This window comes from Acidovorax sp. FG48, from assembly GCF_057809085.1.
Genome location: NZ_JBMDJH010000026.1, coordinates 1 through 56,246, shown reverse-complemented (window position 1 = coordinate 56,246; position 56,246 = coordinate 1). Strand labels below are relative to the sequence as shown.

Sequence of the window (56,246 nt, the reverse complement as noted above, 5' to 3'; positions counted from 1 at the left end):
CTTACTTGTCTGGGCCTACCTTTTGGCAACGTGCACTTCGTTGTTTAAACCGCCCACAAATATCGCCCCTGCGGGGCAACGTGCTGCAACCCCTTGCTCCGCGTGCGGGCGTTGCGTGGTCGGCAGGGCATTGTCAGGACGGCGGGCCCGACAAACACCCAAAGAACAGGTCTGCCATCGAGGGCGGAAGAAGCCACCCCATGACACCCACCGCCTGTCCAGGCAGTGAACTGGACCTGTGTGCCAGCGCGCTATTCAGCGGCGCGCCGTAGCGTATCCACCACAGGGCGCAGCAGCACCTCGCGCAAGCCCCACCAGCCCGCAGCCAACGCCAGCACCGCCCCTGCCAGCGCCCCCGCCAGCGGCACCCAGGGAGCGGCGGTCCAGGTGAAGTCAAAAACGTAGCGGGCCAGTGCCCAGCCCACGCCCACGGCCACGGCACTGGCCAGAAAGCCCGCCAGCAGACCCACGCCCACCAGTTCGGCCCGCTGCACCTGGCGCAGCAGGCTTGCCCGGGCACCCACGGCCCGCATGATGGCGTACTCCCGTGCACGCTCTTCGCGGGTGGCGGTCACGGCGGCAAACAACACCACCAGCCCGGCCGCGAGCGTGAAGGCAAACAGAAACTCCACCGCCCGGATCACCTGTTCCAGCACCCGCTGCACCTGGGCAATGGTGGCGCCCATGTCCACATTGGTGATGTTGGGAAACTGGCGCACCAGCGCATTGTCAAAACCGTGGGTCTCGGGGGCGCGGTAGGCGGCCAGGTAGGTGACCGGAACGTCCTTGACCTCTGCCACCGGGTACATCACAAAGAAGTTGGCGCGCATGGAGCCCCAGTCCACCTTGCGCAGGCTGGTGATGCGGGCCTCGTCCTGTACACCGCCCATATCGAACTGCAAGCGGTCCCCCAACTGCAGGCCCAAAGTTTGGGCAATACCTTCTTCCACACTGATGGCGCCCTCCTCACCCGGCGTCCAGCGTCCGGCCACCACCTGGTTGTGGGGCGGTGCCTCCACGGCGTTGGAGAGGTTGAATTCACGGTCCACCAGCCTCTTGGCGCGGTCGTCGGTGTAGTTGTCGGGGCCCACCGGCTTGCCGTTCACGGCCACCAGGCGACCCCGGATCATGGGGTACCAGTCGTAGCGCGCCACGCCGCTGTCCTTGAGCGTCTGCTGAAACGCCTCGGACTGGTCTGGCATCACGTTGATGACAAAGCGATTGGGCGCGTCGGGCGGCGTCGCCTTGCGCCAGCTGCTGATGAGGTCGGTGCGCAGCAGCACCAGCAGCACCAGGGCCAGCAAGCCCACGGCCAGGCTGCTGACCTGCACCACGGCATAGGCCGGGCGTGCAGAGATCTGCCGCGTGGCCAGCACCAGCCAGCGCGGGGCCGTGGCCTCGTTCACACTCTTGCGCAACAGCTTGACTGCCACCCAAGACAACCCCGCAAACAGCGCCACCGCCCCCGCGAAGCCGCCGACAGCAATCAGCCCCAGCTTGATGTCGCTGCTCACTGCCAGCAACAGCGCCGCAAAGCCCGCTATGCCGACTCCCAGCACCGCCAGCGAGGCAGGCTTGAGCCCGCCCACATCGCGCCGGATCACCCGCAGCGGCGGCACCTGCGCCAGTTGCAGCACCGGCGGCAGGCCAAACGCCAACAACAGCGTGAGCCCCATGCCCAGGCCAAACACCACCGGCCACAGGCTGGGCGGCGGCAGGGCCGACTCCACCAGGCCCGCCAACAGCAGCACGAAGGCGTAATGCACCACGTAGCCCAGCGCAACACCCAGCGAGCTGGCAAACAGGCCAATGAGCGCGAACTCGGTGGTGTAGGCCCCCGCAATGGTGCGCTGGCTCTGCCCCAGCACGCGCAACATGGCCGAGGCGTCGAGGTGCTCGGCCGCAAACCCGCGCGCGGCCAGCGCCACGGCCACGGCCGAGAGCAACGCAGCCAGCAGCGCCACCAGGCTCAGGAATTTCTGGGCGCGGTCCAGCGTCTGGCGCATTTCGGGGCGGCCGCTTTCCAGCGACTCCACGCGCACGCCATGCACTTCGGGTTTTTTGGCTTCGGCCACTGCCCACTCGTTGAACGCCTGGATGGCAGGCGCCGGGCCGATGACGGCAAAGCGATACGTCAGGCGGCTGGCCGGCTGCACCAGGCCCGTGACGGGCAGGTCACCTTCGTTGACCATGACCCGCGGCGCAAAGCTCATGAAGCCCGCGCCCCGGTCCGGCTCGATGACGATGATGCGCGCAATGCGCAGCTGTGCATCACCCAGCAACAGCTTGTCGCCCACGGCAAGGTTCAGCGATTCGAGCAGCGGCGCATCCACCCACACCTCGCCGGGCGCCGGGATGTCGCGCGTCGGCTGCTCCAGCGCGCCAGGAGCATCCGCCACCGTGAGGCTGCCGCGTAGCGGGTAGCCCGGCTGCACGCTCTTGAGTGCCACCAGCTTGCTGGCACCACCCTGCGCATCGCTCGCGCGGCCCATGGTCGGAAAGCCCAGCGTGGTCACCGACTGGAGCCCGAGCGCCTTGGCGCGCTCCACAAAAGCGGCTGGCGTCGGGTTGTCGCTGGCCACCACTGCATCACCCCCCAGCAGTTGCAGGGCATCGCGCTGCAGGCCCCCTTGCAGGCGGTCCGCAAAAAACCCCACTGACGTGAGCGCGGCCACGGCCAGGGTGACGGCCACGATCAGCAGGCGCAACTCGCCCGCACGCAGGTCCCGGGCCAGGGTGCGCCAGCCAAGGCGCAAGAAAGACAGGTTCATGGGCGGACCTTAGCGCAAAGCAAACGGGCTGGCGGTCTGTGGGGTGTTAGTGCCGGATCAAGGCCAACCTTCAGGGCCGCGCAGTGGGGGTGGCAGCGGGCGGGGTCGCCGCAACCGTCGCCAGCACCGGTTCTGCCGTGCCCCCTGCCACGGCGGGGATTTCATGGGTGGCGTTGGTGGCCAGCGCCTGCAGCCGTTGCTCCAGGGCCTGTAACACAGGGGTGATCTGCGGGCCCACGCGGATCTGCGGGTTCGAGAAGCCATCGACTTTTCCGGCCTCGACCTCGCGCTGCTGGATCAGCGGGACCGCTTTGGCAAATGCCTCGGTAAAAGAATGGGTCTGGCGCAGTTGCTCATTGAACACCGCGCGGCCAAAAAAGGTCAGCTCCGACAACCTGCCGCAGCCATACGAGGTGTGGGTGGCATCGGCCGCCGTCATGATCAGGGTGCTGTCCGTGGCCAGCGGTTCGATCCAGCCTCCGGAGAAGCATGCGGACACCGCGATCACCCGGTTGCGGATGCCCGCCTCATCGAGCGCTGTGCGCAGCATCTCGGGTGTCACCGGCGGCACCTCCAGCGGCCAATGCGACGCCGCCAGCTCATGGTTGCGCGCGCCGTGCGAGGTCATGTAGATCACCAGCACATCGCGCTCCCGGTCCATGCGTGCGGCCAGGGCAGCAATGGCGCGCTGCAGGTTCTCGGGCGTTGCCCACGGGTGGGTCTTCGCAGTGTCCGCATGGTTGAGCAGGTGCAGCACCCGCCCCTGGGCGTCAAACCGCTCCTGCAGCAGCGCGCTGACCATGCTGCTTTCGCGGCGGAACACGTTTTCATCCGCATAGGGGGCAAACACCAGCCCGTAGACATCCGTCACGCCAGGGCGCTCTGGCGCCAAGGCCTCCACCTGCTGTTGCCACAGCAGCTGCTGGTCTTCAAACAGGCCCTGTGACAGTGCCAGGTGTGCAGGTTCGGGAGGCGGTGCACCGTCGGCCGACTGCGCAGAGGCATCCGCCAGCGCCTGGGCGTCCTCCTCCCAAGGCTGGTCCTGAAACTGCCACATCCCCACGCCCACCACTGCGGCCATCGCCAGCCCAAACACCGCGGTTCGCACACGGGAGCGGATGAAGCGTGCGCTCACAACCACCAGGGCGGCCAGCACCCACACAGTGAGCACACCATAGGCGACCCAGAAAACGATGCTGGCCACCGCGCCGCTCCACCACTCCGGCTGGTGAACCGCCATCCCCATCAACACATACAGCACCAGCAAGGGGCCCAGAGGGGCCCATGCCGAGAGCACATACCAGGCCGCCAATCCGCCGGAAAGGCCAAGGGACCCAGGCTCGCCCGCCAGGGCCGGCGCTCGCTGTGCGGGCGCCATGGCCCACCATGCCAGCCACAGCAGCACCAGGCCGCTCCACATGGGTGCAAGCCAACCCCGCAGGCTGAACTGCGCAGGGCCCACCACCTGCCACCGTGCGGCCCCCACCAGCAGCGCCGCGCTGATCAGCGACAGCACCAGCAATTGCCAGGGCGTAGGCGCTGCGGCCCCCGTGCGCGGCGTAAGGAACAAGGCCGCGCGCAATCCCTCGCGCATCCAGCCCCACAGCGAAAGGCGTTCCGGCGCAAGAGCCGCCCTGCCTGCCAGCGATGGCGGCGGGTCTTGCGGCGATCGGCCCAAAGGAACTTCAATTTCCGTGTGGGCCAACTCGGGGCCCCATTGGCTGGGTAACGTGTCGGCCCAGGTGCTGCTGCTGGCGTTCAGGTCTTTCATGCGCGCATCATGCCATCGCAGGTTGACGTCTTGATGCGCATGACCGCAGCCGAAACACGGAGGCTGCGCGCCACTCCGCGAGCCCCTGAGCCGAGCAAGCAAGAGCCTGGTCCATGGCGCCATTGCCTCGGCGCTCGTACCGCTGGCAAGGGCCTTCCCAACGGCAAAATAAAACCAAAAATAATATTGATTAGATATTAAATAACTTATGGAGCATAATTCGACTCGTTGCAGTTACCGCTCACGACGCGAGCTGTCATCGCAACCCCTGCCTCCACGCGATTTCAACGCCCCAGGCAGGCCACCTTTGGCGACGCTTGTCGCCCAGTGGGTCTGAAGAGCTGCAGCCCACCGAGTCCATCGATGCTCACGCAAACCTGTGCAGGTCTGCGTTCCCGAATGCACCAGATTTCCAATAACGCCATTTCCATGGGCCAGTACGTCGTTTCGCCCGCGACACACCCAACCGACTGCGGCGGCTTTCGCGCCTCCTTCTCGGTCCAGCGCGCCGCAGGCAACGGCAGCTACTGCCGCGTATTCCGTTTTGACAAAGCCTTTGCCTCGCGCGAGGCGGCGCGGCTCTTTGCAGTCACCCAGGGCTGGCTCCAGACCTGCATGGCGCACCCGCCTGTGTGCTGATGGATTGATCTGCCAACGCCAGATCGTTTTCACCAGTCACCCCATTCCACCCCTTCAGTTGCCAGGCCAGCCGGCGCGCGCAGCTGTCTCCCCACGGTACGCTTTTCGTGCGCACCACATCTCAGAAAGGCTCTTCCATGAGCAGCAAAATCTACGTGGGCAACCTGCCCTACTCCGTGACCGACGCCACCCTCGAAAGCAACTTCGCCGAGTTCGGCGGCGTGTCTTCCGCCAAGGTCATGATGGACCGCGAAACCGGACGCTCCAAAGGCTTTGGATTCGTGGAAATGGCCAATGCCGAAGTGGCCCAGGCCGCCATCAGCGCAATGCACGGCATGTCCGTGGATGGACGCTCGATCGTGGTCAACCTCGCCCGCCCCCGTGAAACCACCGGCGGTGCCGGCGGCTACAGCGCCTCGGGTTACAACACCAACAAGCGCTCGGACGTTGGCTATGGCAACGGCGGCTTTGGCGGCGGTCGCTACTAAGCCCTGACGATCCACAACGAAAAGCCGGCGCTCAGACGCCGGCTTTTTTTCGTCCTGCCCCCATCCGGCGGTGCACGCCCAGCGCCTCTGGGCCTCAGCGTGGGCCAGCACTCTGCACGGGTGGCACAACGGGTGCCTGCGCCAGCTCCGGCTGCAGAACCAGGCGGTGCGCACCGCTGTAGCAGACAAAGCGGCGATTGGTCGCGCGCCCGATGGCGCACAGGCCCAACTGCTGGGCCACGGCGTGGCCCATCTGTGTCATGCCGCTGCGGGACACCACGATGGGCACACCCATCTGCGCGGACTTGATGACCATCTCGCTGGTGAGGCGGCCCGTGGTGTAGAACACCTTGTCCGCCCCCGACATGGGAACAGACGCAGAGCCTTCAGCGGGGCTGCCTGACGAAGACGTTTCAGGGTTCATCCACATCCAGCCGGCGATGGTGTCGATGGCATTGTGGCGCCCGACATCCTCCACGAAGGTGAGTAGCTCCTCCCCCTGGAACAACGCGCAGCCGTGGACCGAGCCGGACGACTTGTAGGTGGTCTCCTTGAGGCGAATCGCATTGACGATGCCGTAAAGCTGGCCCTGGGTCAGGCGGGCGTCGGGCAACTGGATGCGGTCCACTTCGTCCATGAGCCCGCCAAACACGCTGCCCTGCCCGCAGCCCGTGGTGACAACCTTGCTGGCCGTGCGCTCCTCAATGCGCGCGATGCCGTGGCGCGTGCGCACGGCAGCGGCATGCACCTCCCAATCGACCGTGATGGATTCAATGTCGAACACCGACTCGACCAGCCGCTGGTTGCGCAAGTAGCCCAGCACCAGCAACTCCGGTTGCGCACCCAATGTCATCAGCGTGACGAGCTCGCGCTTGTCCACATAAATCGTCAACGGACGCTCGGCCGGGATCTGCACCTGCTCGCGCTCGCCCAGCTCATTCACGATCTCCACCGCGTGGGTGAGCGGGGCATGGGCCCGCGTCAAGCGCGGCAGCGCGGGCATGGACGAGCCGGAAGGGGCAGATGAAGAACTCATGGGGCAAATATACGCAGTGCAAGACGCCAGCGGTGGGCGAAAGGGAATAGGTTGCGAAGTGGTTGCGCCACGGCGCCCCGGCACGTGGGCCCCGCCAGGCCCCCTTCGCACCACCGCCCACAAAAAAAGCCGCGCCCCACAAGGGAACGCGGCTCGCGGCCTGAAGCGACAGTGTGCGTCAGGACTTCGAAGCGGGTGCCGTCGCTGCTGCGGGCACCTGCGTGCTGGGAGGGCTGCTGGCCGTGCCTGGTGGCGAATGGGCGCCTGCAGCCTCGGCCGGTTTGGCGGCTGGCGGTGTGTAGGCGAAGGGGCCGGGATCTGCGCAAGCAGCTCCACCCGCAGCCGCTGGCTTGGCCGAGGGCGTGGTCTTGCGGTAGTGCGCGGCCACCTTGTCTTGCGATAGGCACAGCTTGTAGTTGTCCACCTTGCCGGCCCATGCGGCCTTGGCGGCGGCTTCGGCGGCCTTGGCTGCGGCCTCGGGGGACGGGGCCGGCAGCTTGGCAGATGCCACCGTGCATACGGCTGCCGCGCACAGCGCCAGCAAAGAGGTGCGGATGCTTGATCTCGTCATGGAGTGGATCCTCATACCTGGGCGGGCTGCTGGCCCGCAGATGCTGCTACGTCGGTCGCTGACTGGCTGGCGCTGCGCTGGCGCGGGATCTTGCCGGCCTGCACATCGTCGTACCACAGCTCATGGTGTTCCTTGGCCCAGCCCTCGCTCACATAGCCGGTGCGCATGGCCTTGTAGGCGCCCTTCATGCCCACTGTGCCCATGTAGATGTGGCCACAGATCAACGCCATCATCCAGATGGCCAGGGTGGCGTGGATCATGTGGGCGATCTGCATGTCGCCACGTACGTCGCCAATGCCGGGAATGAGCTTATCGAGCACGAGGCCCGTGGCCACCACAAAGATGCCGGGGATGGTGATGCCCCACCAGAACAGGCCCTTCTCGCCCGCATTGAAGCGGTGTGAGGGCACCTCGTGATTGCCCTTGCCCAGCATGCCGCCGCCCTTGGCCAGCCAGACAAAGTCGGCGCGGTTGGCGATGTTGTCCTTGATGAAGGTGAGAATGATCACCAGCAGCGACACAGCAAACAACGGGCCCACAAAGTTGTGCACGTTCTTGAGCGCATAGGTCAACCAGCCAAACAGCGTGGTCCCCAGGATGGGCAACAGGAAGAACTTGCCAAACGCCATCACTATGCCGGAGATGGCCAACGCGATGAATGCAAACGCATTGGCCCAGTGGGCCGCGCGCTCGAACGGGGTGAAACGCTCGATACGGCGGGGACCGGTGCCGTCGGGATGCTCATGCCCCAGCGGGCCTTTCACAAAGTAGAAGATGCCCAAAGCCAGCAACACGATGGCAAACAGCGCCGCACCGTAGGGGATGATCCAGTGGTTGCGCACTTGCCGCCACGCCTCGCCCGCATTGGTGTAGCGCGAGCCAGGGTACTGCACAAAGCGTTGGATCAGGTTGCCCGCCTCGGGCGCCTGGGTCACCGGTAGGCTGCTGTAGCCCGTCACGCCCTGCCCGACCTGGCGCCACATGGGCGCGTTGTTACCGGGCTGCACCTTCATGCGTTCGCCGTTGCTCTGTTCAGCGTATTTGGGATCAGCGCTGGCGTCGGGTTTGACCTGAAAGATGTTCTGGCTTTGTACGCCGCCCACGGCAGCGGGCGCGGTGGCGGCTGCGGGGGCCGAGGGGGCCGCTGCGTCTGGCGCAGCTGGCTGCGCCTGTGCGCCAGCCAGCCCGCAGGCCAGACTGGCCGCCAGGGCCATGGACCACACGATGTATTTCATGGTGGACCTCACTTCGCCTGGGTGCGGGTGTATTCGTTCTGGCCGTACTGCTGGCGCGCTTTCAACTGCGCTTCCCAGCTGGATTTGTCACCGGCTTTCCAGCCAGGCTGCGTGAAGTTGCTGCCAGTGCCCGCGTAAGGCGGAGCATCGCTGCGGATGCCCATGCCGGTCTGCGGTTTCTCGCCGCAGGCTGTGAGTGCCAGGGCGGCCACCGCAGCGGCCAGGGTCAGGTGTACGGTGCGCTGCATCATGACTTGCCTCCTGCAGGCTGGCCTGCCTGTTGTGAGCCGTAGGCCGTGCCCCAGCCCCACACCTCGGCACCCTTGCCACGCTGCACCACGCGGTTGCGGAAGATGTCCGCCACCACATCGCCATCACCGGCCAACAGGGCCTTGGTCGAGCACATTTCGGCGCAGGCGGGCAGTTTGCCCTCGGCCAGTCGGTTGCGGCCGTATTTTTCAAACTCGGCCTGGCTGCCGTGGGTCTCAGGGCCACCGGCGCAGAAGGTGCACTTGTCCATCTTGCCGCGCACACCAAAAGTGCCGGACGCAGGGAACTGCGGCGCACCGAAGGGGCAGGCATAGCTGCAGTAGCCGCAGCCGATGCACACATCCTTGTCGTGCAGCACCACGCCCTCTTCGGTGCGGTAGAAGCAATTAACGGGGCAAACCGCCATGCAGGGTGCATCGCTGCAATGCATGCAGGCCACCGAGATGGACTTCTCGCCCGGCACACCGTCGTTCAGGGTGACCACGCGACGGCGGTTCACGCCCCAGGGTACTTCGTGTTCGTTCTTGCAGGCGGTCACGCAGCCGTTGCACTCGATGCAGCGCTCTGCGTCGCAGATGAATTTCATTCGTGCCATGTGTGTCTCCTTGCGTGGCGCGATCAGGCGCGTTCCACGTTGCAGATCGTGGTCTTGGTTTCTTGCATCATGGTCACACTGTCGTAGCCATAGGTGGTGGCCGTGTTCACGGCTTCACCGCGCACCACGGGTGCAGCGCCCTTGGGGTAATACGCCAGCATGTCCGCCCCCTGCCAGCGGCCCGAGAAGTGGAACGGCATCCACACCGTGTCGGGTGCCACACGCTCGGTGACCAGCGCCTGCACGTTGATGCGGGCGCCCGTGGGCGAACTGAGCCACACGCGCTCGCCGTTGCGGATACCGCGGTCCGCAGCGGTCTTGGGGTTGATCTCGACAAACGACTCCTGCTGCAACTCTGCCAGCCAGGGGTTGGAGCGGGTTTCCTCGCCGCCGCCTTCGTACTCGACCAAACGGCCCGAGCTCATGATGAGCGGGAACTTCTCGCTCACCTTGTCGGCAATGTTCTTTTCCTGCACGGTCTTGTAGAGCGTGGGCAGGCGCCAGAAGGCCTTCTTGTCGTCGTGGGTGGGGTACTTGGCCATGAGGTCCGGCCGCGTGCCATACAGGGGCTCGCGGTGCTGCGGAATAGCATCAGGGAAGTTCCACACCACAGCGCGCGCCTTCGCGTTGCCAAAAGGATGACAACCATGCTTCAGGGCCACACGGATGATCGCGCCCGTGGGGTCGGTCTTCCAGTTCTTGCCTTCGGCCTTGGCCTTCTCGGCATCGCTCAGGTCGTCCCACCAGCCCAGCTTTTTCAGCAGCACATGGTCGAACTCAGGGTAGCCTGTGGTGATCTCGCAGCCCAGCGAATGCGAGCCGTCTTCGGCCAGCAGATTGACGCCGTCTTTTTCCACACCGAAGTTCGCACGGAAGTTACCGCCACCGTCCATCACATGCTTGGAGGTGTCGTACAGGTTGGGCGAGCCAGGGTGCTTGAGCTCGGGCGTGCCATAGCAGGGCCATGGCAGGCCAAAGTAGTCGCCACCAAAGTCGTAGCCGGTTTCCTTGTCCTTACCGCCCTTGGCCTTGAGGGTCTTCACGTCGAACAAGTGCATGTTCTTCATGTGGGCCTTCAGGCGCTCAGGGCTTTGGCCGGTGTAGCCAATGGTCCAGACCGACTTGTTGATTTCGCGCAGGATGTCCTCGGGCACGGGCTCGTCCATGCCCTTGACCTTCTGCATCTTGTAGTTCTTGCACAGCTCATCGGCAAAGCCGAGCTTTTGTGCGAACTGATACATGATCATGTGGTCGGAGCGGCTCTCCCACAGCGGCTCGATCACCTTCTCGCGCCACTGGATGGAACGGTTGGAGGCCGTGCACGATCCGCTGGTCTCGAACTGCGTGGCCGCTGGCAGCAGGTACACCGCGCGGTTGGGGTTCAAGTCCTCGGCCTTGCCGGGCATGGCGGCCATGGCGGCGGTGGCCGATGGATACGGGTCCACCACCACCAGCAGGTCCAGCTTGTCCATGGCGCGCTTCATTTCGAGGCCACGGGTCTGCGAGTTGGGCGCATGGCCCCAGAAGAACACGCCGCGCAGGTTGGAGTCCTGGTCGATCAGCTCGTTGTTCTCCAGCACGCCATCGATCCAGCGCGACACGGTGATGCCGTTCTTGGTCATCATCGCGGGCGATGCGTACTGCTTCTTGATCCACTCGAAGTCCACACCCCACACGTTGGCGAAGTGCTTCCAAGAGCCCTCGGCCAGGCCGTAGTAGCCCGGCAGCGAGTCGGGGTTGGGGCCGACGTCGGTCGCGCCCTGCACGTTGTCGTGGCCACGGAAAATGTTGGTGCCGCCGCCGCTCTTGCCGACGTTGCCCAGGGCCAGTTGCAGGATGCACGATGCACGCACCATGGCGTTGCCGATGGTGTGCTGCGTTTGTCCCATGCACCAGACGATGGTGCCGGGGTTGTTGTCGTGCAGCATCTTGGCGACCTTGAACATCTGGTCTTCCTTGACGCCACAGGCCTCTTCGACCTTGTCCGGGGTCCACTTGGCCAGCACTTCGTCGCGCACCTTGTCCATGCCATAGACACGGTCGTTGATGTACTTCTTGTCTTCCCAGCCGTTCTTGAAGATGTGGTACAGCAGACCGAACAGGAACGGAATATCGGTGCCCGAGCGGATGCGCACGTACTCGTCGGCCTTGGCCGCCGTGCGGGTGAAGCGGGGGTCCACCACGATCATCTTGCAGCCGGTTTCCTTGGCGTGCAGCATGTGCAGCATGGACACCGGATGGGCCTCGGCCGCGTTGGAGCCGATGTACAGAGCGACCTTGCTGTTCTGCATGTCGTTGTACGAATTGGTCATGGCGCCATAGCCCCAGGTGTTCGCCACACCTGCCACCGTGGTCGAGTGGCAAATGCGCGCCTGATGGTCGCAGTTGTTGGTGCCCCAGAAGCTCACGAACTTGCGCAGCAGGTAGGCCTGTTCGTTGTTGTGCTTGGACGAACCCACGAAGTACACGCTGTCAGGGCCGCTGGCCTTGCGCAGCTCCTGCATCTTGGCAGTGATCTCGTTCAGTGCCGTGTCCCAGCTGATGCGCTCATACTTGCCGTTGACGAGCTTCATGGGGTAACGCAGGCGGTACTCGCCGTGGCCGTGCTCACGCAAGGCCGCGCCCTTTGCGCAGTGGGCGCCCAGGTTGATGGGCGAGTCGAACACCGCCTCCTGGCGCACCCACACACCGTTTTCAACCACCGCATCCACGGCGCAACCCACCGAGCAGTGGGTGCACACGGTGCGGCGCACTTCGATCTTGCTGTCGCCGATGCCAACCTTGGCACCTTCGGCGGCGTTGGATTTCTTGACCAGCGTGAGCTGGGACGCGGCGATGCCCACGCCCACCCCCAGACCGGAGCGACGCAGGAACGAGCGGCGGTCCATGGTGGGCAGGGCCTGCGACAGGCCACGGCGCAGGCTGTGCACAAAAGGCGACGCAGAGCTGTTGCCCTGCACGGAATGGGAAGACTTCTTGGTTAGCAACATGGCGTGCCCCGATGTCAGAGTTGGGTGGTCTTGTAGTACTGCTTCACGCGGGCAGACAGGTGATAACCACCGCCCTTTTCGGGTGCGACGCGCGCGGGTTCGGACACCACGGCATCGGACGGAGCCACTTGGGGAAGGGCCACCACGGCTGCTGCGGCAGCGCCTACGGTGGCAGCACCGGAGAAGAAGCTCCGGCGGGAGGAATTTGGCTGGCTGTTCTGCATGCTTGTCTCCAGAAAGGCTGGCAGCTATGAAACGGAATTCATACAGTCTATGTCAGTGTGTAAAAACCCGCCATCGGGCTTTACAACTCCCAGTAACACACTCATCTTTTGTAGCGGTCGAACTAGGGTTTACGAGCACTCCCAGGGATCAATCCAACATGTCGAAGCCCTGGGTCTCCACCGACACAAAGGCCCGCGTGAAGTGCGCCACAGCCGCATAAAACCGTGCTTGTGGCTGTGCAGCCAAGGCATCGCAGAGTTGCAAAACCCAGGGCTGCAGATGCGTTGAAAAAAATTCACGCTGGGATGTCAGGTTGCAGACAGCTACATCATCTCCCGCGATCAAGTAGCGCATCACCTCCAGCAGGTAGGCCACATGGTCCTCGGTCTCGGGCATGACCTCATCCCGCGCCAGGCCCAGTTGCTGCAGATCGGTGCGCAGGCGCGCCAGCGGCTTTTCATTGAGAAACCCGCTGAGGTAGTGCGAGCCGTACAGAAACACTTCAGGCTTGCCCACGCCGCCAAACAGCCGATCAAACTCCTGCGCAATCTCAGCGTCGCTGAGCGCACGCGACGCTGCCACGAGTTGCTGCCAGGGCTCCTGCAAAAAGCCCCCGCTGGCGGGCGCCTCGGTCACGGCCACGCGCAAGGCGGACAACAGCTCCGGACTGGGCGCCGCGTAATACAGCTGCGATAACAAACCGTACAGCTCGGCGCGGGCGGTTTCCTCATCGAGCGCAGAGCTGCCGCCCAGGGGAGTCAAGGTGGATGAGGCGCTCACAGGTCGGTCACTTTCGTCTCGTTTTCTGCGGAATACAGGTCGATCACACGGCAGTCGCTGCACATCTTCAAGCGCTCCAGCGCCTCGCCCTGGAACATGGGGTGGCCCGAGAGCTTGCCGAGCATGGCCTCGATGGCTTTCACCGTGCCAAAGGGTTTGCTGCAACGCACACAGGCCCAGGGCTTGGCCTCGTTGAGCACCCGCAGTTGCGCGCGCTCGGGCGTGAGCAGCAGGCGCGGTTGCAGGGTGATGGCGTCTTCCGGGCAGGTGGTGGCGCACAGGCCACACTGCACGCAGTTCTTTTCGATGAAGCGCAATTGCGGCAGCTGCGGGTTGTCCTGCAGCGCACTGGCCGGGCAGGCGCTCACACAGCTCAGGCACAGGGTGCAGCGGTCCTTGTTGACCTCGATGGTGCCCAGAGGGGAGCCCACCGCGGGCAGCGCAATAGCCACAGGCCGCTCGGCCACGGGCATGGGGGCTTGCTCCGTCAGATGGTCGAGCGCCATCTCCAGCGTGCTGCGTTTCTCTTGCGCCACCGCAAAGCGGGCCGCCACGGCCGGGGTCTTCTGGCGCGTCTGGCCCAAAGCCTGCAGTGCCGCGTCCAGCGCGGTGGGGTGGTTGGCGCGCAGCAACTGCACATGGGTGCCGGTGTAGCCCAGGCCACGCAGGATGGCCTGCGCCACATCCATTTGCGCCTGCAGGCCATCGAGGTACTGCGGGGCTTCTTCGTCGGAGCTCAGCACCACCACTTGCGAGGCGCCGTAGGCGATGGCACTCAGCCACAGGTCCACGCCGGTGCTGGCTGTGTGCCACAGCGCCACCGGGATCACATTGGCAGGCACTCCGTGCGCCAGCTTCAGTTGGGCGGCACGGCCGAGTTCTTCGACCAGCGACTGGCCGCGCTCCTGGCTGTGCAGCAGCACCACCGCATCCTTGCCACCGGCAGCCGCGTAGGTGGACAGCAGCGTCTTGAGCTTGGTGCCCTGATCCGTTGCGCTGGGGTAGGCATAGGTCAGCGCGCCCGTGGGGCACACGGTGGTGCAGGCACCGCAGCCCACACACAGGTTGGGGTTCACCTTGATTTGCTGACGGCTCTTGTCGCTGGCGATGGCCTCGGCCGAGCAGATGTCCACGCACGCATTGCAGCCCACGGTTTCGTTGCGGCTGTGGGCGCATAGCTTTTGTTTGTAGGCAAAAAACTTGGGCTTCTCGAACTCACCCACCAGCTCGCGCAGCTTGAGCAGCGTGCCCAGGTCCCGCCCGTCCCAGCGCAGGTAACCCTGCGGCAGCGCATGCTGCAAAAAGGTGGGCGTGGCGGTGGGCGCACGCAGGTCCAGCACCAGGTCAAAACGCTCGGTCTGCGCCGCGGCATCGCGAGTGAAGTCGATAGCCCCAGCGACCTGACACACCTTCACGCAGGCGCGGTGAGACTGGCAGGCGGCCATGTCGATCTGGTAGTCAAGACCGATGGCATTTTCAGGACAAGCCGCCACGCAGGCATTGCAGCGCGTGCACAGGTCCAGGTCGATGGGGTTGTCGGCAGACCACTGCAGCTCAAACGCACCCAGCCAGCCTGTGAGCCCTGTGATGCGCCCACCCAGCACCGGGTAGCGCCGCGCCTGCGCGCCGCCGGCATTGCCGGGGCCTTGGGTGAACAGCGTCACATCGAGCACATCCGACACCAGGGCAGCGGCCTGCTCGGCCTGGTCCAGCGGGCCGATGATGAGCAAGCGGCCCGTGCTCTTGTAGGTGACCGTAGGCACGGGTGGCGGGTCGGGCAAACGCGCTGCGGCCAGCAGGGCGGCGATCTTGGGGCTGGCCTTGGCGGCATCGCGGCTCCAGCCCCCGGTTTCGCGGATGTTCACAAACCGGATGGGCGACACCGCCCCTTCGGTCTGCTGGCCCAGGTCGCCAAACAGGCGCTGCTCCTGGGTGCAGGCCACCACCACGTCCTGCCCGGACTGGATGGCCTTTTGGAACGCCCCTGCGTCACGCCGGCACAGGGTAGAGTGAAGGGTCAGGTCTTCATGCAGTGCCTCGCCCAACGCCTTGGCGTTGAGGGGCATCGTCTGGTTGCAGTCGCAAATGAGCGTCGTGGTCATTGTGGGTATGGCTGGCTGGCGTGACCACCGCATCCTGGGCAGGGCGCGGGGCCACCTCAGGCTCGCTGGAAGGAACGCTAGGAACAGCGTTGCATACCCGGGACTGTGCCACGTCTGCGGGGCCTTGCGCCTCCGCATCATCCCGAGGCTGACTGGCCGGCGGGGATATTGGGGCCGCAGCAGCCGCATCCGGCGCCTGATCGCCCGGCAGACCGGGTGCAGCGGCCGATGCCTTTTTCTCGTGGTCAAAGAAGCCGAGCGCATGTGCGCTGGCCATCTTGCGCAGCATGCCCGCGGGCAGCGGGTCGGGCTGGGTGTAGTCGCCGACGTAGATGTCCAGACCGTCCATCACATTGAAGTGCGGGTCGGCAAACAGCTTCTTCATGGCCAGGTTGCGCACCTCGGGCGACACCGCGCGGGACACGAATGGTTTGAAGTCCGATGCGGGGGTGAGCGCCTCGGCATCCGCCAGCGTGGGCGGTGGTGGCGCATCGGGTGCCGGGGTGACGGGGGCAGCTGGTGCAACCGCAGACACTGGCGCTGGCGACGGGCTTGGAGGCGCTATCTGCGGTGCAGGGGTGCGTGCAGGCGACGGAGGGTCCTGAACAGGCTTGCCCGCCTGCACATCCTGCTTGCGGCGCGACCAGCGCCCAAGGAATCCATCAGCCATGGCCGCCCCCTCCGCCCCCGCCACGGAGCTTCTCGGTGGACACCGAGGCCGGGTTGCCAAAGCGGTCCTGCAAGGTGCGGAAGCTGTCCGGACGCTTGCGGCGCTTGGGCTCGGGCTGGTAATGCTCGGCCACAAAGGCACGCAGCGCCTCCACCACCTCGGGGTCGGCAGGCACCTGCTCCACGGTTTCCTGCGCGTCCAGCCAGCGGCCAGCGTCGTGATAGCTCAGGCTCACCGCCACGGGGCGGGCCAGGGGGATAGCGCCGGTGCCTGTGTCTTCATCGCGGCGCCACATCACAAACCAGCAGGGGGCCGGGGAAGTGAGGTTGAGGTGGTAGCCCTCGGCATCGTCACGGAACAGCTCCACGCGAAAGCCGGGGAACAACCAGCGCTGCTCGCGCTCGTCCTGGATCAGCGGCCGGGGTTCGCTACCGAAGGTGGGTTCGTGGACCACCACCTCGGCCAGCGACCAGCGCCAGGGTTGCCAGCGGTTGTCGATGTGCTCGCACCGCATGATCACGGCGACGTCGGTGTAGGGGCGCGGGGCAGTCATGGACGCCGACTGTACCCCGGCGCGAGGCCATGGTCGGCACGGCCTGCAAAGCCCCTTGAGCTTCCTCAGCTTGCAGCGACTTCCAGCCGCTCCACCGCCACGGCGCAGTACTTGAACTCCGGAATCTTGCCAAACGGGTCCAGCGCTGCGTTGGTCAGCAGATTGGCAGCCGCCTCCACATACGCAAACGGCATGAACACCGTGCCGCGCGGCGTGCCGTCGTCCCGCCGCACGCGCACCTGCACCCTGCCGCGCCGCGAGCGAATACCCACCAGCGCACCGGGCTGCACGCCCAGCCGCGCCAGCTCGTCACCGTGCAGCGATGCGGTGGCCATGGGCTCGATCGCGTCCAGCACGGTGCTGCGCCGCGTCATGCTGCCGGTGTGCCAATGCTCCAGCTGGCGGCCGGTGATGAGCACCAGCGGGTAGTCGGCGTCAGGCTTTTCTGCCGCCGGGATCACGCTGGCGGGCACCAGTTGCAGGCGGCCCGTAGGCGTGGGGAATTTTTCAGTGAAGACGATGGGCTGGCCCGGGTCGTCGGGCGTGAGGCAGGGGTAAGTCACGCTGGAGTCGCGCGCGAGACGCTCCCAGGTGATGCCCTCGATGCTGGCGTGCATGGCCTGGCGCATTTCGTCGTAGACAGCGGCCACGCCGGACTCTTCGCCTTCGTAGCTCCAGTCCAAGCCCATCCGCGCGGCGAGTTGCTGAATGATCCACAGGTCAGGCTGCGCATCTCCCGGCGGGTTCAGCGCGCGGCGGCCCATCTGCACCATGCGGTCGGTGTTGCTGGCGGTGCCGGTCTTTTCGGGCCAGGCGCTGGCGGGCAGCACCACATCGGCCAGCCAGGCGGTGTCGGTCAGGAAGATGTCCTGCACCACCAGGTGCTGCAGGCTGGCCAGCGCGTGGCGCGCGTGGTTCAGATCGGGGTCGCTCATGGCCGGGTTCTCGCCCATGATGTACATGCCGCGCACCTTGTGCGGATCGCTGTCGTCGGCCAGGGCCTTGTGCATGATCTCGACCACCGTGTAGCCGGGCGCTTCATCGAGTTGGGTGCCCCAGAAGTCTTCGAACCATGCATGCGCTCCGGCGTTGTCCACGCGCTGGTAGTTCGGGAACATCATGGGGATGAGCCCCGCGTCACTCGCGCCCTGCACATTGTTCTGCCCGCGCAACGGGTGCAGGCCGGAGCCGGGTTTGCCAATCTGGCCGGTGACGGCACACAGCGCAATCAGGCAGCGCGCGTTGTCGGTGCCGTGCACGTGCTGGCTCACGCCCATGCCCCACAGGATCATCGACGCCTTCGATGTAGCAAACGCCCGCGCCACCTCGCGCAGCGTCTCGGCCGGAATGCCGCACACCGGGGCCATGGCCTCGGGGCTACAGCCCAGCACGTTGGCCTTGAGGGCCTCGAAATCGGTGGTGCGGTCTCGTATGAATGCTTCGTCAACCAGCCCTTCGTCGATCACCGTGTGGATGAGCGCATTGAGCATGGCCACATCGGTATCGGCCTTGAACTGCAGCGTGCGCCAGGCGTGGCGGCCAATGTCGGTCACGCGCGGGTCGGCCAGCACGATCTTCGCGCCGCGCTTCGCAGCGTTCTTCATCCAGGTGGCCGCCACCGGGTGGTTGGCCGTGGGGTTGGAGCCGATCACAAAGATCAGCTCGGCGTGCTCCACATCGTTCACCGGGTTGCTCACCGCGCCCGAGCCCACGCCTTCGAGCAGCGCGGCCACGCTGGACGCATGGCACAGCCGCGTGCAGTGGTCCACGTTGTTGCTGCCAAAGCCGGTGCGCACCAGCTTCTGGAACAGATAGGCCTCTTCGTTGCTGCCCTTGGCCGAGCCAAAGCCCGCCAACGCCTTGGGGCCGTGGGTGTCGCGCAGGTTTTTGAGCGTGCCAGCGGCCAGGTCCAGCGCCTCGTCCCAGGTCGCTTCGCGGAAGGTATCGCGCCAGTCGGCACCGTAGGGGCGCACCTCCTTGGACACGCCGGGCTTGCGGATCAGCGGCACCGTCAGGCGGTCGGGGTGGTGGGCATAGTCAAACCCAAAGCGCCCCTTCACGCACAGGCGGCCATGGTTGGCCGGGCCGTCGCGGCCTTCCACGCTGATGATCTTTTCATCGCGCACGTTGTAGGTGATGAGGCAGCCCACGCCGCAGAACGGGCAGACCGAATCGACCTTGCGGTCCACCTTTTGCGAGCCGATATGCGTCTTGGGGCTGAGCGCGCCCGTGGGGCAGGCCTGTACGCATTCGCCACAGGCCACACAGGTGCTCTCGGCCATGGGGTCGTCCAGGTCGAAGACGATCTTGCTGTCCGCCCCACGCAGCGCGTAGCCAATCACGTCGTTGACCTGCTCTTCGCGGCAGGCGCGCACGCAGCGGTTGCACTGGATACAGGCGTCGAGGTTGACGGCCATGGCCGGGTGGCTCAGGTCCGGCGCGGGCTGTTCGCGGCGCAGGGCCTGGAGCGCGGGGCGCACGGCCACGCCCAGGCGGTCCGCCCACTCGCTCAACTCGCCGTGCTGGCCTACCGTTTCGGGATTTTTTGATTCAAAATGGCCGCTAGCGCTTGATGGATAAGCGCTGACAGCTATCAATTCAGGAGTATTTATACCGCCATCGTTCCATCGATAGCCGGTATCCGGCATGTCCGACAGCAGCATCTCCACCACCATCTGCTGGCTCTTGCGCGCGCGGGGACTGGCGGCCTGCACCTTCATGCCCTCGGTCGGTGCGCGGCAGCAGCTGGGGGCCAGCGTGCGTTCGCCCGCGATCTCGACCACGCAGGCGCGGCAGTTGCCGTCGGGGCGCAGGCCGTCGCTGTAGCACAGGTGCGGGATGTCCACCCCGTGCCGCTGCGCGGCTTTCAAAATGGTTTCGCCAGCGCGGGCGGTGATGGGCTGGCCGTCCAGTTCAAAGACTACACCACAGGTGCTGTGCAATGCGCTCATGGCTGGACTCCCTTGGGCAATTGCTCCGTCAGCGGGCTGTTGCGCGGCTTGGGCAGGTCACCCGGCCAGGCCCCCTCACCCACCTCGTGCGGAAAATACTTGTGAATGCAGCGAATGGGATTGGGCGCGGCCTGCCCCAGGCCACAGATGGAGGCATCGCCCATCACCTGCGCCAGATCGTCCAGCAGTTCTTCGTCCCACTGCGGCGCTTGCATCAGCGTGGCCGCCTTGGCCGTGCCCACGCGGCAGGGCGTGCACTGGCCGCAGCTTTCATGTTCAAAAAAGCGCATCACATTCAGGGCCGCATCGCGCGCGCGGTCGTGTTGGCTGAGCACGATGACAGCGGCGGAACCGATGAAGCAGCCGTAAGGTTGCAACGTGTCGAAGTCAAGCGGAATGTTGTTGAGACTGGCGGGCAGGATGCCGCCCGAGGCACCACCGGGCAGATAGGCATACAACTCGTGGCCGTCCAGCATGCCGCCGCAGTATTCGTCGATGAGTTCCTGCACCGTGATGCCCGCAGGCGCGAGCTTGACGCCCGGGTGCTTCACCCGGCCGCTCACGCTGAAAGACCGCAGCCCCTTGCGGCCGTGGCGGCCAAAACTGGCGAACCACTGCGGCCCGCGCTCGATGATGTCGCGCACCCAGTACAGCGTCTCGAAGTTGTGCTCCAGCGTGGGCCGCCCAAACAGGCCCACCTGCGCAATGTAGGGCGGGCGCATGCGGGGCTCGCCGCGTTTGCCCTCAATGCTCTCGATCATGGCCGACTCTTCGCCGCAGATGTAGGCCCCCGCGCCACGGCGCAGCTCGATATGGGGCAGCGGGCATGGCGGATCGGCGCGCAAGTCGTCCAGGGCGCGCTGCAGCAGCGCGCGGCAGCCGTGGTATTCGTCGCGCAGGTAGATATAGACGGCTTCGGTGCCCACCACCTGCGCGGCGATGAGCACGCCTTCCAGAAAGCGGTGCGGGTCGCGCTCCAGGTAAGTGCGGTCCTTGAAGGTGCCGGGCTCGCCCTCGTCGATGTTGACGGCCATCAGGCGTGGGGCAGGTTGGTCGCGCACGATGCGCCACTTGCGCCCCGCCGGAAATCCCGCGCCGCCCAGGCCGCGCAGGCCCGAATTTTCCATGGCCGAAAGCACGGCCTCGGCATCCATTTCGCTATTGACCAGAGCAGCGGCGGTCTGGTAGCCGCCGTGCGCGCGGTAGGTGGCGAGGTCGGTGGGGGCCGGGCTGATCCCTTCCGGCTGCGCGGGCACACGCTTCCCGGCCAGTTCTGCAATATCAAAATTGATAGCTACTAGCGCAGGTGGATGAAGCGCTAGAGCCCGATTTGGCTTCAAATTGACCACCTCCAGCACCGCATCCACCGTGGCGTGGGGCACTGGGCACTGGTGCACCACCGCCACGGGCGCCTGCTCGCACCGGCCCACGCAGGGCACGGCCACCACCTGCACATCGCCCTGCCCGGCTGCTTGCAAACGTCCCGGCAGTGCTTCGAGCAGTTCGCGCGCGCCGGCCATGCTGCAGCTCAGGCTGTCGCACACGCGCAGCACCAGGCGCGGGGCCTGGGCTTCCTCGCCGCGCACGATGTCGAAGTGGTGGTAGAAGCTCGCCACCTCATACACCTCGGCCATCGGCAGGTTCATTTGCCGCGCCAGCGCCACCAGGTGCCGGTCGTGCAGCACGCCAAAGTGGTCGTTCAGGCGGTGCAGGTATTCAATGAGCAGATCGCGCCGAAAGCCGGTGGCCGGGCGCGGGCCCAGCAGTTGCGCCACTTCTGCCATGGCCGCGTCTTCGGGCTGGCGGCCCTTGAGGCGGCTTTTGCGGCGGATGCGCTCGCGCATGTCGTTGACGGACACGGCGGCAACGGTGGGGGCTTCGGGGGCAAGGTGCATGGGCCGGGGGCGTGGGGCGCGTTGTTTTGTATGAAGGCGCCTGCATAGGCCAAGCGCGCCGCCGCAGTGTCTGCCAGGGGTGCCTGCGGCGTCAAATTGCCAATGCACATGGGGCGATCACAAAAACAAATGAAGCGGCCGTTTTTGCAACGGCCAATTAATCAACCACCGCAATCCTTGCGGTCAGCGCTCAATCGGCGATCAACAGCCCACTGTGCGCTGCGGCATGCTGCAGCCAGTCCGCGTCCTGCGCCAGCACCAGTGCGACATCGAGGGCGCGGGTGGGCTGCACCTGCCGGTGCGACATGAATCCGATGGGCGTGGTGAGCACCGGAGCGGTAAGCGGCAGCGCCTCCAGCCCGTCGTGGCCACGCACGGCATCGACCAGCGCACCGGGCAGGACGCTGCACACATTGCCCGCCACCACGCTCAGCGCCAATGTCAGCACCGAATCGGTTTCCATGGCGGGCATGACCGTGGCACCTGCTTGGCGAAAGGCGGCATCGACCAGGCTGCGGTTGTGCATCTCGGGGGTGAGCAGGCACAGCGGCAAGGCCGCTGCATCGGCCCAGGCCATGGGGGGGCCGATCTGCAGCCCATGCGCTTGCCCCGTGCGTGGGCTCGGCGCGCGGCGCAGCAGAAAGTAATGCTCCACATACTGCGGCCAGGCCCGCAGCGGGCCGCCGCGTGCGGGCATGCGTTCGGTGTAGCCCAGCGCCAGGTCCAGCGAAATGTTTTCCAGCCCCGCCTCCAGCGCCTGCGAGCTCATCGACAGCGCCACCGGCACGATGCCTGGGTGCCGCGCCTGCAGCTGCGCCGCAAACCGCGCGAGGATGGGCATGGCCGTGGGCACGGCGCCCAGGCGCAGCGTGCCGCGCGGGTGGGCAGCGTCGCTGCTCAGGTCCTGCTGCAGCACCTGGTGCTCGTGCAGCATGCGCTGGGCGGTGGCCAGCACGCGCTCGCCCTCAGGGGTGAAGCCCTCGAAGCTGCGGCCCCGGCGCACCACCACCACGCCAAACTCCTTCTCCAGCGCGCGCAGCGCGTTGGACAGGGCCGGCTGCGTGATATGGCAGGCCTGCGCCGCCCGGCCAAAGTGCCGGTGCTCGTGCAGCGCCACCAGATAGCGCAGGGACGCGAGCAGGTTCATGGCCTCAGGCACCGCCCGTTGCAGGGCCGCCGTCGCCCGCCAGTTCGCGCTCGATCTGCTCGATGCTGGGCAAACTGGTTTGCAATTCTGTGGGCAGCGACTCGAGCAGCTTGTACTCGGCAACGCCCATGGGTTGGGATTTGTCGCCCAGCGCGTACTCGGCGACGACCTTGTTCTTGGTCTTGCACAGCAGCAGGCCGATGGTAGGGTTGTCGTGCTCGCTCTTGACCTGGCGGTCCACGGCCGTGAGATAGAAGCCCAGCTGGCCCAGGTGCTCGGGTTTGAACTTGCCGGCCTTGAGTTCGATCACCACGTAACAGCGCAGCTTGAGGTGGTAGAACAAGAGGTCGATGAAGAACTCGTCGCCGCCCACATCCAGCAGCACCTGCCGGCCTACGAAGGCAAAGCCGGCGCCCAGCTCCAACAGGAATTCTGTGACGTGCTTGACCAGGGCGCCCTCAATCTCACGCTCGCGCGCCTCGTCAGACAGTCCCAGGAAGTCAAATCGATAGGGATCTTTCAAAGACTCCCGAGCCAAGTCCGACTGCGGTGGAGGCAGGCTGGCTTCGAAATTGGTGACCGCCTTGCCACTGCGCTCCAGCCGGCGGGCTTCAATGTGGATGTTCAAGACGTTGCGCGACCAGCCGTGCGCAATGGCGCTTTGGGCATAAGCGAGCCGCAGCGCGGGGTCCTTCAGCTGGGTCAACAGAACGAGGTTGTGCCCCCAGGGCAATTGTCCAACAGCCTGTTGGACAATTTCGGCATCCGTCCAGGCCTGCGCAAACGCGCGCATGTACATGAGATTGGCGCGGGAGAACCCCTTCATTTCCGGAAACGCCGCGCGCAAATCCTGCGCCAGCCGGTCAATCACCTTCGCGCCCCAGCCCTGGTCGGCCTGGCGCTGCAGGATATCGCGTCCGATCTCCCAGTACAGCAGCACCAGTTCGCGATTCACCGCGAGCGTGGCGCGCTGCTGCGCAGTGTGGATGCGGCCTTTGAGCTCGGCCAGCCAGGCGGCGTAACCCGTGGGCGGGTCGATCAGGCCGACAGGCTTTTCGCTCATGGTTGCACTTTTCAAGTGTTTTTGGCCTCTAGCGCTTATCCATCAAGCGCAAGAAGCTATTCATTTAATAGCAGCTGAACGGAGTGCAGGAATGGGTCCGACGTTCTGTTTCAGGTGTTCTTGCTGACCGAGATCGTCGGGAACTTGCTGGAGAAGTCCTTGGCCTGCTGGGCGATCTTCACCGCCACATCGCGCGCGACCTTCTTGTAGATGGCGGCGACTTCGCCGTCGGGGTCGGCCACCACCGTGGGCTTGCCGCTGTCGGCCTGCAGGCGGATGCTCATGTTCAGCGGCAGCGCGCCCAGGTAGTCCATGCCGTAGTCGGCGGCCATCTTCTTGCCGCCATCGGCGCCAAAGATGTGCTCCACATGGCCACAGTTGCTGCACACGTGGGCGGCCATGTTCTCGACGATGCCCAGGATGGGCACGCCCACCTTTTCGAACATCTTGATGCCCTTCTTGGCGTCCAGCAGGGCGATGTCCTGCGGGGTCGTGACGATCACGGCGCCGGTCATGGGCACGCGCTGGCTCAGGGTGAGCTGGATGTCGCCGGTGCCGGGCGGCATGTCGATGATGAGGTAGTCCAGGTCTTTCCAGTTGGTCTGGCGCAGCAGCTGCTCCAGCGCCTGGGTGGCCATGGGGCCGCGCCAGATCATGGCTTCGTCCTGGTCCACCAGAAAGCCGATGGACATGACCTGCACGCCGTAGTTCTCCAGCGGTTCCATGGTCTTGCCGTCGTCGCTTTCGGGGCGGCGGTTGATACCCAGCATCATGGGCTGGCTGGGGCCGTAGATGTCGGCGTCCAGCACGCCCACACTGGCGCCCTCAGCGGCCAGGGCCAGGGCCAGGTTGGCAGCCGTGGTGCTCTTGCCCACGCCGCCCTTGCCCGAGGCCACGGCGATGATGTTCTTGACCTGGGGCAAGAGCTGCACGCCGCGCTGCACGGCGTGGGCGATGACCTTGGTGGTGATGTTGACCGACACGTTGTCCACCCCCGCCACGCCCTTGGCGGCGGCCACCAGCTGGCGGCGCAGCTCGGGCACCAGGCTCTTGGCGGGGTAGCCCAGTTCCACGTCAAACGCCACGTCGCCACCGGTGATCTGCAGGTTGCGCAGGGCGCGGGTGCTGACAAAATCCTTGCCCGTGTGGGGGTCCAGCACGCTGGAAAGTGCGGCCAAAAGGCCCTGTTCGGTGACTGACATTCAAATAACTCCTGTGGGGCCGGTAGTCTATTCCCAAGCTCCCGCCCCCTGCCGCTGAAGGACAATGCGCACCGCATTGCACCGTCGCACTCTCCCCAAAAAGGCCTCCCGTGAAATTCAAGATGTCCGAAAACTCCCTGTTTGCCGTCCTGCTGCGCTCGCCGTGGTGGATCAGCTTTGTGGTGGTGGGCCTCATCACGCTGGCGGCCGGGGCGTTGCTGCCCAAGGAATACTTTGTGGTGGGCGCGCTGGCGGGCTTCCCCATCTTTGTGGTGGGCTGCATGGCCGCCTGGCGGCAGCTGCGCGCGCCCAACCCCGCCAAGGTCGTGGAAATGCTGGAGGCCGTGGGCAGCATGCCCTGGCGCAGCTTTGCCGACACCCTGGCCATCGCCTGGGAGCGCGCGGGCTACAGTGTGGAACGCCTGACTGGCAACAACGCCAACGGGGCCGATATGCGCCTGAGTCAGGGCGGCAAGACCACGCTGGTCAGCGCCAAACGCTGGAAGGCCGCTACCCATGGGGTGGAGCCGCTGCGGGAGCTGCACACAGCCATGACCGCCGCCGATGCTTCGGCGGGCGTGTATGTGGCCGCCCTGGGCCAGGTCAGCGAGAACGCACAGGCATTTGCCCGCGAGCACGGCATCGTGGTGCTGCAGGGTGACGCGGTGGCGCAGTTGCTGCTCAAGCAGCGTTAAGAGCGGCTAACGAAACTCTTCTGGCGTCGTTGCTGTGTCTTGTCGTACTGCTCGTACTGCCTGCAACACAGCGCCTAGCCAGAACCGCTTCGCTGAGTTTTGTTAGCCGCTCTGAGCCACCCCCAACCCCCCTGTGGGGTGGCCCGCACATGCGGGTTTTCCCACATGAACCGCGCCGGGTCGCCCCTCCACACTGGGGGCCTCACACCGTCCGACCGTCCATGCCGTCCACAACCCCCACCGCAGCCCCTGGCACCGTGCCGTCTACACCCGCCACAGGCCTGCTGCTGACCGGTGGCGGTGCCCGTGCCGCCTACCAGGTGGGGGTGCTGGAGGCGATTGCCGACCTGCGCCAGGCCTGTGGGGAAGCGCATGGGCCTAACCCCTTTCCCATCATCACCGGCACCTCGGCGGGGGCCATCAATGCGGCCGCGCTGGCCTGCGGGGCGGACCACTTTGACCGCGCCGTGCGCCGCATCGCGCGCGTGTGGCGCCAGTTCCATGCCAGCCAGGTGTATGGCGCCGATTCGCTGAGCGTGATGCGCAGCGGCGCGCGCTGGCTCACGCTGGTGTCGCTGGGCTGGGCGCTGGCACGCTGGCGGCGCATGCGGCCGCGGTCGCTGCTGGACAACTCGCCACTGGAGAAGCTGCTGGTCAAGATGGTGCCCCTGGTGCGCCTGCCCCGGCTGATTCGCAAGGGGCATCTCACCGCGCTCGCCGTGACGGCGTCCAGCTACAGCTCGGGCGAGCACGTCACATTTTTTGAAGCGGCCACGCCCGTCAAGCCCTGGGTGCGCTCGCAGCGCAAGGCCGCCAGCGACCGCATCACGCACGAACATCTGCTCGCGTCCTCAGCCATTCCCTTCATCTTTCCGGCCAAGGGCATCGAGGTGGATGACCACGTCGAATACTTTGGCGATGGCTCGATGCGCCAGTCGGCGCCCATCGCCCCCGCCATCCACCTGGGGGCCGAGCGCATCCTGGTGATCGGCGCGGGCCGCATGCACGAGCCCAAGGGCGATGCCGCCGCCAACCCCACGGCCACCTACCCCACGCTGGCGCAGATCGCGGGGCATGCGCTGTCCAACATCTTTCTGGATGCGCTGGCGGTGGACGTGGAGCGCGTGCAGCGCATCAACCAGACCCTGTCGCTGATCCCCGAAGAAAAGCGCCTGCACAGCGCGCTGCGCCCCATAGAGCTGCTGGTGATCGCCCCCTCGCAGCGCCTGGACGCCGTGGCTGCGCGCCATGTGGGCGATCTGCCGGGCCCCGTGCGCACCATGCTGGGCGCCCTGGGGGTCACGTCCAACATGGCCGATGTGCGCGGCGCGGCGCTGGCCAGCTACCTGCTGTTCGAGTCCGGCTACACGCAGGAGCTGATGGCCCTGGGCCGGGCCGACACCCTGGCCATGCGGGCCGAGGTGTGCCAATTTTTTGGATGGACGGATACCGGTGCCGAGGTCAAGACCCGGCACCATGGGGAACCCGCCTGAGACGCCCCAGGCCTGAACCCTACGGCTTGGGCAGCCACCCCAGGCCGTGCGCGTGCAGGCTCTGCACATACAGCCGGTCCGCCGTCTCGGTGATCGCAGTGGTCTCGGGGTAGGCGCCACTCGGGTCCTGCAGGTCGGCCACCACCTTGCCATCGTCGGTGAACGCAATCACATGGCCGTAGGGCTGGGGGATGGGCCACAGAGCACGCGGCAGGCGCAGGGTCAGGCTGCGCAGCCAGGGCTTGCCCGCCATGTTGTCGATGGCCGCCCCACGCGGCTTGGCAAAGCCCAGCCACACCTTGCCGTCCTGCCCGCGCATCAGGTTGTCGGGGTAGCCGGGCAGGTTGTCGAGCAGCACGCGGGCCTGGGGGCTGGCCTGACCAATGTCGAGGTCATTCGCATCCACAGCAATCTTCCACACCCGGTATTTGCCGGTTTCGTTGACGAACAGGCTTTTCTCGTCCTGGCTCAGCGCCACGCCGTTGGCAAAGCTGATGCCCCGGGCGACCACGCGTGCGGTGCGGGTGGCGGGGTCATATTCGATCACCCGGCCGGTGCTGGCCTGCTCCAGGATGTCGAGCACGCTGGCTTCAAACGTACCGCCCCAGTCCTTGGGGGCAAAGCGGGTGGAGGCATCGCTCAGGTACATCTTGCCGTTCTGGGCCACCACCACCGCGTCGGCATAGCGGATGGGGTCGTTGCCCACCTTGTCGGCCAGCACGGTGAGCTTGCCGTCCGGTGCGATGGACAGCAGGCCCTTGACCGCATCGGCCGCGATCAGATTGCCCGCCGCATCAAAGTCAAAACCCAGCACCCGCCCGCCGGTGTTGGCAAACACCTCCTGGCCCGAGCCGTCGGGGTTCATGCGCAGGATGTTGCCGCTGAGCACCGTGGTGTAGAGCTTGCCGTCCTTGCCCAAGGCGATGTGCTCCGGGCCCACCTCGCCTTTGAGGTCGATGATGTTTAGACGGGCTAGGCGCTGGTTGGGCGCATGCACGCCCTGGTAGCCGGGGGCCACAGGCGCGGTCCACGCCACCGGCTGAATGGGGACCGGCCACGCCGCCAGATAGGCGGCCACCGCCACCACGACGCCACCCACGCCCCATCCCACCCGCTTTGCCCATGTGCTGGCCATGTGTTGTCTCCTGTTGTTGGTTGGAATGCGGGGCATTGTGGCCCCGTCGGCGGGCTGAACGCACGCCCTGATTGGCACCTGCGCGACCCGGCCTTGGCGGATCAGAACCCGCAGCCGCCCAACGTGCTGCCGACCGCCTAAAATCGCTGGTTCCGCCTGAGAAAGCTGCTTTTCATGACGACCTCCGCCCGCAAACTCTTCGTTACCACCGCCCTGCCGTATGCCAACGGCAACTTCCACATCGGCCACATCATGGAATACATCCAGGCCGACATCTGGGTGCGGTTCCAGCGCATGCAGGGCAACGCAGTCAACTTTGTGGGGGCCGACGACACCCACGGCGCGCCCATCATGATTGCCGCCGAAAAGGCAGGCAAGACACCCCAGCAGTTCGTGGCCGACATCGCGGCGGGCCGCAAGCAGTATCTGGACGGTTTTCACATCAGCTTTGACAACTGGCACAGCACCGACGCGCCCGAAAACCACGACCTGGCCCGCCAGATCTACCGCGACTTGCGCGACCGCGCCGACGGCAGCCTGATCGAGGTGCGCACCATCGAACAGTTCTTCGACCCCGAGAAGAACATGTTCCTGCCCGACCGCTACATCAAGGGCGAATGCCCCAAGTGCCACGCCAAGGACCAGTACGGCGACAACTGCGAGGTGTGCGGCACCGTGTACGCCCCCACCGACCTGATCAACCCCTTCTCGGCCCTCTCCGGCGCCAAGCCCGAACTCAAGCACTCCGAGCATTTCTTCTTCAAGCTCTCGGACCCGCGCTGCGTGGAGTTTCTGGAGAACTGGACCCAAGACGGCAAGCTGCAGCCCGAGGTGGCCAACAAGATCAAGGAATGGTTCACCGTCCGCACCAACCCTGATGGCTCCACCAGCGAAGGCCTGGGCGACTGGGACATCAGCCGCGACGCGCCATATTTCGGCATCGAGATCCCGGACGCACCCGGCAAATACTTCTATGTGTGGCTGGACGCGCCCGTGGGCTACCTCGCATCGCTGAAGAACCTGCTGGAAAAGCGCGGCGAGAGCTACGACGCCTACATGGCCGACCCGGCGATGGAGCAGTACCACTTCATTGGCAAGGACATCGTCACCTTCCACACCCTGTTCTGGCCCGCCATGCTGCACTTCAGCGGCCGCAAGACGCCCAACAACGTGTTCGTGCACGGCTTCCTCACGGTGAACAACGGCGAGAAGATGAGCAAGAGCCGGGGCACCGGCCTGGACCCGCTCAAGTACCTGAGTCTGGGCATGAACGCCGAGTGGCTGCGCTACTACCTGGCCGCCAAGCTGTCGGCACGCAACGAAGACATCGACTTCAATGCCGAAGACTTCATGCTGCGCGTGAACAGCGACCTGATCGGCAAGTACGTGAACATTGCCAGCCGCGCAGCGGGCTTCCTGACCAAGCGCTTTGACGGCAAGCTGACCAGCAACTTTGGCACCACAGGCGCCGCCCTGCTGGCCGAGGTGCGCGGTGCCAGCGACGCCATCGCGCAGATGTACGAAACGCGCGAATACAGCAAGGCCACGCGCGAGATCATGCTGCTGGCCGACAAAGTCAACGCCTACGTGGACCAGAATAAGCCCTGGGACTTGGCCAAGGATGCGGCCAACAACGAGGCCCTGCACCAGGTGTGTTCCGTGCTCATCAACGCCTTTGCCGCGCTCACCCGCTACCTGGCCCCCGTGCTGCCGGGCTTGGCCCAGGCGGTGCAAGGCTTTGTGGGCGTGAACATGCAGCAGTGGAACGCAGCGGGCGACGTGCAGGCCATCCAGCCCTACCAGCACCTGATGCAGCGCGTGACGCCCGAGCAACTGGAAGCATTGTTTGAGGCCCCAGCGCAAGCAGATCAAGCACCAGCAGCTACAGAAACCGCAGCAGTAGGCTCCCATCCTGGTGGCGAAGAACTCGCCCCCACCATCACCATCGACGACTTCACCAAGATCGACCTGCGCATCGCGCTGATCGTGAACTGCGAGCCGGTGGAGGGCTCCACCAAGCTGCTGCGCCTGACGCTGGACGTGGGCGAAGGCCGCATGCGCAATGTCTTCTCCGGCATTGCCAGCGCCTACAAGCCCGAAGACCTGGTAGGCAAACACACCGTGATGGTGGCCAACCTGGCCCCACGCAAGATGAAGCTTGGCGTGAGCGAAGGCATGGTGCTGGCCGCCAGTCATGGCGATGAAAAGGCCAACCCTGGCATCTACGTGCTCAACCCCTGGCCGGGTGCCACGCCGGGCATGCGGGTGCGGTAAGTCAATCTCCCCGGGGCGCTGCCCCCGGGGACATCAAATCCGCCGAATCACAGCCCCAGAGCGGTCCAGTCCCCGGCGCTCACGATGCCCTTGATCACGTCCTTCTGATCCGCCGTGAGATTGGTGGCGTACCCTGTCAGTGCAGCCACTTGGGCAGAACCCACCGTTGCAAGTGCGGCAACCTGGGACAGAGTAAGTTGCGACACATTGCCCGCACTAATGGCTCCGAGTTGGGTGTTCGTAAAGCCGTCTATCTGGTCTGGACTCAGAGCGCGGACCTGCGATGCAGACATGGCGCCGATCTGCGTAGCGTCCAGGTTGGCAAGACCGGCCACCAGGCCAGCAAGCTGCGTGTTCTGCAGCTTGGTCATGTCAAGCTTGGCAAACTCCGTCGCACCCAGGTTATTGAGCTGCGTATCCGTGAGGGATCCCACCTGCGACGCCGTGAGCAAACCGATTTGATCCGACGTCAGCAGATTGAGACCTGTCGAATTCAGGGCGACGATCTGGGCGTCGGACAGTTTGGCGACATCCGTATTGAGGTCTCGCACCAACGCATTGGCCGAAGGTGTACCCGTACCGTCATCCAACTTCTGCTGCAGCTGAGTGGCGGTAAGTGCCTGCAGTTGATCACTGCTGAGACCCTTGGTCGCGTCAGTGACCTTGGCCAGCGTCACCTTCGTCATGTCCAGATCGGAAACCTGGGTCGTGCTCAGGTCACGCAATTCCGTCAGCTTCGGCAGCAGATAGCCAATCTGCGTAGACGTCAGCCCCTGAATCTGGTCGGAGCTGAGCGCATCCACCTGCCGCGAGGTCAGGCTTTGCAGCTGCGTCTGACTGAGCGCCGCGATCTGCGCTGGTGTCATGTCACCGATTTGCGCGGCAACCATCACATCACGGATCACACTCACTTGGTCGGTGGTAAGCGAGCGCACTTGTGCTTGCGTGAGCTTTGCCAACTGTTCCGTGGCCATGCCAGAGAGCTGATCGGTGGTCAACGCTGCCACTTGAGTTGTGCTCAGTTGTCCAATCTGGCCCGTGCCCAATTTGCCCAGCACACTCCCGAGCTCCGCAGAGCCCAGCGCCCGCACTTGCGTGCTGGTCAGGTTTTGCACCTGGTTTCCAGTGAGGAACTGCAGCTGCTCCGGCTTGAATGCCTGGATCTGGGTCGCACTCATCGCTGCGAGGTCTTCGGTTTCAATTCCAGCGATTTGACCGGCAGTCAAGGATTGCAATTGCTCCGAGCTCAGCGCACGCGCCTGACCGGTGCTGAGGTTCTCTATCTGGGTGTAAGAGAAAGCGGCCATTTGGCCCGTCGTGAATGCGCGCAACTGCCCTGTGGTGAGTGCTGCCACCTGGCCATTGGTCAAAGCCCCAATCTGCGTGGCGCTCAATCCCTGAATCTGACCCGACTGGAATTTGCCAATTCTGGCTGCAACGTCCTGGGACTCCAGCGCCTTGACCTGATCGGCCGTGAGTGCAGCCACTTGAGAGTCAGTGAGCGCCGCCGCCTGCGTATCGCTCAAATTGCGGATTTGCTCTGTGGAAAGCAACTTGAGCTGGGCTGTACTCACGGCCTTGATCGCCGCGTCCGTCAACCCTTGCAAAGCAGTGGATGTCAGCTGATTGAGTTTGGACGCCGTCAATGCGGTCATCTGGGCGGCACTGATGCCCTTGGTTTGCTCATCCGTGAGTGCGGCCAGTTGCGCATTGGTGAGCTGCGCCAGCTGGCCAGTGCTCAGGGTGCCCATCTGTGTAGACGTGAGAGCAGAAATTTGCGTATCGGTCAGATCGGCAATCTGATTGGTCTGAATCTTGGTGATCAGCGCCTGAACGTCCTTGTTCTCCAAAGCTTTCAGCTGGCCAGCATCAAGTGCCTTCACCTGCGCTGCGGTCAACGCTGCGGCTTGGCCGTCGGTCAGTGCGGTGATCTGGTCTGCACTGAACTTGTTGATTTGATCCGTTTTGAGGGCAGCAATCGCGGCCACCGAAAGAGCCCCCACCTGCTCATTGCTCAAAGCCTCCAACTGGCCCGTTGCGCCGGTGTTGAGGGCCCGCACCTGGGCCGTCGTCATTGCGTTCAACTGTTCCGTGGTCAACGCCGAAATCTGGTCCGATTTGAGGCCGCTTATCTGAGCAGTCGTCAGCGCCTTGAATTGGGCACTGGTAAGGCTTTGAATCTGGTCCGTGGTCAGTGCGGCAATCTGACTGGATTGGAGCCTTGGCGCAAGACTGGCAATTTCGTCATAGGCCATGACCTTGAGCTTGTCACCGCCTAGCTGTGCCACGGCAAGCGCACTGAGCTTGCCCACCTGATCCACCGTGAGGGCCTGGATCTGCTCACTGCTCAAGCTGACAATCTGATTCGTGGTCAAAGCGGCCACGGCACGGGTGGACAGTGCTGCGACCTGCTCATTGCTCAGGGCACCAATGCCGTCCGTGGTTGCAGCAAGATTCTTGACCTGTTCCGCCGTCAACGCCCTCACTTGTTCGGTGGACAGCGCCTTGATCTGAGCGGAACTGAGTTGGCCGATTTGTGCGGTCGACAATGCTGCCACCGCCGCGGTAGAAAGGGCTGCGACCTGGTTGGATGCCAACGCTTTGATGCCATCGGTGTTGGCAGTATTTGCGACCAGAGCGCGCACCTGCCCAGACGTCATGGCTCCCAGCTGACCGTCGGTCAAAGCGCGAAGCTGAGCGCTCGACAAGGAGTTGATCTGAGCAGTCGTCAACGCCTTGATGGCCGTACTGCTGAGCGATGCAATCTGATCACTGGACAGCGCACCGATCTGAGTAGAACTCAGGGCAGCGGCCTGCGTGGGAAGCAGTACGCTCAGTTGTTCATCAGAGAAGCTCCCTACATCAGCGCCCAGCGCCACCACCTGCGCAGCACTCAGCACCTTCAGGTTATCGGTGGACAACGCGGCGACTTGATTGGACTGGAGCGCACTCAGTTGCGCTGTTGTCATCGCACGCGCCTGAATGGAGTCCAGGTTGCGAATTTGTGTATCAGACAGCTTGTCTACGTTGTTGCCGAAGGCCTTGAACTGCGTTCCGCTGAGCGCCCGCAACTGGTCTGTGCCCAACAAAGCAATCTGATCGGAGTTCAACCCTGCGATCTGCTTTGTGGCCAGCATGGCAACGGCGCTGCCCAGTGCGTCAATCGCATTCAGCTGAGTGGCCTTGAGCGATTGAACCTGTGTCGACGTGAGGGCCCCCACTTGGGTCGCGTTCATGGAACGAATTTGCTCTTCCGTCAGTGAACCCACCTGCGCGACCGTCAGGGCACGGATCTGATCCGTCGTGAACGAGTTCACGATGTCGAGCTGGTTGCCCTTGAGCGACTGAATCTGCAGACTCGACAACTGGCCGCTGGTGTCATCCCCTTCAATCCGGAAGAGCTGATCAGCGCTCAGCGCAGCGATTTGGGCGGTAGAGAATGCACCCAGCTCGGTAGGGACGCCTTTGAACGTGTCGATTTGGTCATAAGTCAAGACTGCCATCTGGGCCGTGGTCAACGACTTGAGCTGGGTGACCGACAACCCGTCAAACTGATCTTTGGTGAGGCCGTATTGAACCTGGTCAGCCGACAGCGCCTTGAGAGCCGTGGGACTCAGATTGACGATAGTGCTGGCGTCCAGCCCGGAAATCTGGTCTGCAGAGAAAGCCTGGATTTGCGCCGCCGTGAGCTTTTTGACCTCATCGGAGTTGGCAGAGATCGTGGTGATGTCCGCCTTCGTCAGCGCGGACAGCTGATCTACCGACAGACCAGAAAATGAAGTGATGCTCGCCATGGCTTTGCTCCTGCAAAAATTAACAATCAAGAGCCCTGATGGCGAGCTCTGTCGGGTTTCGTAACAGACTTATCGGCAGTTGCAGGGTCTTCTTGAGAGGCTTATCTCTCCACACTCAAAATGTTACAAAACGTGTAAAAACCATTACATCATGCCCCCATATGGCCCGCCCTAGGGTTATTGGGTATCCACAAGTCGCCGAAATTCTGCTTCCAGATTGCGCACAAACCGCGGTGTATCAAACAGCACGCCTTGCTCGCGGGTCTGCTGCAACTGGGAGCGCAGGCGCCTGCAGTCGGCTGGCGATTGGGCCAGCGCCACGGCTTTTTCCTCGTAGGCCTGCAAGTCTGTCGTGATCAATTCCGGCAGGCCTGCCGCCGTCAACAAGGCTCCAGCCATGCGCGAGGCAAAGGTTTGGCCGCTCATGGTCAGCACGGGCAGGCCCATCCAGAGCGCGTCGTTGGCCGTGGTGCCGGCGTTGAAGGGATAGGTGTCGAGGAACAGGTCAGGCACTCCGTAGCGCGCCAGATAGTGTTCCGGCGCTAGCCTCGGTGCGAACAGCAGGCGGTCGCCCGTGATGCCATGCGCCACGGCAGCGCGGCGCAGGTTCTCCTGCGCCCAGACGTTGTCAGCCAGCAGCCAGAGCACGCTGCCTGGCACGCGCTGCAGGATGCGCATCCAGGTGGCAAACACTTCGGGCGTGAATTTGTAGTTGTTGTTGAATGAACAAAAGACAAATGCATCCGCTGGCAAGCCGCAATCTGCGCGCGAGGGGACAGGACCCACCAGGCGTTTGCGGTCGCTGACTTGGTAGATGTCAGGCAGGTACAGCGGTTTTTCAGAATAGAAAGGCTGTGCCGACTCCGGAATGAGATACCGGTCTGCAATGACGTAGTCGATGAACGGAAGGCCGGTGGTGGCCGGCAGGCCCAGGTAGGTAATTTGAATGGGGGCGGGTCTGTAGGCGAGCATATTGGCCCGTGCTCCCAGGGTTTGCCCTTGCAAATCGACCAGGATGTCGATTTCGCACTCGCGAATGCGCTGGGCGGCAGCCTCGTCACTCAGGGTGTGAATGCGCTCGAAGTGATCCATGGCAGCTTCGACCCGCTGGCGCAGAGGTGAATTGTCTTCGCGGCTCCAGTCAAACCCATAGATTTCGAAATGCTCGCGGTTGTGCAACTCGAACAACTCCACGGTCAGCATGGCCACCGGGTGCATACAAAAATCCGACGAGCAGTAGGCGATGCGCAGCTTGCGATGGCGGTAAGGCTTGGTGGGAGCCATGCGCTTCACGCCCAGATTCAACGAGGTCGCCACGTAATGGCGCGCTGCAGCCAACTGCATCGCAGGGTCTTCGGACAGGGCAATCATCGCCATGGCCGAGGTGTGCTGGCGCTGCACCTCGGGTGTGAGCGAGCCCAGCGGCTCGTAAACCGGCCACACGCATTGCTTGGCGCGAATAAAGACCCAGTGATGAATCACTTTGGGCTGATCAGGGTCCAGACGAAGGCTGCGTGTCAACGCGGCCAGGGCCTCGGCGTAGCGACTATGGTCTTCGTAATGGCGCCCCAGGTTGTTGAGCGCCATCAGCAGCAGGGGGCGTTCTGCCGCGTTGTCGGGCGCCACGATGTTCTCGATGTGCAACCACTGCGCAATCGCTGCATCGCTTTGCCCCAGTTGCTCGTAAACCAGGCCCAGATTGAAACGCGGTTGCAGAAATTGCGGGCTCAGCTGCAAAGCACGGCTGTAGGCTTCGCGCGCACCTTCAAAGTCGCGTTGATTGAAGAGAATGACGCCCAGATTGAACCAGGCGAGGTGGTCGTGCGTAGTGCGATTGCGCCGCAACCAGGTCTGGTAAAGCACCGCCGCCAGGGGCTCCCTGCCTTGCGCAGAGAGCCTGTCGGCAGTCTCCAGCAATTGCAGGAGATTGAGTTGCCGGTCCCAGGTTTGCTGGACCAGCGTGCCAAAGTCATTGGCAGAGACTGCATTGTTCATGGACAGGCCAGTCGTTCGAGTTGATGAAAGTCGCACAGAAGATGGCGCACATGCGCCCACCACGAAACGGCAAGGCATCGCCGCTCGACCATGATAGGAGCGCGTACCCGCAGCAGAATGCGGGAAAACAGCCGTTTTCAGCGGGCTTTTGTCGTCACACGGAAGAGCATAGCCACCGCGCCTGCCTGGCCTCGACCCTGCGCAGCCCAAAGCGGACGCGCGATACCGGCGCCGCTACTTCCCGCCCTTGAACTCCGGTGCCTCAGTGTCCGCGCCCGTCTGCGTGCGCAACACAAACTGGTCGGGTCCATAGACCACCGTGAAGACCTTGGACTGGTTGGGTGCCTCCAGGAAGCGCCAGTCGGCCCAGGTCTCCTTCTTCAACTCGTAGGGCGTGACCTTGGCGGGCTTGCCCAGCAGGCGGCGCACCTCGTCCATGCGCATGCCGGGCGACACGCGGGCAAAGGTTTCGGGTGTGAGCACCTGGCGCAGCGCGGTCATGCGGCCGTCGGGGCCGATGGTGATCATGTAGTTGACCTGGCCGGCAGGCTGGCGGTTGTATTCGAAGGTACGTGCACCACCGGGCTCGTTCCACACGTTCTCGGGGGCGCCGAAGCGGTCGCGCACGTCGGCTTCGGTCGAGACGCCCTCTTTGAGCTCGCTGATGCGTTGCGGGTCGCAGGCGGCAAGCACCAGCAGGGAAAAGGTGGCAGCCGCCAGGGCGGCCGAGCGATATATCAAGCGCATAAATTCGTCCCGGTAAAATCTTGGACCTTCGGTGCATCACTGTGCCTGACGCGTTCCAAGAAAGAGTTCACAGTCCATGTCTATTTTCCGCCGCCCCGACTACCAATCCGACGCCACCCAGTTCATCAACCAGCTCAAGGCAAGCCGTCCCGAGCTGGACCAGCAGCAGCAAGCCGGCCGTGCCCTGCTGTGGGACAAGCAAGTGGACCGCAAGATCTGGGGCGAGTACCGCGACGCCCAGGTGCCCCAGAAGCCCTACGTGTACCAGACCAACGCCGATTGAGCATGTTTTTAGCCACAAGCGCAGGTGTTTATTGCGCTGGCAGCTACTGATTCAATAGCAGATCATGACCACCGCGAACGCAGCCGAAGCGGCAGACTCGCCCGGCGCGCCCTCGCTGGATGGGGCCGGCATGCCCGATGTGGTCGATCAGGTGGCCCTGGCGCGCCTGTATGGCGAGCCGCTGTTTGCGCTGCCGCAGGACCTGTACATCCCGCCCGACGCGCTCGAAGTCTTCCTCGAAGCCTTTGAAGGCCCGCTGGACTTGCTGCTGTACCTGATCCGCAAGCAGAACTTCAACATCCTCGACATCCCCATGGTGGGGGTGACCAAGCAGTACCTGGCGTATGTGGACGAAATCCGCAGCCGCAACCTGGAGCTGGCGGCCGAGTATTTGCTGATGGCTGCCATGCTTATCGAGATCAAGTCGCGCATGCTGCTGCCGCCCAAGAAGCAGGAAGGCGGCGAGGAACCCGAAGACCCGCGTGCCGAGCTGGTGCGCCGCCTGCTTGAATACGAGCAGATGAAGATGGCCGCCATGCGCCTGGCCAACCTGCCGCAGTACGGCCGCGACTTTTTGAAGGCGCAGGTCTACATCGAACAAAGCCTGCAGCCGCGCTTTCCCGATGTGCATGTGGTGGAGCTGCAGGAGGCGTGGCGCGACATCCTCAAGCGCGCCAAGCTTGTACAGCACCACAAGATCACGCGCGAAGAACTGAGCGTGCGCGAGTACATGAGCATGGTGCTCAAGACCCTGCAGGGCCGCCGCTTTGTGGAGTTTGAAGAACTCTTCGAGCCCGAAAAAGGCAGCACCGTGCTGGTGGTGACCTTCATCGCGCTGCTGGAGCTGGCCAAAGAGACGCTGATCGAGATCACGCAGGCCGAAGCCTTCGCCCCCATCTACGTGCGCCTGGCCTACACGCCGGCCTAGCGCCGCCTCCCACTGTTCACCGCCCTGGCCGGTGGCCGTGGCATTACCCCTTACCCGCAAGCCATGGCATCCCACGACTTCGACGTACTCATCGTAGGCAGCGGCCTCGCAGGCCTATCGGCCGCGCTGCACCTGGCTCCCACCCACCGCGTGGCTGTGATCACCAAGCGCACGCTGCAGGATGGCTCCAGCGGCTGGGCCCAGGGCGGCATTGCTGCCGTGCTGGCCGACGACGACAGCTTTGCCGCGCACATCGAAGACACGCTGGTCGCAGGCGCAGGCCTGTGCGACCTGGCCACCACCCGCTTTGTGGTGGAGAACGCGCCCGAGTCCATCGCCTGGCTGCGCGGCCTGGGCGTGCCCTTCACGCTCGAAGGCGACCAGCTGCACCTGACGCGCGAAGGCGGCCACAGCGCCCGCCGCATTGCACACGTGACCGATGCCACCGGCGCCGCCGTGCAGCGCACGCTGATCGACGTGGTGCGCAGCACGCCCGGCATCACGCTGTTTGAGCAGCACACGCTGGTGGACCTGATCACTACGCGCAAGCTGGGATTGAGCGGCAACCGCTGCCTGGGCCTGTATGCGCTGGACAGCGACACCGATGAGGTCGTCACCTTCCGCGCCCCCCAAACCATTCTGGCCACCGGCGGCGCGGGCAAGGTGTACCTGTACACCACCAACCCCGACACCGCCACGGGCGACGGCATTGCCGCCGCCTGGCGCGCGGGCTGCCGCGTGGCGAACATGGAGTTCATCCAGTTCCACCCCACAGGGCTGTACCACCCGCACGAAAAGTCTTTCCTCATCAGCGAGGCGGTGCGTGGCGAAGGCGGGCAACTCAAGCTGCCCCCCTTGGCAGGCGGCACCCGCTTCATGCTCGACCACGACCCACGTGCCGAGCTGGCTCCCCGCGACGTGGTGGCCCGCGCCATCGACTTCGAGATGAAGAAACACGGCCTCGACTGTGTGCACCTCGACATCTCGCACCAAAGCCCCGACTTCCTGCAGGAGCACTTCCCCAACATCCTGGCGCACTGCGCGTCGCTGGGCATCGACATCACTAAGGAGCCTATCCCCGTGGTGCCCACCGCCCACTTCACCTGCGGCGGCGTGCTGACCGACCTGGCGGGCCGCACCGACCTGCCCGGCCTGTACGCCGTGGGCGAGGTGGCCTGCACCGGCCTGCACGGCGCCAACCGCCTAGCCAGCAACTCTCTGCTGGAATGCATGGTGTTCGCCCGCGCCGCCGCCCAGGCGATTGCAGCCGCCCCGACCACCGAACTGCCCACGGTGCCTGCCTGGGACGACAGCCGCGTGACCGATGCGGATGAATCCGTCGTCATCTCCCACAACTGGGACGAGTTGCGCCGCTTCATGTGGGACTATGTGGGCATCGTGCGCACCAACAAGCGCCTGGAGCGCGCCGCGCACCGCATTGCGATGCTGCAGGGCGAGATCCAGGAGTTCTACGCACACTTCCACGTCACGCGCGACCTGCTGGAGCTGCGCAACCTGGTGCAGGTGGCCGACCTGATCGTGAAAAGCGCCCAGCTGCGCCGCGAAAGCCGGGGCCTGCATTTCAGCCGCGACTACCCCGAGGTGGCAGCGCCTGCCGCCCCTACCATCCTTGTTCCGCCGGTACCGCGATGACCTACAGCGTCAAAGAAATTTTCTACACCCTGCAAGGCGAAGGCGGCCAGGCGGGCACACCCGCCGTGTTCTGCCGCTTTGCAGGCTGCAACCTCTGGACGGGCCGCGAGCAAGACCGCACCCAGGCCATCTGCCAGTTCTGCGACACCGACTTTGTGGGCACCGATGGCACGCTGGGCGGCAAGTTCGAAACGGCCACGGCACTCGCAGAGCTGATCACCGCCCAATGGCCTGCAGGCGCGGGCCACCGCCTGGTGGTGCTGACGGGTGGCGAGCCCTTGCTGCAGGTGGATGCGGCGCTGATCGACGCGCTGCACGCCCAGCAGTTCCGCATTGCCGTCGAGAGCAACGGCACCGTGGCCGCTCCCGAAGGCATCGACTGGCTGTGCATCAGCCCCAAGGCCGGTGCCCCGTGGGTGCAGCGCAGCGGGCAGGAGCTGAAACTGGTCTAGCCCCAGCCCGGCTTTGACCTGTTGGCGCTGGAGCAGGACACGCAGTTCACCCACCGCTTTCTGCAGCCCATGGACGGCCTGCTGCAGCGCCAGAACACTGCTGCCTGCATTGACGCCTGCCTGGCCCACCCCGCGTGGCGATTGAGCCTGCAAACCCACAAGCTCACCGGCATCCGGTGACGCGGTTTTCTTTTCTGGTTCCCGTATGTTGTTCACCATCTCCCAGCGCTTTTTCTTCGACGCCGCCCACACCCTGCGCCGCGAGATCGAGGCCGAAGGCAGCCGTCGCGTACACGGCCACACCTACCACGCCGAAGTGTTCCTGACCGGCCCGCGCGACCCCGCCACAGGCATGGTGCTGGACCTGGGCCTGCTGCGCCAGGGCCTGGCCGTGGTGCGCGAGCAGCTGGACCACCACATGCTCGACGAGGTGCCCGGCCTGGGCACACCCACGCTGGAGAACCTGTGCCTGTTCATCGCCCAGGCGCTGCCCGCCGACCTGCGCCCCAGCGTGAGCCGCGTGCGCGTGTGGCGCGAGGCGCTGGGCGACAGCTGCGCGCTGGACTTTCCACAGCCCTGACCGGCAACGGCCCTGCCACCGGCAGGTCACCCCCCAAAAGTTCACAGACTTCACCCAAGGAAGCCCGATGTTCCGCACCCTGCTCAAATCCAAGATCCACCGCGTGGCCGTGACCCAGTGCGAGCTGCACTACGAAGGCTCCTGCGCCATCGACGGAGACCTGCTGGACGCCGCCAACATCGCAGAGAACGAGCAGATCCACATCTGGAACATCAACAACGGCGAGCGCTTTGTCACCTATGCCATCAAGGGCCAGCGCGGCAGCGGCATGATCTCGGTGAACGGCTCGGCCGCACGCCGCGCTGCAGTGGGCGATCTCATCATCATTGCGGCCTTCGCCCAGGTACACGAAGACCAGGTGGCCGCGCACCAGCCGCAACTGGTGTTTGTGGACGACCACAACCGCCAGACGGAACTGCGCCACGCAGTGCCCACGCAGGCCCTGTAACGATGGCACCGACCCATGACGCTCTGGTGGCCCGCAGCCTGGCTGCCGTCTGGCACCCGTGCACCCAGATGAAGCGGCACGAGGCCCAGCCGCCCGTGGCGATTGCCCGCGCGCAGGGCCCGTGGCTCTACGGCACCAATGGCCAGCGTTATCTGGACGGCATCAGCTCCTGGTGGGTCAACCTGTTCGGCCACAGCCACCCACACATCCAGGCCGCGCTGGTGGACCAGCTTGGCCAGCTGGACCATGTGATGCTGGCGGGCTTCACCCATGCGCCCGTGGTGGAGCTGTCCGAGCGACTGGCCGCCCTCACCGGCCTGGGCCATGCGTTCTACGGCAGCGACGGCGCAGCCGCCACCGAGATCGCCCTGAAGATGAGCGCACACTACTGGCGCAACACCGGTCGCCCCGCCAAGAGCCGCTTTGTGGGTCTGGCCGGTGGCTACCACGGCGAAACCGTGGGCGCGCTGGCCGTGACCGACATTGCGATCTTTCGCGAAGCCTATGCCCCGCTGGTGCGCCTGGCCGACACCGTGCCCAGCCCTGACGCACGCGGTGCGGCACCGGGGGAGACCGCACAGGACGTGGCCCGACGTGCCGCTGCGGCGCTGGAGGCGTGGGTGCAGGAGCACCACGCCACCACCGCCGCGCTGATCGTGGAGCCCCTGGTGCAATGCGCAGCGGGCATGGCGATGCACGACCCCGAATACCTGCGCCTGGCGCGTGCGCTGTGCAGCCGCTACGAAGTGCACTTGGTGGTAGACGAAATCGCCGTGGGCTTTGGCCGCACGGGCACCATGTTCGCCCACCAGCAGGCCGGAATCCGGCCGGATTTCATTTGCCTGTCCAAAGGCCTCACGGGCGGCACACTGCCGCTGTCGGCCGTGCTCACCACCGATGCGGTGTACGCCGCGTTCTACGACGACGATGTGGCGCGGGGCTTTCTGCATTCGCACTCCTACACCGGCAACCCGCTGGCCTGCCGCGCGGCGCTGGCCACGCTGGAGTTGTTTGAACAGTTGGATGCGCTGAAAACCAACCAGACGCTGGCGCAGCGCATCGATGCGGCGTGCGCACCCTTGGCACAGCACCCGCGTGTGCGGCATGCACGCCGCATCGGAATGATCTGGGCCTGGGATGTGAACACCCCGCTGCCCGACTTTGCGCGCCGTTACCACCAGCAAGCCATGGCACGCGGATTGGTACTGCGACCCATTGGCAAAACGCTGTACGCCATGCCGCCCTATGCGCTCGACGACGAGGCCGTCCAGTGCCTCGCCAGCGGCGCGCTCGATGCGCTGAGCGCCACCCTGCAGGAGGAAAGTTGATGATGGGATGTTTTGTGACCGGCACCGATACCGGTGTCGGCAAGACGCTGGTGTCCGCCGGGCTGCTACACGCTCTGGCGCGCCACCACCGCCGCGTGGTGGGCATGAAGCCCGTGGCGGCTGGCCTGGTGCCCTGGGGGGACGACTGGGCCAGCGAAGACGCGATTGCGCTGCGCTCGGCCTCTACCCTGGCCGTGCCGCCATCGCTGGACAACCCCGTGCTGCTGCCCGACCCGCTCTCGCCCCACATCGCCGCGGCGCGGGCGGGTGTGCAGATCGACATCGCTGCCATCGTCGCCAGCTACCAAACGCTGGCCGCTCAGGCCGACGCCGTGGTGGTGGAAGGAGCAGGCGGCTTTCATGTGCCGCTCACCGATACGCTGACTGGCGCAGACCTTGCCCAGGCCCTGGCCTTGCCGGTGGTGCTGGTGGTGGGTTTGCGGCTGGGCTGCCTGAACCATGCGTTGCTGACCGCCGAGGCCATCCGTGCGCGGGGCCTCACGCTGGCGGGCTGGGTGGCCAACCGGGTGGACCCCGACATGGAGGCGGTGGAGGACAACATTGCCTACCTGCGTGCCCGGCTGGGTGCACCGCTGCTGGCCGATGTGCCGCACCAGGAGCTACCCGAACCCGGCAGCCTGGTGTTTGATTTGCCCAAGGACTGGCGATGACAAGCGCCACGGCACCACAAACGTCGTGGCTCGACGAGATCCCCGCGCGCCTGGCCGACATCGAACGCGCCCACCTGCTGCGCCGCCGCCGTGTGGTGCAGCCCGCCGGCGGTGCCCGCCTGCTGGTGGACGGCCGGTCCATGCTGGCCTTTTGCAGCAACGACTACCTGGGCCTGGCGGGCCACACTGCGCTGGCCGAAGCCGCGCGCGAGGCCACACACCACTATGGCGTGGGCTCGGGCGGCTCGCCGCTGGTCAGCGGCCACAGCGCTGCCAACGATGCGCTGGAGCACGATCTGGCGGCCTATGTACAACTGCCCCGGGCCCTGTACTTCTACGCGGGCTATGCCACCAACACCGGCATCGTCCCCGCGCTGGTGGGTGACGGCGATGCGCTGTTCTCCGATGCACTCAACCACGCCTGCCTGATTGACGGTGCCCGCCTGGCGCGCGCCACCATCTACCGCTATCCCCACGCCGACCTGGCAGCGCTGGAAGCGCAGCTTGCCGCCAGCCCCTCAAGGCGCAAGCTGGTGATCAGCGATGCGGTGTTCAGCATGGACGGCGATCTCATCGACATCCCAGCCCTGCTCGCGCTGTGTGAGCGCTACGACGCACTGTTGTTGGTGGACGATGCCCACGGCTTTGGCGTGCTGGGCCCCCAAGGGCGCGGCAGCCTGGCACTGGCGGGGCTGACGGGCCCCCACGCCTCGCGCCGCGTGCTGTACATGGCCACGCTGGGCAAGGCAGCGGGCGTGGCGGGCGCTTTTGTGGCCGGCGATGCGGCCCTCATCGAATGGCTGCTGCAAAAAACGCGCACCTACATCTTTGCCACCGCCGCGCCACCGCTGCTGGCGAGCGCACTGCGCCAAAGCCTGCAGCTCATGGAGGCGGCCGACGACCGGCGCGCGCACCTGGACGAACTCATCGCGCAACTGCGCCAAGGCCTGTCCACGCTGCCAGCATCGCTGGGCTGGCACCTGCTGCCGTCGCACACCCCCGTGCAGGCCCTGATCATCGGCAGCAACGAAGCGGCGCTGGCGGTGATGGAAGGCCTGCGCGCCAAAGGACTGTGGGTGCCTGCCATCCGCCCGCCCACCGTGCCAGCGGGCACGGCGCGGCTGCGCATTGCGCTGTCCGCCGCGCACACCACCGACGATGTGGCGCAACTGGTGGCCGTGTTGCATGCGTTGGCGACACCGTTGGTGAGTCGTTGACAAGCCGCAGTACCATGCACAGCCCAGGCGCCCTGCCAGTGCAGGCCGTCCCCTATCCTTCCAGCGAGACGATTCCATGCCCCACCTGACCATCGAATACTCGGCCAACCTGCCCCACTACCCCGAAGCCGAAACCTTGACGGCCCTGAACGCCGCCCTGTGCGCACATCCCCAGGTGCAGGACGAGGCAGATCTGAAGACGCGCTTCATCGTGGCCGACAGCTTCGAGATCGGCATCGCGCCCGCCAACCGCGCCTTTGTGCACGCACAGCTGCGCCTGCTGTCAGGCCGCACGCCCGAAGCCAAGAAGGAGCTGTCCGACCTCATTGCCGCAGTGCTGCGCGAGCGCACCCCCAAGCCCCAGGGCGTGATGGTGCAATTGAGCGTGGAGATCGTCGATATGGACCGGGGCTCGTACGCCAAAGAGCGGCTCTGACGCTGCGCTCCTGCCCCCGCCTCAGGCCCCGTCGCCTGCGTTGCCGGTGATCGGCTGCACGATGGCTGGAACAACTCGGGGCCATCAGTAACACGTAGGCGGGCGAGATCTCCTCGGGTTGCGCCGGGCGGTCCAGACGCGTGGTGACGCCAACCTTTTCCAACTCTTCGGCCGGGCGGTCCTCCGGGATCAGCGGTGTCCACACTGGCCCTGGCGCCACCGCTCTCACGCGGATTCCCCGGTCGGCCAGTTGTGCGCCAGCACCTTGGTAAAGGCATGGATCGCACCCTTGGTGGCCGGGAGCGAAGGGGACGGATGCGGTCATGGGGGAATGTCTTTCTGCCGACAGGGGCTCCAGGTCAACCGGAGCCAAAAAAGGGGCGCCTGGGCTTCAAGGCCAGTGCGCCCACGGTGGTACGGACGGCGAGTTCAACGACCGGGCCGGGGCAGTACACACTGCCCCGGCCCGGCCGCGTCAGTCGCAGCAACGGTCAGCTGGCATCCTTGGACTTGCCGGTATTGCCCTGGTTGCCGCCAGACGCAGTGCTGGATGCGCTCTGGGAGCCCGCACCTTTCTGGTTCTGCTGGCCAGGCTGCTGCTGGCCCGAACTGCCGCTGGTGCGTGTGGAGCGCCACTGGATGAAGTCATCCGAGAACTTCTGGTAGCGCTCCTTGCGCCAGCTGTCGTAGTCGTCATCCAGCATGCGCAGTTGCTCGTCGCGCCACTGCTGGTAGTCGGGATCGCGGTGGCCCTGGCTCTGCTGGGCGGGCGGTGCATTGCGGGTGAAACCATAGGCGTTGCCATGGCCACCCTGGCCGCGTTCATCATCGCGATAGGGCGAGGCAAAGCGCCCTTCGTCATCGCGAAAACCCTGGCTCTCGTACGGGGCTCCCCAGGCCTGATGCTGACGGCCGGGGCCGTTGTCGTAGCCTGAGCGGCCCTGAGGCCCATACGCGCCAAAACCTTCGCGCCCCGAGCGCGGGTAGCCCTGCGATTCGCCACGGCTGCGGTTCAGGCCGTACTGGCCATAACGTTCGTGGCCATAGCGTTCTTGCTCATAGCGGTCGCTGCGGTCATTGCGGTTCTCGAACTCCTGGCGGTAACCGCCAGGGCTGCTGCCGCGATGGTCTTCGCTGCCGTAGCCCTGGTGGTCACCGCGCTCGGTAAAGCGCATGTCGTCGGCATCGCGGCCCATGCCATGGCGGGAAAAGTTGCTGTCGTCGCTGTCTCTGTAGCCCATGGTGTTCTCCTTGCGGTCAATGGGAATATCAAAAATTGAAAGTGAATAGGAATGGAAGGGTGCGGCTGGCCACATGCTGTTGTGGCCCGCCCGGTCTCAGGGCTGGCTCTTGTGCGAATCGCGGCTGCCTTGCTGCTTCTGGTCGCGGCCCTGCGCGTGTGTGTCGGCGTCGTTGCGGGCACCTTGCTGGCGGTGGGTGTTGCCGCCCGTGCTCTGCTCGGCCTGCTGCTGCCCGGCGGGCGACTGGCGCTGAGACGAAGGGGTGTTGGGCTGGTTCTGCGGGTTGTTTTGAGACATGGTGGCTCCTGTCGAAGTGGTTGAACAAAGGTGGCACACAAAGCCTTCAAAGGCGTCTTGTGTGGGTTCATGTTCGAGGGGCACCGCAGCGCTTTTTGTAGGCCGCATCCTATAGGCCTGTGGGCCGGATGCGATGCGGTGTAAGCAAGCGCACAGCAGGTAGCGGGATGCAAAAGGGGGCATTTGCCAGACCGCAGCAACAGGCCTTGCCAGGCCGGTGCGGTCAGGCTGGGTGGGCGCCATGCACGCGCCTACAGCCCGGGCAAGCAGCGTCACATCCTGATGCACAGGATGCGCGTTGGAACGCTCGGCCCGCTGACTGAACGACCACCGAAGGCAACACACCCACGGCCTGATCCACTGCGCTGAACGGCCTCTGCGGCGGCCGCCAAACACGTGGCGCGGCACGCCAACAGGGAGGTTGCGAGAAAAGGGTTGGCTACGCGTCCAGCGTGGCGTCCAGCCAGCCGCGCAGGCTGTTGATGAACGCCCAGCCCTGCACGCGGGGGATGTCGGCCACGCGCAGCACGGCCTCCACCACGTGGCCGTCCTGCAGTGCGACGGCGCGGCCCACGCCGGGCAGCAGGCCGCAGGACAGGGGCGGCGTCACCCAGCGCCCATCGATGAGCGCGGCGATGTTGCCAAAGGTGCCTTCGGTGATCTCGCCCGCCTCGTTCCACAGCACGGTGTCGAACACGCCGGGGGGGGTGGGTGCAAACGCCGCGTAGTGCGCGCGGCGCGTGGTCTTGTAGCGCACAAACTCGCTGTGTGCGGCCGCAAAGGGGCGTGGCGCCAGTTGCAGGCGCACTGGCACTGCCGTGGTCTGCAGCGCAAAGGCCTCGGCGCGCGAGCTGCCGTCCGCCGCCAGCAGCAGGCGCACCCGCCAGTCGCCATCGCGGTGTTGTAGGGCGGCAATCTGCAGCTCCTGGCGCACCGCATGGGCGTTGAATGCAAAGCCAAAATGCGCGGCCGCCTCGCCCATTCGGCGCACATGCTGGTCGGCGTGCACGAATTTTCCGTGGTGCAGGCCCAGGGTTTCGAGCACCTCGAACGGAGCGCTGGCCCGCTCGACAAAGGCGCGCTTGTGGTGCCACTCGGCCCATTCGGCGCCCGCCTCGGCACCGGAGGTGATGCCGCTGCCAATGCCGCAGGTGGCCTCGGCCACGACGGGGGAGGCATCCGCACCCGAGCCCGCACCAGTACCCACGCCGCGCAGCACCACGGTGCGGATGGGCACGTTAAAGGTAGCCGCCACCGGGTGCAGGCCGTCCGGCCCCGCTGCGCCGCCCGGCCGCACCACGCCCACCGCGCCGCAATAGACGCCGCGCGGCGCGGGCTCCAGCGCGCGGATCATCTGCATGGCGCGCACCTTGGGCGCCCCCGTGACGGAGCCACAAGGGAACAGCGCCGCAAACACATCCGTCAGCGTGGTGCCGGGCCGCGTGCGTGCGGTCACGTCCGAGGTCATCTGCCACACCGTGGGCAAGGCCTGCGTGGCAAACAGCGCAGGCACCTGCACACTGTGCGGCAGCGCAATGCGCGACATGTCGTTGCGCAGCAGGTCCACGATCATCACGTTCTCGGCACGCTCCTTGGGCGCCGTGCGCAGGTGCTCGGCCTGCTGCGCGTCCTGTTCTGGAGTGGCGCCGCGCGGGGCCGTTCCCTTCATGGGGCGGGCCAGCAGGGTGCCGCCTTCCGGCGCGTCCTGCCAGTCAAAAAACAGCTCGGGCGACACCGACAGCACCTGCTCGTCACCCGCCTGCAGGTAGGCGGCATAGCCCCCAGGCTGAGCGCGCAGCAACGCAGCAAACAGCGCCTGCGGCGAGCCCTGCAGCGTGCCGCGAAAGGGCGCGGTGTAGTTGACCTGGTACAGCTCACCCGCTGCGATGGCCTGCTGGATTTGCGCCAGCGCGGCGTCAAACGCCTCGCGCTCGGGGCTGTCGTTCCACACCACCTGCGCAGGGGCAGCGGCCGCCGCATCGTCGACCGCGTCGTCGGCCCCGGGTTGGGGCGCGTCGTACAACGCAAACCAGGCCAGCGGGCCGTCGGCCGCGTGGGTCTGCAATGCGGCATCAAAGGCCGGCGCGGCCTCGTAACGCACATGGCCCACGCACCAACGACCCTGCTGGGCGGCGGCGAACACGGCGTCGAGCACACTGCGTACCTCGTGCAGTGCGTGGGCCACCAGCACCTCGCGCGGTGCCTCAAACCGGTGGCGCAGGCGCGTGGCGCCCGCAGTCAGCGGCTGGGTGAAGTCAATGCGGCAACTATGGGTCAAAGCAGGCGGAGGCGCTAGCGGATCATGCGCCTATAGCTATCAAAAAATGAGCAAACATCAACACTTCGTGCGCTTTCAGGCAGCGCCCAGGTGGGGCACCAGTGCGCCGGTGGGTTGACCGTTCTTGAGCGCCGCCGTGAAGGCCAGCATGCGGTCAATCGGCTGGCGCGCACGCGGGATGAGCGCGGGGTCCACATGCACGGCATTCGCACCCGTCTCCAGCACGCGGGCCACATCGGCCAGACCGTTCATTGCCATCCAGGGGCAGTGCGCGCAGCTCTTGCAGGTGGCGCTGTTGCCCGCCGTGGGGGCTTCGTAAAACGTCTTGCCGGGGTTGAGCGTGCGCAGCTTGTGCATCATGCCGTTGTCGGTGGCCACGATGAACTCGGTGGCATCCATCTCGCGCGCGGCCTTGAGGATGGCGCTGGTGGAGCCCACGGCATCGGCCAGGGCCACCACGTCGGCGGGGCTTTCGGGGTGGACCAGCACTTTGGCCTGTGGGTGCTGCTTTTTCAGCAGCTCCAGCTCCAGCGCCTTGAACTCGTCATGCACGATGCAGGCACCGTTCCAGAACACCATGTCGGCGCCTGTCTCGCGCTGGATGTATGCGCCCAGGTGGCGGTCGGGCGCCCACAGGATCTTCTGGCCTGCGGCCTTGAGGGCGCTCACGATGTCGAGCGCGCAGCTCGATGTGACGAGCCAGTCCGCGCGCGCCTTCACGGCCGCGCTGGTGTTGGCGTAGACCACCACAGTGCGGTCGGGGTGCTGGTCGCAGAACGCGCTGAATTCGTCGATGGGGCAGCCCAGGTCCAGCGAGCAGGTGGCGTCCAGGTCGGGCATGAGCACGGTCTTTTCCGGGCTCAGGATCTTGGCCGTCTCGCCCATGAAGCGCACGCCGCTCACCACCAGGGTCTGCGCCGCGTGGTCCCGGCCAAAGCGGGCCATCTCCAGCGAGTCGCTCACCAGGCCGCCGGTTTCCTCGGCCAGGTCCTGCAGGTCCGGGTGCACGTAGTAGTGCGACACCATGACCGCATTCTTTTCCTTGAGCAGGCGACGGATCTTGTCTTTGAGCGCGGCGCGTTCTGCCTGCGACGGCTCGGGCGGCACGCGCGCCCAGGCGTGTTTGGTGGAACAGACGGCGCCCGATGTCGCCTCGTCGGGCTGCTCGTATTCGACGTCGATGCGGTTCAGGGTTGCGGTGCTCATGCCAGCTCCTGCAGGCGCATCGAAAAGTCGGTGGCCTTCACGTCTTTGGTCAGCGTGCCGATGGAGATGCGGTCCACGCCGGTCTCGGCCAGTTCGCGCAGGCCTTCGAGCGTGACACCGCCCGAGATTTCCAGAATCGCGCGGCCCGCATTGATGCGCACCGCCTCGCGCAGCATGGGCAGCGGCATGTTGTCCAGCAACACCATCTTGGCACCCGCATTCAGCGCCTCGGTCAGCTGCTCCAGGGTTTCGACTTCGATCTCGATGAAGGTCGCCTGCGCGGCCACGGCCTGTGCGGCGCGCAGCACCGCCGTCACGCCACCGGCGGCTGCAATGTGGTTCTCTTTGATCAACACCGCATCGTGCAGGCCAATGCGGTGGTTGGTGCCGCCGCCCACGCGCACGGCGTATTTTTGCGCCAGGCGCAGGCCGGGAATGGTCTTGCGCGTGTCCACGATGTGGGCGCGGGTGCCAGCCACCACATCCACATAGGTGCGGGTCTTGGTGGCCACGGCCGACAGCAGCTGCAGAAAGTTGAGCGCGGTGCGCTCGGCGCTCAGCAGCGCGCGGGCATTGCCTTCCAGCTCCAGCACCACCTGGTCGGGCGCGCAGCGCTGGCCCTCTTTCACATGCCAGGTGATCTTTACCGTGGGGTCGAGTGCGCGCAGCGCGGCTTCGGCCCAGGGCGCGCCGCAGATCACGGCGGCTTCCCGCGCCAAGATACGCGCGCGGGCGCGGCGGGCGGGGTCGATCAGGCCGGCGGTGAGGTCGCCGGTGCCCACGTCTTCGGCCAGGGCGCGGGCCACATCGGCCTGGGCCAGGGCATTTACATCGTTGTCTCTCATGGTGCTTTTCGCGGGGGGTGTCGCAGCTGTCATGGGCCGCGAGCATACCGGGAACGCAAAGGCCACTGTGCCAGCGCAGGCCCGCCCTGCCCGCGCAGGAAACCAATAAGTACACCCAGTATTGGTCGCATAGACTCGCGGCAATTTTTTGGCCCCACCGCGCTCCATGACCGCCACCAGCCCTGTTTCTGCCACGCCCTACGGCACGCTGCCGCCTGCATCGCCCCTGCCCGAGCGCCGCCCCGTGAGCCTGCCGCGCCTGGCGCAGATGCGCGCGGCGGGCGAGAAGATCACCATGCTGACCGCCTACGACGCCACCTTTGCGGCCGTTGCCGATGCGGCGGGGGTGGAGTGCATTCTGGTGGGTGACTCGCTGGGCATGGTGTGCCAGGGCCTGCCGAGCACGGTGGGAGTGACGCTGGACACCATGGCCTACCACACGGCCAGCGTGGCGCGCGGCCTGCACCGCGTGCAGGGCACGGCCTGGCTGGTGGCCGACCTGCCCTACGGCACCTATGCCGAAAGCCGCGAACAGGCGCTGCGCAGCGCCTGTGTGCTGATGCAGGCCGGGGCGCACATGGTCAAGCTCGAAGGCGGCGGCTGGACCGCGCCGACAGTGGAATTCCTGGTGCAGCGCGGCGTGCCGGTGTGCGCCCACCTGGGCCTCACGCCGCAGACGGTGCATGCCCTGGGCGGCTACCGCGTGCAGGGGAAGACCGACGATGCCGCCCGCACCCTGCGCAAAGAGGCGCATGAGTTGCAGGACGCAGGCGCCGCCATGCTGGTGCTGGAGATGGTGCCCGCTGCGCTGGCCGCTGACCTTACGGCCGAGCTGCCGCACTGCCACACCATCGGCATCGGCGCGGGCAACGGCACGGCCGGGCAGGTGCTGGTGTTGCACGACATGCTTGGGATGAACCTCGGGAAGATGCCGAAGTTCGTGCACAACTTCATGCAGGACGCGGACAGCGTGCGCGGCGCCATGGAGGCGTATGTGCAGGCCGTGAAGCATGGGCGTTTCCCGGACAACGCTGTGCACGCCTGGTGAGCCTTTTTCCTATCTCTCTGACCCTTCCCACCCATGCTGATTGCCCGCTCCATTGCCGACCTGCGCCAGGCCCTGGCCCCCTACCGCCGCCCGGCTTTTGTGCCCACCATGGGCAACCTGCATGAGGGGCATATCGCCCTGGTGCGCCAGGCCCAACCCCTGGGCGATGTGACCGTGGCCAGCATCTTTGTGAACCGCCTGCAGTTTCTGCCGCACGAGGACTTTGACAGCTACCCGCGCACCTGGGAGGCCGACTGCGCAAAACTGCAGGCCGCCGGTTGCGATGTGCTGTTTGCCCCGCGCGAGGCGGACCTGTACCCCGAGCCCCAGACCTTCAAGGTGCACCCCGACCCGCAGCTGGCCGACATGCTGGAGGGCCACTTCCGCCCCGGCTTTTTTGTGGGTGTGAGCACGGTGGTGATGAAGCTGTTTGCCTGCGTGCTGGGCGCCACCGGTGGCGTGGCCGTGTTTGGCAAGAAGGACTACCAGCAGCTCATGGTCATCCGCCACATGGTGTGGCAGTTTGCGCTGCCCATCGAGATCGTGGCGGGCGAGACCTGCCGCGCGGCCGATGGCCTGGCGCTAAGTTCGCGCAATGGCTACCTCAGCCTGGAAGAACGCCAGGAGGCCGTGGCCCTGTCGCAGGCCCTGAAGCGGCTCGCGCAGCAGTGGCTGGACGCCAGCGACCGCAGCGCGCTGGAGGCCCAGGCGCAGGACGCGCTGCGCGCACGCGGCTGGGCGCCCGACTACCTCACGGTGCGCCGCCGCGCCGACCTGCTGCCCGCCACGGCCGACGATGCGGCCGGCTCGCTGGTGGCGCTGGGGGCTGCGCGGCTGGGCAGCACGCGGCTGATTGACAACCTGGAGTTCTGATTTACTCCTGATTTCATAGCTGGTAGCCCCTGCCTTTCGGGCGTTATGGCCACTATAAATTCATACAAGAGGGGACCTTGCGCAGCGTGCCTGTGCGTCCCTCTTCAAGGCGGTACGGCGCAATACCGGATCAGATCCGGCCGCTGCGGGCGAACCACTGCCCGAGGCACCAGCGCCGCTATCTCCTCAGAACATTCGGGTGCGGTGAGCTGGTTGGCTGCGTCACACACCACCAGCACGGTGCAGATTCGCTGAGGCAGATGCGGGCGCACATTGGGCCAGCGGGTCACAAAGCGGTTCCGCCGCACCAAGTGCTACTGCACCTGCATTGAGTGACTGCTTGATCACCCCCACTCTCGGGAAGTCACTGATTTCCGAGTCGCAGATTTACAAACCGCGCAAACAACAATTCCCACGTTGTCAGTGCTCGCACTTCCTACCGAAGTGCTCAAGACCAACGTTTTCAACAGGGAGTTTTTCATGCGTTTGATTCGGATAGCCGCTCTGGTGGCGGTGGGATTGGGTTGCGGACTGCACGCACATGCTCAACGCAATGCTTGGCCTCAAGACTTGCCAGCAGCGAATTCCTGGTTCATGTGCAGTTCGCCGAATGGTGAGCCGATGGTGGCGTGGGTCAGCGAGAAAAAAGCCGTGGTGGCTGTGAGCTCACTGCGTGAGGGAATGGTCATTCCCGACTATGCATCCCCCATGCTTCAACAAGCTAGTGCGGATCGCCGACTGATTCAGCCAGCTGTCGTGGGCTACGAAGTGGTCATCAAAGAGTACGGGCCGGTACAGGTCGGCGCTTTGAAAGTCGGCGCCATGGAGTTGACGTGCAGCAGTGGCCGCGATGAATGACTGAGTAGGAGCGAGCTATGGTCAAGCAACTTCAACACATCGCCCTGATGGTCTTCTTGTGCTGCGCCGCCTTAACGCCGACTCATGCCCAAACTTCTGGCAAGGCACCACGACCCACGCCGGAGGCAACGACAACAACGCAAACCCCAGTGGGGCAAACCGAAGAGGCGAAAAAGTCCTGCGGGGCCGTGGGTCAGACTTACCTTTGCGTCCCCTGACGCGCCTCCTTTGCCCATGATGCCTCCGCGGGCATCACGGGCATCCCGCGGACCAAGTCCAGCAATTTGATGGATGACGCTCGTCCCCAGCGTGAAAGCAGGGCACCTGGGGAGCGCTCACTTAGCGTAATGCTGAACACGCACCGCTCGGCGATATGCAGCAGGTGGTATTCCCCCGGTCGAGCGCCTGAACTCGTGGTGCAGGTGTGCCCCGTCGGTGTACCCAAACTTGGCTGCGATTTCCGCCAAGGACAAGTCTGACCAGAGGATGTAGCGGGAGGCCGATGAGATAGCGCAGGCGCGCTTGATGGCCAGTGCTGAAACGCCCTCTGCTGCAAAGCGTCGTTCGCCAGTGCGCGGATGCAAACCCAACGCGGTGTACAGATCAGACACCTTCGACCTGGGGAAGGTCAGAAAAAAATCGCAGGCGTCCTGCAGCAAAAGAGGAGCGTTGAAAATCCCTGCCACGTCTTTGAGGTTGAATCCGTGGCGGACACTTGACGGATAAGGGTTGCGCCGGTTCTGATGCAAGCAGTGATCGAAGAATGCGCCGTATCCCTCTAGCATGCGGAAATGGACTCTCGAAACTTCCTTGGTGGGATAGATGCCTTGCTCCTTACACACGCTGGGATCTATCACTTCGCCGTACGTGCTGTGCGCATCCCATAGCTCCGCTATTTCTGCGTACGAACGGCTGTGTCCAAAAAACAAACCGGTCGGACTGAGGTCAAGGCAAGCTAACTCCCGCCAGGGCGCTTCCAGTGACTGCAAAGAAGGTATTGCCCCCTCTACGGAGTGCATAAGCTGGCGCTTTTTCTCCAAAGTCACATAAGAGGTTAAAACGTTGGCTACGTTTTCCTGAAAAAGATTGATTGAGGGCTTGCGATTCAGCGCTTCAAGCACCCGCATGGGAAGACTGTAAGACATACGAATCTCAAGTCAGCACAAACGAACGGCACATCGATGGTGTGATGCCGCCGGTGGCCATCGACACCGTCTTGCACAAATGCGCTCCATCGGTGTAGCCGCTCCTCTTGGCGATGTCATCAAAGTCTCGCTGGGTCCAAAGGATGTCGTGGGTGGCGGAGGTCAGCATGCAGGCTCTTTTGAGCATGACGGCTGTGATGCCCAGTTCACGCATGCGCCTCTCCACCGTTCGAGGATGAGCGCCGAGTCGCAGGCAAGCGTCCTGCACCTTGGCGTGGGGAAACATCTCAAAGTACTGGCACAGCTCAACGACCAACTGTCCAGCCCCCAGAATGCGCGCCACAGCGCTGACCCGAGCGTCTGCCACATGGTCTGACCAACTCCGAGAATTTCGAACGTTGCCCAACAACCTCACAGACGTCACACGTTGGTAGCTTTCAAGCAGGCGCTCATGCATACGCTCCTCGATTCGCCGAGCGCTCTGGTCATGATGGAAGCGGCATGAGGACGGCGCGTGCGAGGCTGGGGATCGCCGGCCTGACCCATAGGCCACACGAGCGACGACGTTTCCCCTCTGGTTGTACGCGTCCCACAGACCGTGGTAAGCGCGATCCGTACGGCTCAGTCGCAGCACTTGGCCTGCCGGATTCAGGTCCACCGCCAATAGTTCACCGAGTCGGTCACTGATGGAAGTGACGGTCAGCTCTCGATGAGCCGACTGGTGCATTTCGCTGCGCAAATGAGCGGCGGAAACATCCCCCATCAAACTGTGACGAAGGCAGTCAGCAAAACGGTCTTCGCCAATAGCCCTGCGTGCGGTGAGCAAGCTCCTGAGTGCCAGGTGATACGACATGCTGAGATCTTCTTGGTCTGTTCGCCGATTGGCTGCAGGTCGCGTGGAAGTACCCCTCCCGGTAACCATCAGCCTGCCTTGTGCTATCCCTACCTATGTGCGAATGATGATAGCTTTACCAAATGGGCGTTATGACCTAGGTGAAACCTTGAAGCGTCTGTCGGAAATTTACAAGCGCGTTCCAGTCTCACCTGAGCTAGCGGAATTCGGGTCAGCCACCGCCCTGTTCCACCCAGCACTTCGACAGACAGATGGGAATCTGTTGGTGCAAACAAGTGCTCCCGCAAGCCAAGATACCGGCCTAGTAACTCACTTCCGACTGGTGGCACGGGCGCCTTTTTGCGGGGATGTAGTCGGGTCCTGAGCCACTGGCAGCACGCGGTTGATTGACAACCTGGAGTTTTGATTAGCTACTATTTTCATAGCTAGTAAGGCACGATCCACTAGCGCTTCCAGCCAAAAACGCGGCGGTTTCAACAACGAAGTGCGCCAGTCCCCAGTGTAAGTGGGGTCACTTTG

At 64.9% G+C, this 56,246-nt stretch carries 47 protein-coding genes and 1 pseudogene; 18 read left to right on the top strand and 30 right to left on the bottom strand.

The genetic code is table 11. The annotated features are described in order from the left end of the window. Window positions 1–251: 251 nt before the first annotated feature. Window positions 252–2,771: an ABC transporter permease gene (locus tag ACODSU_RS23330; RefSeq protein ID WP_488845218.1), complete on the bottom strand. Its 2,520-nt coding sequence runs from the start codon at window positions 2,769–2,771 to the stop codon at window positions 252–254. 70 nt (window positions 2,772–2,841) lie between these two features. Further along, on the bottom strand, window positions 2,842–4,542 hold the full coding sequence (locus tag ACODSU_RS23325; protein ID WP_488845216.1) for a C13 family peptidase: 1,701 nt from the start codon (window positions 4,540–4,542) through the stop codon (window positions 2,842–2,844). Between the two features lie 399 nt (window positions 4,543–4,941). Between ACODSU_RS23325 and ACODSU_RS23320 the strand changes: the two genes are divergently transcribed. Then, window positions 4,942–5,181: a hypothetical protein gene (locus ACODSU_RS23320; protein WP_210436255.1), complete on the top strand. Its 240-nt coding sequence runs from the start codon at window positions 4,942–4,944 to the stop codon at window positions 5,179–5,181. Between the two features lie 137 nt (window positions 5,182–5,318). Beyond that, window positions 5,319–5,669, top strand: a complete 351-nt coding sequence (gene rbp, locus ACODSU_RS23315) for an RNA-binding regulator (protein ID WP_488845214.1) — start codon at window positions 5,319–5,321, stop codon at window positions 5,667–5,669. 94 nt (window positions 5,670–5,763) lie between these two features. On the opposite strand, the gene ACODSU_RS23310 is transcribed toward rbp, so the two are convergent. From ACODSU_RS23310 to apbC, 16 genes are all read right to left on the bottom strand, one after another. After that, complete coding sequence (locus tag ACODSU_RS23310) at window positions 5,764–6,705, bottom strand: formate dehydrogenase accessory sulfurtransferase FdhD (protein ID WP_488845212.1); 942 nt, start codon at window positions 6,703–6,705, stop codon at window positions 5,764–5,766. Window positions 6,706–6,883: 178 nt separating this feature from the next. Beyond that, window positions 6,884–7,276 carry a hypothetical protein gene (locus ACODSU_RS23305; RefSeq protein ID WP_488845210.1) on the bottom strand — a complete coding sequence of 131 codons (393 nt, stop codon included), beginning with the start codon at window positions 7,274–7,276 and terminating at the stop codon, window positions 6,884–6,886. Between the two features lie 11 nt (window positions 7,277–7,287). Next, a complete protein-coding gene (locus ACODSU_RS23300; protein ID WP_488845208.1) occupies window positions 7,288–8,511 on the bottom strand; it encodes a formate dehydrogenase subunit gamma in 1,224 nt (407 codons plus the stop codon). 8 nt (window positions 8,512–8,519) lie between these two features. Further along, entirely contained in the window at window positions 8,520–8,762 is a 243-nt protein-coding gene (locus ACODSU_RS23295; protein WP_015015426.1) for a hypothetical protein, read from the bottom strand. Further along, window positions 8,759–9,376 (bottom strand): formate dehydrogenase FDH3 subunit beta, encoded by a 618-nt coding sequence (gene fdh3B / locus ACODSU_RS23290; RefSeq protein WP_015015427.1) that lies wholly within the window; start codon window positions 9,374–9,376, stop codon window positions 8,759–8,761. Before fdh3B ends, ACODSU_RS23295 begins: the two co-directional genes overlap by 4 nt. A 23-nt stretch (window positions 9,377–9,399) precedes the next feature. Beyond that, window positions 9,400–12,366 (bottom strand): formate dehydrogenase subunit alpha, encoded by a 2,967-nt coding sequence (locus tag ACODSU_RS23285; RefSeq protein WP_015015428.1) that lies wholly within the window; start codon window positions 12,364–12,366, stop codon window positions 9,400–9,402. A gap of 14 nt (window positions 12,367–12,380) precedes the next feature. Further along, window positions 12,381–12,590: a hypothetical protein gene (locus ACODSU_RS23280; protein WP_015015429.1), complete on the bottom strand. Its 210-nt coding sequence runs from the start codon at window positions 12,588–12,590 to the stop codon at window positions 12,381–12,383. A 148-nt stretch (window positions 12,591–12,738) separates the two neighbouring features. Further along, window positions 12,739–13,371, bottom strand: a complete 633-nt coding sequence (locus ACODSU_RS23275) for a TorD/DmsD family molecular chaperone (RefSeq protein WP_060986376.1) — start codon at window positions 13,369–13,371, stop codon at window positions 12,739–12,741. Then, a complete protein-coding gene (locus ACODSU_RS23270; RefSeq protein ID WP_488845220.1) occupies window positions 13,368–15,437 on the bottom strand; it encodes a 4Fe-4S binding protein in 2,070 nt (689 codons plus the stop codon). Before ACODSU_RS23270 ends, ACODSU_RS23275 begins: the two co-directional genes overlap by 4 nt. Beyond that, entirely contained in the window at window positions 15,397–16,143 is a 747-nt protein-coding gene (locus ACODSU_RS23265; RefSeq protein WP_488845205.1) for a DUF3306 domain-containing protein, read from the bottom strand. The genes ACODSU_RS23270 and ACODSU_RS23265 overlap by 41 nt, the downstream gene beginning before the upstream one ends. Continuing rightward, the gene (locus ACODSU_RS23260) at window positions 16,136–16,696 is read right to left on the bottom strand and encodes a DUF3305 domain-containing protein (RefSeq protein ID WP_488845203.1); all 561 of its coding nucleotides are present in this window, start codon (window positions 16,694–16,696) and stop codon (window positions 16,136–16,138) included. The genes ACODSU_RS23265 and ACODSU_RS23260 overlap by 8 nt, the downstream gene beginning before the upstream one ends. Window positions 16,697–16,761: 65 nt before the next feature. Further along, window positions 16,762–19,647 (bottom strand): formate dehydrogenase subunit alpha, encoded by a 2,886-nt coding sequence (fdhF, locus tag ACODSU_RS23255; protein ID WP_488845201.1) that lies wholly within the window; start codon window positions 19,645–19,647, stop codon window positions 16,762–16,764. Beyond that, window positions 19,644–21,542, bottom strand: a complete 1,899-nt coding sequence (locus ACODSU_RS23250) for an NADH-ubiquinone oxidoreductase-F iron-sulfur binding region domain-containing protein (protein WP_488845199.1) — start codon at window positions 21,540–21,542, stop codon at window positions 19,644–19,646. Before ACODSU_RS23250 ends, fdhF begins: the two co-directional genes overlap by 4 nt. Window positions 21,543–21,732: 190 nt before the next feature. After that, entirely contained in the window at window positions 21,733–22,689 is a 957-nt protein-coding gene (locus ACODSU_RS23245; protein WP_488845197.1) for a LysR substrate-binding domain-containing protein, read from the bottom strand. Window positions 22,690–22,693: 4 nt separating this feature from the next. Continuing rightward, window positions 22,694–23,752, bottom strand: a complete 1,059-nt coding sequence (locus ACODSU_RS23240; RefSeq protein WP_488845195.1) for a PDDEXK nuclease domain-containing protein — start codon at window positions 23,750–23,752, stop codon at window positions 22,694–22,696. A 110-nt stretch (window positions 23,753–23,862) separates the two neighbouring features. Beyond that, window positions 23,863–24,954 (bottom strand): iron-sulfur cluster carrier protein ApbC, encoded by a 1,092-nt coding sequence (gene apbC / locus ACODSU_RS23235; RefSeq protein ID WP_488845193.1) that lies wholly within the window; start codon window positions 24,952–24,954, stop codon window positions 23,863–23,865. Between the two features lie 122 nt (window positions 24,955–25,076). Between apbC and ACODSU_RS23230 the strand changes: the two genes are divergently transcribed. Further along, window positions 25,077–25,649: a restriction endonuclease gene (locus tag ACODSU_RS23230; protein WP_488805066.1), complete on the top strand. Its 573-nt coding sequence runs from the start codon at window positions 25,077–25,079 to the stop codon at window positions 25,647–25,649. Window positions 25,650–25,870: 221 nt separating this feature from the next. Further along, window positions 25,871–27,142 carry a patatin-like phospholipase family protein gene (locus tag ACODSU_RS23225; RefSeq protein ID WP_488845191.1) on the top strand — a complete coding sequence of 424 codons (1,272 nt, stop codon included), beginning with the start codon at window positions 25,871–25,873 and terminating at the stop codon, window positions 27,140–27,142. Between the two features lie 19 nt (window positions 27,143–27,161). Here ACODSU_RS23225 and ACODSU_RS23220 read toward each other — a convergent pair whose 3' ends face one another. Beyond that, window positions 27,162–28,277 carry an SMP-30/gluconolactonase/LRE family protein gene (locus ACODSU_RS23220; RefSeq protein WP_488845189.1) on the bottom strand — a complete coding sequence of 372 codons (1,116 nt, stop codon included), beginning with the start codon at window positions 28,275–28,277 and terminating at the stop codon, window positions 27,162–27,164. A gap of 174 nt (window positions 28,278–28,451) precedes the next feature. Here ACODSU_RS23220 and metG point away from each other — a divergent pair, with 174 nt between their 5' ends. Next, window positions 28,452–30,551 carry a methionine--tRNA ligase gene (metG, locus tag ACODSU_RS23215; RefSeq protein WP_488845187.1) on the top strand — a complete coding sequence of 700 codons (2,100 nt, stop codon included), beginning with the start codon at window positions 28,452–28,454 and terminating at the stop codon, window positions 30,549–30,551. Between the two features lie 47 nt (window positions 30,552–30,598). On the opposite strand, the gene ACODSU_RS23210 is transcribed toward metG, so the two are convergent. From ACODSU_RS23210 to ACODSU_RS23200, 3 genes are all read right to left on the bottom strand, one after another. Further along, window positions 30,599–34,345 carry a hypothetical protein gene (locus ACODSU_RS23210; protein ID WP_488845185.1) on the bottom strand — a complete coding sequence of 1,249 codons (3,747 nt, stop codon included), beginning with the start codon at window positions 34,343–34,345 and terminating at the stop codon, window positions 30,599–30,601. 177 nt (window positions 34,346–34,522) lie between these two features. Next, window positions 34,523–36,340: an O-linked N-acetylglucosamine transferase, SPINDLY family protein gene (locus ACODSU_RS23205; RefSeq protein WP_488845183.1), complete on the bottom strand. Its 1,818-nt coding sequence runs from the start codon at window positions 36,338–36,340 to the stop codon at window positions 34,523–34,525. A 234-nt stretch (window positions 36,341–36,574) separates the two neighbouring features. Then, window positions 36,575–37,087: an outer membrane protein assembly factor BamE gene (locus ACODSU_RS23200; protein WP_476017356.1), complete on the bottom strand. Its 513-nt coding sequence runs from the start codon at window positions 37,085–37,087 to the stop codon at window positions 36,575–36,577. Window positions 37,088–37,163: 76 nt separating this feature from the next. Here ACODSU_RS23200 and ACODSU_RS23195 point away from each other — a divergent pair, with 76 nt between their 5' ends. From ACODSU_RS23195 to ACODSU_RS23150, 10 genes and pseudogenes are all read left to right on the top strand, one after another. Continuing rightward, window positions 37,164–37,370 carry a DUF3460 family protein gene (locus tag ACODSU_RS23195; protein ID WP_015015445.1) on the top strand — a complete coding sequence of 69 codons (207 nt, stop codon included), beginning with the start codon at window positions 37,164–37,166 and terminating at the stop codon, window positions 37,368–37,370. A 64-nt stretch (window positions 37,371–37,434) separates the two neighbouring features. Further along, complete coding sequence (locus ACODSU_RS23190) at window positions 37,435–38,298, top strand: segregation and condensation protein A (protein ID WP_015015446.1); 864 nt, start codon at window positions 37,435–37,437, stop codon at window positions 38,296–38,298. A gap of 63 nt (window positions 38,299–38,361) precedes the next feature. After that, a complete protein-coding gene (nadB, locus tag ACODSU_RS23185) occupies window positions 38,362–39,951 on the top strand; it encodes an L-aspartate oxidase (protein ID WP_488845180.1) in 1,590 nt (529 codons plus the stop codon). After that, window positions 39,948–40,583, top strand: a pseudogene (gene queE, locus ACODSU_RS23180) (7-carboxy-7-deazaguanine synthase). The gene nadB and the pseudogene queE overlap by 4 nt, the downstream one beginning before the upstream one ends. Window positions 40,584–40,608: 25 nt before the next feature. Continuing rightward, window positions 40,609–40,983, top strand: coding sequence for a 6-pyruvoyl trahydropterin synthase family protein (locus ACODSU_RS23175; protein ID WP_488845178.1), 375 nt, complete (start codon window positions 40,609–40,611; stop codon window positions 40,981–40,983). A gap of 67 nt (window positions 40,984–41,050) precedes the next feature. After that, on the top strand, window positions 41,051–41,431 hold the full coding sequence (panD, locus tag ACODSU_RS23170; protein ID WP_488845176.1) for an aspartate 1-decarboxylase: 381 nt from the start codon (window positions 41,051–41,053) through the stop codon (window positions 41,429–41,431). Between the two features lie 2 nt (window positions 41,432–41,433). Continuing rightward, the gene (bioA, locus tag ACODSU_RS23165) at window positions 41,434–42,759 is read left to right on the top strand and encodes an adenosylmethionine--8-amino-7-oxononanoate transaminase (protein WP_488845174.1); all 1,326 of its coding nucleotides are present in this window, start codon (window positions 41,434–41,436) and stop codon (window positions 42,757–42,759) included. Continuing rightward, complete coding sequence (gene bioD, locus ACODSU_RS23160; RefSeq protein ID WP_488845173.1) at window positions 42,759–43,430, top strand: dethiobiotin synthase; 672 nt, start codon at window positions 42,759–42,761, stop codon at window positions 43,428–43,430. The genes bioA and bioD overlap by 1 nt, the downstream gene beginning before the upstream one ends. Next, the gene (bioF, locus tag ACODSU_RS23155) at window positions 43,427–44,647 is read left to right on the top strand and encodes an 8-amino-7-oxononanoate synthase (RefSeq protein ID WP_488845171.1); all 1,221 of its coding nucleotides are present in this window, start codon (window positions 43,427–43,429) and stop codon (window positions 44,645–44,647) included. Before bioD ends, bioF begins: the two co-directional genes overlap by 4 nt. Before the next feature lie 76 nt (window positions 44,648–44,723). Next, on the top strand, window positions 44,724–45,083 hold the full coding sequence (locus ACODSU_RS23150; protein ID WP_110960097.1) for a 5-carboxymethyl-2-hydroxymuconate Delta-isomerase: 360 nt from the start codon (window positions 44,724–44,726) through the stop codon (window positions 45,081–45,083). Here ACODSU_RS23150 and ACODSU_RS23145 read toward each other — a convergent pair. From ACODSU_RS23145 to nadC, 6 genes are all read right to left on the bottom strand, one after another. Further along, window positions 44,971–45,408, bottom strand: a complete 438-nt coding sequence (locus ACODSU_RS23145; RefSeq protein WP_488845169.1) for an SDR family oxidoreductase — start codon at window positions 45,406–45,408, stop codon at window positions 44,971–44,973. The genes ACODSU_RS23150 and ACODSU_RS23145 overlap by 113 nt on opposite strands. A gap of 166 nt (window positions 45,409–45,574) precedes the next feature. Then, window positions 45,575–46,324, bottom strand: coding sequence for a hypothetical protein (locus tag ACODSU_RS23140; RefSeq protein ID WP_488845167.1), 750 nt, complete (start codon window positions 46,322–46,324; stop codon window positions 45,575–45,577). A gap of 96 nt (window positions 46,325–46,420) precedes the next feature. After that, window positions 46,421–46,621, bottom strand: coding sequence for a hypothetical protein (locus ACODSU_RS23135; protein ID WP_056058943.1), 201 nt, complete (start codon window positions 46,619–46,621; stop codon window positions 46,421–46,423). Window positions 46,622–47,060: 439 nt separating this feature from the next. Continuing rightward, window positions 47,061–48,899, bottom strand: coding sequence for a chorismate-binding protein (locus ACODSU_RS23130; protein WP_488845165.1), 1,839 nt, complete (start codon window positions 48,897–48,899; stop codon window positions 47,061–47,063). A gap of 75 nt (window positions 48,900–48,974) precedes the next feature. After that, entirely contained in the window at window positions 48,975–50,105 is a 1,131-nt protein-coding gene (gene nadA, locus ACODSU_RS23125; RefSeq protein WP_060984398.1) for a quinolinate synthase NadA, read from the bottom strand. Next, window positions 50,102–50,950 carry a carboxylating nicotinate-nucleotide diphosphorylase gene (gene nadC, locus ACODSU_RS23120; protein ID WP_488845163.1) on the bottom strand — a complete coding sequence of 283 codons (849 nt, stop codon included), beginning with the start codon at window positions 50,948–50,950 and terminating at the stop codon, window positions 50,102–50,104. Before nadC ends, nadA begins: the two co-directional genes overlap by 4 nt. Before the next feature lie 166 nt (window positions 50,951–51,116). Between nadC and panB the strand changes: the two genes are divergently transcribed. From panB to ACODSU_RS23105, 3 genes are all read left to right on the top strand, one after another. After that, window positions 51,117–51,998, top strand: a complete 882-nt coding sequence (gene panB / locus ACODSU_RS23115; protein ID WP_488845161.1) for a 3-methyl-2-oxobutanoate hydroxymethyltransferase — start codon at window positions 51,117–51,119, stop codon at window positions 51,996–51,998. A gap of 33 nt (window positions 51,999–52,031) precedes the next feature. Continuing rightward, window positions 52,032–52,871 carry a pantoate--beta-alanine ligase gene (panC, locus tag ACODSU_RS23110; RefSeq protein WP_488845159.1) on the top strand — a complete coding sequence of 280 codons (840 nt, stop codon included), beginning with the start codon at window positions 52,032–52,034 and terminating at the stop codon, window positions 52,869–52,871. Between the two features lie 417 nt (window positions 52,872–53,288). After that, entirely contained in the window at window positions 53,289–53,729 is a 441-nt protein-coding gene (locus tag ACODSU_RS23105; protein ID WP_488845157.1) for a hypothetical protein, read from the top strand. A 335-nt stretch (window positions 53,730–54,064) separates the two neighbouring features. Here ACODSU_RS23105 and ACODSU_RS23100 read toward each other — a convergent pair whose 3' ends face one another. Both ACODSU_RS23100 and ACODSU_RS23095 read right to left on the bottom strand, forming a co-directional pair. Next, entirely contained in the window at window positions 54,065–54,874 is an 810-nt protein-coding gene (locus ACODSU_RS23100) for a helix-turn-helix domain-containing protein (RefSeq protein ID WP_488845154.1), read from the bottom strand. 7 nt (window positions 54,875–54,881) lie between these two features. Next, window positions 54,882–55,727, bottom strand: coding sequence for a helix-turn-helix domain-containing protein (locus ACODSU_RS23095; RefSeq protein ID WP_488845152.1), 846 nt, complete (start codon window positions 55,725–55,727; stop codon window positions 54,882–54,884). Window positions 55,728–56,246: the final 519 nt, after the last annotated feature.

Coding starts and splice junctions, on each gene's coding strand:
- nadB (WP_488845180.1), top strand. CDS start 38,362: ATGGCATCCCACGACTTCGACGTACTCATCGTAGGCAGCGGCCTCGCA.
- ACODSU_RS23330 (WP_488845218.1), bottom strand. CDS start 2,771: ATGAACCTGTCTTTCTTGCGCCTTGGCTGGCGCACCCTGGCCCGGGAC.
- ACODSU_RS23300 (WP_488845208.1), bottom strand. CDS start 8,511: ATGAAATACATCGTGTGGTCCATGGCCCTGGCGGCCAGTCTGGCCTGC.
- ACODSU_RS23305 (WP_488845210.1), bottom strand. CDS start 7,276: ATGACGAGATCAAGCATCCGCACCTCTTTGCTGGCGCTGTGCGCGGCA.
- metG (WP_488845187.1), top strand. CDS start 28,452: ATGACGACCTCCGCCCGCAAACTCTTCGTTACCACCGCCCTGCCGTAT.
- ACODSU_RS23100 (WP_488845154.1), bottom strand. CDS start 54,874: ATGTCTTACAGTCTTCCCATGCGGGTGCTTGAAGCGCTGAATCGCAAG.
- fdhF (WP_488845201.1), bottom strand. CDS start 19,647: ATGAGCGCATTGCACAGCACCTGTGGTGTAGTCTTTGAACTGGACGGC.
- ACODSU_RS23325 (WP_488845216.1), bottom strand. CDS start 4,542: ATGAAAGACCTGAACGCCAGCAGCAGCACCTGGGCCGACACGTTACCC.
- apbC (WP_488845193.1), bottom strand. CDS start 24,954: ATGTCAGTCACCGAACAGGGCCTTTTGGCCGCACTTTCCAGCGTGCTG.
- ACODSU_RS23140 (WP_488845167.1), bottom strand. CDS start 46,324: ATGGGCTACAGAGACAGCGACGACAGCAACTTTTCCCGCCATGGCATG.
- ACODSU_RS23285 (WP_015015428.1), bottom strand. CDS start 12,366: ATGTTGCTAACCAAGAAGTCTTCCCATTCCGTGCAGGGCAACAGCTCT.
- nadA (WP_060984398.1), bottom strand. CDS start 50,105: ATGAGCACCGCAACCCTGAACCGCATCGACGTCGAATACGAGCAGCCC.
- bioF (WP_488845171.1), top strand. CDS start 43,427: ATGACAAGCGCCACGGCACCACAAACGTCGTGGCTCGACGAGATCCCC.
- ACODSU_RS23230 (WP_488805066.1), top strand. CDS start 25,077: ATGTCCGAAAACTCCCTGTTTGCCGTCCTGCTGCGCTCGCCGTGGTGG.
- ACODSU_RS23210 (WP_488845185.1), bottom strand. CDS start 34,345: ATGGCGAGCATCACTTCATTTTCTGGTCTGTCGGTAGATCAGCTGTCC.
- rbp (WP_488845214.1), top strand. CDS start 5,319: ATGAGCAGCAAAATCTACGTGGGCAACCTGCCCTACTCCGTGACCGAC.
- ACODSU_RS23270 (WP_488845220.1), bottom strand. CDS start 15,437: ATGCCCCTCAACGCCAAGGCGTTGGGCGAGGCACTGCATGAAGACCTG.
- ACODSU_RS23150 (WP_110960097.1), top strand. CDS start 44,724: ATGCCCCACCTGACCATCGAATACTCGGCCAACCTGCCCCACTACCCC.
- ACODSU_RS23200 (WP_476017356.1), bottom strand. CDS start 37,087: ATGCGCTTGATATATCGCTCGGCCGCCCTGGCGGCTGCCACCTTTTCC.
- ACODSU_RS23320 (WP_210436255.1), top strand. CDS start 4,942: ATGCACCAGATTTCCAATAACGCCATTTCCATGGGCCAGTACGTCGTT.
- ACODSU_RS23135 (WP_056058943.1), bottom strand. CDS start 46,621: ATGTCTCAAAACAACCCGCAGAACCAGCCCAACACCCCTTCGTCTCAG.
- ACODSU_RS23225 (WP_488845191.1), top strand. CDS start 25,871: ATGCCGTCCACAACCCCCACCGCAGCCCCTGGCACCGTGCCGTCTACA.
- ACODSU_RS23240 (WP_488845195.1), bottom strand. CDS start 23,752: ATGAGCGAAAAGCCTGTCGGCCTGATCGACCCGCCCACGGGTTACGCC.
- ACODSU_RS23310 (WP_488845212.1), bottom strand. CDS start 6,705: ATGAGTTCTTCATCTGCCCCTTCCGGCTCGTCCATGCCCGCGCTGCCG.
- nadC (WP_488845163.1), bottom strand. CDS start 50,950: ATGAGAGACAACGATGTAAATGCCCTGGCCCAGGCCGATGTGGCCCGC.
- ACODSU_RS23260 (WP_488845203.1), bottom strand. CDS start 16,696: ATGACTGCCCCGCGCCCCTACACCGACGTCGCCGTGATCATGCGGTGC.
- bioA (WP_488845174.1), top strand. CDS start 41,434: ATGGCACCGACCCATGACGCTCTGGTGGCCCGCAGCCTGGCTGCCGTC.
- ACODSU_RS23195 (WP_015015445.1), top strand. CDS start 37,164: ATGTCTATTTTCCGCCGCCCCGACTACCAATCCGACGCCACCCAGTTC.
- ACODSU_RS23190 (WP_015015446.1), top strand. CDS start 37,435: ATGACCACCGCGAACGCAGCCGAAGCGGCAGACTCGCCCGGCGCGCCC.
- ACODSU_RS23205 (WP_488845183.1), bottom strand. CDS start 36,340: ATGAACAATGCAGTCTCTGCCAATGACTTTGGCACGCTGGTCCAGCAA.
- ACODSU_RS23245 (WP_488845197.1), bottom strand. CDS start 22,689: ATGAACCTGCTCGCGTCCCTGCGCTATCTGGTGGCGCTGCACGAGCAC.
- ACODSU_RS23295 (WP_015015426.1), bottom strand. CDS start 8,762: ATGATGCAGCGCACCGTACACCTGACCCTGGCCGCTGCGGTGGCCGCC.
- ACODSU_RS23220 (WP_488845189.1), bottom strand. CDS start 28,277: ATGGCCAGCACATGGGCAAAGCGGGTGGGATGGGGCGTGGGTGGCGTC.
- ACODSU_RS23175 (WP_488845178.1), top strand. CDS start 40,609: ATGTTGTTCACCATCTCCCAGCGCTTTTTCTTCGACGCCGCCCACACC.
- ACODSU_RS23250 (WP_488845199.1), bottom strand. CDS start 21,542: ATGCACCTTGCCCCCGAAGCCCCCACCGTTGCCGCCGTGTCCGTCAAC.
- panC (WP_488845159.1), top strand. CDS start 52,032: ATGCTGATTGCCCGCTCCATTGCCGACCTGCGCCAGGCCCTGGCCCCC.
- panD (WP_488845176.1), top strand. CDS start 41,051: ATGTTCCGCACCCTGCTCAAATCCAAGATCCACCGCGTGGCCGTGACC.
- bioD (WP_488845173.1), top strand. CDS start 42,759: ATGATGGGATGTTTTGTGACCGGCACCGATACCGGTGTCGGCAAGACG.
- ACODSU_RS23095 (WP_488845152.1), bottom strand. CDS start 55,727: ATGTCGTATCACCTGGCACTCAGGAGCTTGCTCACCGCACGCAGGGCT.
- ACODSU_RS23280 (WP_015015429.1), bottom strand. CDS start 12,590: ATGCAGAACAGCCAGCCAAATTCCTCCCGCCGGAGCTTCTTCTCCGGT.
- fdh3B (WP_015015427.1), bottom strand. CDS start 9,376: ATGGCACGAATGAAATTCATCTGCGACGCAGAGCGCTGCATCGAGTGC.
- ACODSU_RS23265 (WP_488845205.1), bottom strand. CDS start 16,143: ATGGCTGATGGATTCCTTGGGCGCTGGTCGCGCCGCAAGCAGGATGTG.
- panB (WP_488845161.1), top strand. CDS start 51,117: ATGACCGCCACCAGCCCTGTTTCTGCCACGCCCTACGGCACGCTGCCG.
- ACODSU_RS23145 (WP_488845169.1), bottom strand. CDS start 45,408: ATGACCGCATCCGTCCCCTTCGCTCCCGGCCACCAAGGGTGCGATCCA.